The following is a 57,671-nucleotide window of genomic DNA, read 5'->3' as shown; positions in this document are numbered from 1 at the left end:
TCCCTGACAAGCTCCCATACCGCACCGTGTCGTCATTTTTGCTCTATTCCAATCCTGAAATGCTTCAAGCTCTTTTAAACGTACATCTTCACAACGGCAGATCAATGTATCGGGTGGAAGAGACTGAGTGATCTCTTCATTCAATTTAAATGTTTGTGTTATCGCTGCGGCGAAACGCCGCCATTTTATTCGTTCCTGCTGCCATTTTTCAGCCAGTGCATATTCACCACTTGCGGTAAATCCGGCCATAAATCCTTCGCAAAGGGCAAGTTCGCTACCACCAATACCTGTACATTCTCCAGCTGCATATACACCGGGTATAGTTGTCTGTTGCCACGCATCTACCTGAATATTTCCTTGTTCATCCAGCAAGCAACCAAATAGTTGCGCTAATTCCGTATTGGGTCTTAAACCAAAACCACAAGCCAGACGTGTACAGGATAATTTTTGTTTCCGTCCTTTATTGCTGATATATACGCCAGTTAACTTGCCTGCTATGGAGGTTTCCACGTCCAGCACCCTGCTGTTTTTGAAATAATTTTTAAGTGGCATGAGCGTGATGGCTTGACGCAACTTTTCTGGCCAATGGGTTAAGCGTAAGCCAAATAACAATAAGCGGTGCAAAGGCACTTGTTCAATGATACCGACTATGTTCCCTCCTGCTTTGTTAACCGTCTCTGCAACTGCAAGCAAAAGCGGGCCGCTACCGGCAATAACAACACGTTCATTAGTCATAGGTAGACCATTTTTTATCAGTGCTTGCAATCCTCCGGCGCTTGTGACACCCGGTAATGTCCATCCAGGAAAAGGAAGTAATTTTTCTTTGGCTCCGGTGCAAAGAATAATGCGTTGGTAGTGAATAATTCGGTACTGATTTGCTGTTGCAGCAATGACACATTGGTTGTCTACCGCAATCACTTTACAGCTTGGCAAGTAGGTCAATGTGTCTTCTGATAGCACTGATAGGTAGTGTTTCGCTATGGGGGGCAATGTATGAAATGGCCCCTGACGCCAAATTTGTCCACCTGCTCTGGGATTGTCGTCAAGCAGGATAACGGTTTGCTGCCCTTGTACCGCGGCTTGTGCGCTGGCTAATCCAGCAGGCCCGGCGCCAACAACCAGTACATCACAGTGCAATATTGTAGAAGAAGATGTTGCCATGTTCAGATCCTCTCAACTTTCATACCCATTTCACACATTGTTTGGCACGCTAAATGGCGGCGACCGTTAATCATCAGACGACATTCCTGACAGATCCCCATGCCACAAAAAGGCACTCTCAATTGATGTGATACAGACATACGGCAATGTTCATCGCCGGTATAAGCTAGCGCTGCCGCAACAGTAATCTCCGCGGGAACTGTGATCGGTTCGCCATCAATAAACAAGGTAATAAGAGGTGATTTCTTGAGTATCATGGCAATCTCTTTAAACAACCCGTGCTACTGTTTGACGGGTTATAGAAGTAAAACGTGCAGGTTGGTAAGGCGATGGATCAATCTCTGTTTTTCTGTTCAGCATCAATGCAGAGATGATTTTGGCACTGCCCGGGGCTGTCGTCACACCTAATCCTTCATGGCCTACAGCCAGCCATAGCCATTCATGATCAGGATGTGGTCCCAATAGCGGCAATCCGTCTGGAGTCGCAGCACGAACACCAGACCAGCAACGTAAGATATTCATCTGACCAAGCTGGGGTAGAAAATAAAGTGCACGCTGGAGCATAGAACGGAGTAGGGCGAGATCAATCGTGGGTTTCTCGTTATGTAACTGGCGTGAAGATCCAATTAAGAGCTGACCAGTTGGGCGAGCTTGAACGTTAAAAGCCGTTGAGGTGCCATCAGCATGTGCACTGGCGCTATACCCTAATTCCACCAATTGGTGGGTGATGCAGGTAGGGTAACGGTCTGTAATTGCCAGTTGTCCTTTTTTAGGGAAAATAGGTAATTCAGGTAGCAAATGTGTACTCCACAACCCATTTGCCAACAATATTCTTGGAGCACAATATTTTTTTCCATTACTCAGTACAACAGCCTGTGATTCTAAGGTATGTACTTGCCCCTTAATGAATTGAATCTTTTCATTACAGGCAGCAAGAAACCAGTGTACGACATTCGGTGCATAGACAATTCCATCCCCAGGAACACATAAACCACCCACTATTCCAGCTTTCACCATAGGTTCTATTTGATGAATCTGTGTTGCTGTCATCGGAATACTTTCAATGCCATAGCGGGCAAGGCGTGCGCTTTTCTCCTCAGCAAGGGCCATTTCGTCCTCTTCATCGGCCAGCCAAAGCGTACCGCATCCACGCCATGCACAATTTTCTGGCATATGAGGGGTGAATGTTCGCCATATATCTAATGAATAACAACTTAATGCCAATTCAGCAGGGCTATCGTCCATACACACGAGATGCCCCATTCCTGCCTGTGTTGCCGCTCCCTTACCACCATCATCAATTACAGCAACGCTCAAACCCTCTTGTACTAACTGATAAGCACATGCGGTTCCAACGATACCCGCGCCAACGATAATGACATCCGATATTTGAGGTGAGGTCATAGGCTAATCCCCCAAACATAGGGATCGTTCTTAGCGATGATTAATCTATTATCACCGTAAACATGTGCTGTTCCCCGGATCACGGGGGCAATTTTCTGACCAATCCATTGATATTGGGCTTCAAAAACACTACCAATAATGCTGGATTGTCGCCAAATCTCACCAGGCTGCAATTTTCCGTCCGCAGCCAGGCACGCTAATTTAGCGCTGGTTCCAGTACCACAGGGTGAACGGTCATAGGTTTTTCCCGGACATAACACAAAATTGCGGCTATTCGCATTGTTATCAGGAGCAAACAATTCAATATGGTCGATACACCCACCGTTTTCCCCCGTGATCCCGGTTTGCTCCAATGCTTGCCGGACTGCCCAACTGTATTGCGTGAGTTCGTCAATATGGTGGGGCGTTAGCGATTGACCATGTTGGTTAATCAGAAAAAACCAATTTCCTCCCCAGGCAATATCCCCATTAACATCACCCACATCAGGCACATTTACGGTGACATTCTGTCGATAACGATAAGAGGGGACATTATGAACAGACACCTCCCCATTTTCATGGAGCACGGCTTCCACAAAACCAACTGGTGTCTCAATTTTGTACTTGCCAGGTTTCAATCTGCCTAGATGATGGAGCGAAGCAATAAGGCCCATGGTACCATGACCACACATGCCCAAATATCCTGCGTTATTAAAGAAGATAGCACCTATATCGGCTTCTGGTGCAGCCGGTGGACATAAGAGTGCGCCTACCAATACATCATTCCCTTTTGGTTCAAGAATGAGAGCTTTGCGCCAGTGATCAAATTCCGCTTCAAAGCGTTGCCGTTGTTTGGCAACGGTTCCTTTGCCAAGGGATGGAAATCCCTCTATTACCGTGCGTGTGGGTTCTCCACCTGTGTGTGAATCAATGACGTGAACAATTTGATATTCATTTTTCTCTGCCATGAGGCCACCCAATTAGTGCATTTTTACCAGATGGTGGCGTAATATTGAGTTTGTCGCTTGATGAATTTCATACCAAAACGTGCTGAAATCAGCATAATGAGAAAACTATTGAATTATCATAGAGGCATTCTGATAAAATGAAAAATTATAAATAAGCCTTTGAGTTTTATTTGTATTTTTACCAAAAAACAATTTATAAATTACATCTATAATATTATTATCTAAACATAAATAAAATAATTGTTAAAAATCAATTAGATAAGTGATAATGATGTCAGTGACTTTCTGTGATAATTATCACATGAATACAATATATTTATTTTGAACATTGCACATATATTAAATCTGATATTTTATTTAGCCAAGATAAATAACCAAATACAAGGTCAAGGTTAATAATCTTATTTTAGTGATAATAGACTGGAGATATTAATGATGAATATAGTCTATAACAACCTATACCAGAATAATGAAAAAAGTGGTCATGATGTTTGTAATGTTGAGTTTTTATCAACACTGTGCAGTGGGCTTGTTAATCACAAACCTAATAACCTGCAAGATATTCTCAATGCGGTTGCGTTAATTACCCCCTTGCTGAATGCGATTCCCAGTGTGGTTTTCTTTATTAAAGATATTAAAGCACGTTACCTCATTGCCAACCTGACACTGGCTACACGCTGTGGATTTAAATCGATCTCTTCGCTACTCGGTAAAACCTCCTCGGAAGTCTTTCCTGCCCAAATGGGTAACTGTTACACCGAACAAGATTTACGTGTATTACATCAAGGGGTGATTATCCAAAACCAGCTGGAACTCCATTTTTACCATGGGCGTAAAACAGGTTGGTGCATGACATATAAATTGCCATTGTATAATCAGCATAATCAAATTATTGGTATGGCAGGAATTTCTCATGATCTGATGGAAGTTAAGGAAAATCATCCTGTGTACCAAAAACTGGCGATTGTTGATGATTATATTCGTGAACATTTTGATCAAACGATTCGTCTCAAAGAGCTAACTCATTTAACACATCTTTCGATAGCTCAATTGGAACGTTACTGTAAACGTGTCTTTCACCTGACTCCCCGACAAATGATCCACAAAATCAGAATTGAAAAAGCCTCTGAGTTGCTGGCTACAAGATTACCTATCACGGATGTTGCCTTGCAATGTGGTTATACGGATCACAGTGCATTTACCCGGCAATTTAAAGCGTTAACTGGGCTGACTCCCAGTGATTTTCGTCAGTCAATAAGGCTGGAGTAATCGTCACCCGAGAAACTGGCCTTTTTACTTGTTTTGCCTGTCATCAGGAATTATCTGGCCCAATCAAAATTCCTCAGCTTTAAATTTCTCATTCCTATTATGCCAATTTCGTCATCGTTTACTGCGAAAAGTAACAAGCTTCTCTGTGGCATAGGATATAAAACTAATAAGTCACATTTTGTTTACAAAATAAAAACAACGCATATTTTGAATATCAATCAAATAAATCAATGGCAATCAAAGGATAGGGTTATGAGCAAAAAGAAAGTTAACTGGCAGGGGGTTTTTCCGGCAGTAACGACACAATTTAACCCCGATTTTTCCATTAATTTAGACGCGACTCATAAGGTAATGATGAACCTGATTAAAGACGGGGTTTCTGGTTTAGTCGTCAATGGCTCCGTAGGGGAAAATACCTCTTTGTCCATGGAGGAAAAGCGTGCTGTCATTGAGCTTGCGGTGGATGTTGCTGGTGGGAAAGTTCCCGTCCTTTCGGGTATTGCGGAACTGACAACCGATAACGCGTGCAAAATGGTTTCTGAATGCCGCCAGGCAGGTGCAAGTGGGGTGATGATCATGCCACCCCTGATTTATACGCCAACACCAAAAGAAAATAGGGCGTATTTCCGTACAATTGCTGCCTCTACCGATTTGCCCATCATGCTATATAACAATCCACTGCTGTATAAAAATGACATTACGCCGAAAATGCTGATGTCTCTGGCCGATTGTGAAAATATCGTTGCGTTTAAAGATTCATCAGGTAATACACGTCCTTTTAGTGATATTCCCAATGAAACCGGTGATCGCTTTATTCTGTTTGCGGGATTGGATGACGTAGTTTTAGAGTCGGTAGCTGTGGGCGCAGAAGGTTGGATTTCAGGCATGTCGAATGCCTTTCCGCGGGAAGGAGAGACTTTATTCCGCCTGGCTAAACAGCAGCGTTATGAAGAAGCTCGGGAGTTATATCGCTGGTTTATGCCTTTGCTGCATCTGGATTTTCGTCCTGATTTGGTGCAATGCATCAAGCTGTGTGAAGAAATGGTTGGTCGTGGTAGTGCCATTACCCGTCCGCCACGTTTACCACTAGAAGGGGAAATATTGGCTGAAGTCCGCGCTATTGTAGAAAAAGCCCTGGCGAATCGTCCTTTGTTACCTGATGTGGGCCTCTGAATGCCATTTTGGTCTGTCGTGCCTACATTTCCTATACCTTTGGAGAAATCGCTATGTTAGTAACACATTCAGGTATGCAATTTATTGGTGGTCGAAGGCAAGCAGAAGGAGATCGTTGTTTACACAGCCAGCGGGCGGTGGATAACTTACCAATGGGTTATGCGTTTTATCAGGCTACAGTACATGAGGTTAATCTCGCCGCTCAAGCGGCAGCCAATGCCTTTACATGTTATAGCCAAACATCGTTAGAAGAACGTGCCGCTTTTTTAGATAAAATTGCGGATGAAATTGATGCTCTCGGCGATGACTTCATTGCCCTTGTATCAGGAGAAACAGCCCTGCCACCCGCTCGACTTCAGGGCGAACAGTCGAGAACAAGCGGGCAAATGAGGCTATTTGCTACGCTGTTACGCCGTGGTGATGTTCATGCTGCCCGCATTGATACGGCGCAACCTGAGAGAAAGCCACTCGCCAGAGTGGATATTCGCCAATGTCATATTCCCCTTGGTCCTGTTGCGGTTTTCGGCGCTAGTAATTTCCCTTTGGCTTTTTCAACCGCGGGGGGTGATACGGCGTCAGCATTAGCAGCGGGTTGCTCTGTTGTTTTTAAAGCACATAGTGGCCATATGGCTACTGCCGAAGTCATCGCAGAAGCCATTGAACGCGCTATTATTGCCACGCAAATGCCTTCAGGTGTGTTCAATATGATTTATGGCAATAACGTGGGAGCCTCTCTTGTCAAACACCCGATTATTCAGGCCGTTGGTTTTACTGGTTCACTGGCTGGTGGACGGGCGTTATTTGATATGGCCATGCAGCGACCACAACCTATTCCATTTTTTGCTGAAATGTCGAGTATCAATCCGGTCATTGTGCTGCCAAATGCTTTAACACAGCGGGGAAAACAGATCGCTCAAGAACTGGCAAATTCATTCACGCTCGGTTGCGGCCAGTTTTGTACTAAACCGGGAATGATCCTGGGGATTCGTTCACCAGAATTTACTCAGTTTATAGCCCAATTAGCGCTGGAAATCACTCTTCGTCCGGCACAGTCAATGTTAAACCGAGGCACATTACTGAGTTACCAAAGAGGGATTCTTCAACTGGATAATGAACCCTTAATGACACAGTTAGCTGTTGGTGAACATCATGAAAATCAGGCAAGTGCGATGCTGTATCATGCAGATATTGCTTTGTTGTTGAATAAAAATGCCTTGTTGCAAGCAGAGGTTTTTGGTCCAGTTGCTATTGTAATTGAGGCCGTAAACCAACATCAGCTCTTACACGCAATTGACTGTTTGCCGGGGCAGCTTACCGCGACCTTGATTGGTGAACACGATGAATTAGCTAATGCGCACGAGCTTAGTCGAAGATTACAGGACATCGCAGGCAGGGTAATTGTCAACGGTTACCCAACAGGGGTTGAAGTCGGTGATGCTATGGTTCATGGCGGGCCTTACCCGGCGACTTCAGATGCGAGAGGGTCTTCAGTTGGTACACTGGCTATATGGCGTTTTCTGCGTCCGATATGTTTCCAAAACTATCCTGAATTCTTACTTCCCCCCGCTTTGCAAAACTGCAATCCGTTAAATATTCTTCGATTAATTAATGGGGAGATGAGTAGGAAAGCATTATAAATCGGCATTACTTAATTACCATATTACTTAATTACTATCTTGAAGCTCATTATTGCGCCATTGCGAAGTTACCTTAACTTTGGTGTATATCAAATAAAAAACAGAAAAGGGCGAATAATTATGGTCTCATTCGAAGCCGCTTCACTGCCAAAATCTAATTCAGGGCAGGGAAAGTTTAAAAAACAGTTAACACTCACAGATTTAACCTTTATTGGATTAGGGGCTATTTTTGGTTCTGGCTGGTTATTTGCAGTCAGTCATGTGTCTGTTATTGCAGGGCCAGCCGGTATTTTTTCCTGGGTAATTGGCGGTGTTGCTGTATTCTTACTTGGCCTTGTTTATTGCGAACTGGGGGCGGCATTACCGAAATCCGGGGGTATTATCCGTTACCCGGTGTTTTCTCATGGTGAGCTCATGGGGTATTTAATGGGGTCTATCACCTTAATTGCGTTTTCCAGTCTTATCGCTATCGAAGTTGTCGCTGCTCGACAATATGCGGCTGCGTGGTTCCCATTTCTTAGTCAGTCTGGTTCCGGTGATCCGACTCTGGCAGGTTGGCTGGTTCAATTTATTTTATTGGCATTTTTCTTTTACCTTAATTACAACAGCGTGAAAACCTTTGCGAAAGCCAACAATATTATTAGTGTCTTCAAATTCGCTGTTCCGCTGCTGGTTATTATTATCCTTTTTAATTATTTCAATCCAGGTAATCTGCAAGTTCACGGATTTTCTCCTTATGGGGTATCTGGTATTCAAGCTGCGGTTTCAGCTGGTGGCATTATCTTTGCCTATCTTGGCCTTACGCCAATTATTTCTGTCGCCGGTGAAGTGGAAAAACCCCAAAAGACAATCCCGGTTGCCCTTATTTTGTCTATTTTACTGTCGACGGTTATTTATGTTTTATTGCAATTCGCTTTTCTTGGCGGGATACCTCCAGAGTTACTCTTTGGTGGCTGGAAAGAAATTGGACAATATTTCTCACTGCCGTTTCGGGATATAGCGTTAATACTTGGTGCCGGATGGCTTGCTTTTTTGGTGGTATGTGATGCGGTTATCTCACCAAGCGGCACTGGGAATATTTATATGAATGCGACTCCTCGTGTTATTTATGGTTGGGCAAAAAGTGGGACGTTGTTTAATGTGTTTACCCGTATTGATGAAAAATCGGGAATACCTCGTCCTGCACTTTGGTTGACATTTATTCTTGCTATTTTTTGGACATTACCTTTTCCGTCATGGGAAAAACTCATCAGTGTTGTTTCCGCGGCATTAATTCTGAGTTATGCGTTGGCGCCAGTCACTGTTTCTGCTTTACGCCGAAATGCCAAAGATATAAAACGTCCCTTTTATGTTAAATGGTTTGCAATCGTTGGCCCGCTCTCTTTTATTATTTCCGCTTTCATTGTTTATTGGTCTGGTTGGGAAACGGTTTCTTGGTTACTTGGGTTACAGATTGTTTTATTCTTTATCTATTTGTTATGCAAAAATAAAGTTCCCGTAGACAAAGTGAGTTTGCGCCAACAGATAACTTCTTCCTTGTGGTTGATCGGTTTTTACAGTGAGATGGTCATTTTGTCCTATTTAGGCACATTTGGCGGTAAAGGCATTATTCCTGCGCCTTGGGATATCGTTGCAGTAGCAGTGATATCTTTAATTGCTTTCTATTGGGGAACTTTTAGTGCTTTACCCAAAGCGGTTTTACCAATGGAAGATGAGGATTAACTTCCCAATAAATATATCCTTCATCCTTCAAGTTGCTGCTTTGTTGGCTGCGTTCACTTGCCGCCGCACTGCAACTTGAAATCTATTGGGTATAATCATAATCAGGAATGGGAAACCCATTCCTGACTGCTATCTGAATTTAACGGTTTGCTACTTTCTCCCGTAATGCTTGTTTTTCTGCATCACCGATAAAAGCGGTTTCCAGCCCATTTATTTGCGCCTGACGGATTTGGGCGGCGGATAAACCCGCAGCAGGGGCGGCAACTTCATATTCATAGCGAATTTCGATACCTTCAACTGCTGGATCGTCTGTGTTAATGGAAGCAAGAACGCCTTTTTCCAAGAATCTTTTTAGTGGATGGTCCAATAAAGAATTAACGGTGCTGGTTTGAAGGTTTGAGGTTAAACAGGTTTCAATACCGATACGATTTTCAACTAAATAATCGATGAGGGCGGGATCAGTAATCGCTTTTACACCGTGACCAATACGAGTCGCGCCTAATTCACGAATAGCTTGCCAAATACTTTCAGCGCCAGCCGCTTCACCGGCATGGACAGTGATTTGCCAGCCGGTATCACGAGCTTTAATAAAATGAGATTGGAAAAGATGACCTGGGAAACTTAATTCATCACCCGCCAGATCCAGTGCAGTAATATGCTGGTGGTGAGCTAGCAAGCCCGCCAATTCCTGAGAGCAGGCTTTTTCACCAAAAGTTCTGCTTAGAATACCAATCAGGCGAATATCGATGTCGTTATTTTGGCGGGCAGAATGGATACCATCAATAACGGCTTCAACAACCCCTTCAATGGGTAATTGATGTTTCATTGCCATGTAATAAGGGGAAAAACGCAATTCTGCATAATCCAGGCCAGCATTTACAGCATCTTCAACATTCTCAATAGCAACACGACGGCAGGCATCTAAATCAGCCAGTACTGCTACACCCCAATCCAGTTTTTGCAAAAAACTAACGAGATCGGGTTCATTCTCAATAACCTGCACATGAGGAAGGAGTAATTCCAGGTTATTAGCTGGAAGTTGAATATTATGCTGGCGGGCAAGATCTAAAATGGTTGTTGGCCGGATATTGCCGTCAAGATGGCGGTGTAAATCTGTTAATGGAAGCTGTATATCAATCATATTCCGGGTCCTTTTTTATATAAAAAAGCCAGTCAAATTCGTGACTGGCATTTTAGCATAAGAGTTTATGGTTGTTTATTGTTTAGGCTGCGCCGTGCCTTCTGCCGGTATATTTCCACTGTTGTGGGTGTCATCCTCTGGCATTGTTTGCTCTGGTGCTTCGTCATTATCAGAAGGTTCGGATAAACCATACTCAGACATGAATTTAGGTAAGGACATTTTCTCACCGTTCATTTCTACATTACCGTCTGCATAATTAAACTTAATGCTAATCGCGTTATTATCAACAGTGGTGATTCTAAACAATTTCCCTAACTGCTCGAATTGTTTTACCTGTTGCTCTGCGTTTTCTTCAGCTCTGTCTTTATCCATACCATTAACCAACGATGCTTGAGTGGCGAATTCAAGCAACATGGGTTTTGGCAATGTCACATTCAGAGACATATCCTGAATCAAAGTGCGGATAGCTTCCTCTGTTGTCATTGAAGATAAGCTACTTTTATCTTTCGGTAAGTTCTTCAGATTCACTTTGTAATTAATGGTGCTTTCGCCTTTGGTATTTTTCCAGGTTAATGGCTCGATACCAAATTGTGGATTATTTTTCAACAGGATAGGCAGATTAGAAAAAACAGCGTCAATAATCTCTGCGTTTACAGCATCGGGAGAGCGATAGTCAGAAGTGAGAGATTTGACTGAGGCATCATTATATGCTTGGGTAAATTTACGCACGGATTCACCATCCAGACGATCCGCTGTAATAGCAAATGTCCCTGAACCGAAATCAATATTTTTTAGTTTGAAGCCATCTAAACTATACGTAATTTTCCCTTTCAGATTCGTTTCGTCTTCACTGATATTTGAACCCATTTTCAGGCCAGAGAGAACGATATCTTGGTTACCGATATCTTTCAGACTGATTTCCTGAATGTTGATGTTTTGATCACCCACATAGATATCAAATTTGCCCTTTTTATTGGACAGGTTTAAATCAACACCTTTAACAACGAAGTTTTCATCATTTTTGTTGATAGTCAGTTGATCACTCTTTATTGTCAGTGAGATATCTTTCAGCTCGCGGCTGAGATCTGAAGTCAGTTTGGCGCCAGAAAAATTGAATTTAACGCCATCTTTTGCAAAATCGACGGGGATGATATCAACATCAGAAATAACAGAGCCACTATAGCTGACACGAGAATCAACCGTGAACAGGGGTTTTCCTTTCGTGACTTCAAATAATGGTTTTAGAGCTTCATTATTTTCCAATTTGGAATGAACGGAAGCTATGCTAGGAATAAGGACAAATTTCTTTATTTGTGCCAGCGGGAAAGGGCCATGATCAATCACAGATTTAATTTCAATCCCATCACCTGGCTTGATTTCTGCGTTTTTAATACCTGCTTTAACCGTCAGGACAAGACGTACATCAGAACTAAATACGCCACGATGGAAATCTTTACTCTGTAATACCAGACCGGTTTCAGGAAATGCTTTTTCCAGTTCCGCATTTGCGTGGGCAACGGCTTGGCCAATATGTTGCTCGATTTGTTTACCGGTATACCATGAAGCTCCGGTCCAGATTGCACCCAAGGCAACAATAACGCCTACTGCCACTAACGATTTTTTCATAATGGAAATCCATCCTTTTAGTACATAATTTGCAAATAAATATGTACTCTTCTAGTATAAAAATGGCTGTTAACATAGCTTGAAATTTAAGTCGCAGTTAACAGCCTGTGAATAAGTTTTAAACCCGGATTAGCGATTATTGATTAAAAATCCGGGCAGTCAAACCATAACCGTGAATAATCACAATCTTCTCGGCAGCAGATATAAATGCTGATTCACCCGGGGAAATCCTTAATTGGTGTTCGCCAGATTGTATAACTGTTTGACCTTCAATACAAAAAACAATCGATGCTGAATTGTTCTCAAGAGTAATTGGCTGCTGTGATAGAGGATAAATGGAAAATGCAAAATCATTGATGGGAACAGGGTAGTTTTGCGCTGTTTTTTGCTGTTTTGGCAGGGTTAATAATGTGTTTACTGGTTTTGATACAAAATCAAGATTTGCCATTAACTCAGGAATATCCATATGTTTATTGGTTAAACCAGCCCGCAGAACATTATCTGAGTTTGCCATGACTTCAAGCGCAACGCCTTCCAGATAAGCGTGAGGCGTACGGGCACATAAAAACATTGCCTGGCCTGGTTCAAGTTCAATAACGTTTAATAAAAGCGGGGTAAACAGACCATTGTCGTCAGGATAAAACTCTGCCATTTTTTTAATGGTATCCCAGGGTTCTCCGATGCGGCTGTTTAATGCTGATTTTAATACACCAAGAGCCAGTTGTTTTTGTTTGCCGCTCATATTGAGTAATTGGCAAAATAAAAAAGCAAGATTCTGTTCATCCGGTTTTTGGATAAAAAATCGAATCCTGGGATGTGCCGCAGTCACAAACTCCAGTAATTGTACGATTTCGTTTAATGGCCGAAATCCATTGATTGCCCGGAAAGAGGTCAGGGCATAAACCAACTCGGGCTTATGGTTATCATCTTTGTAATTTCTTTCCGCTGAATCCAGTGGAATACCCGCGGCATTCTCTTTAATAAAACCCTCTTCTGCGGATTTTTTATCGGGATGAACCTGAATAGAGAGCGGTTGAGCCGCACACAAAATTTTAAATAAGAAAGGTAAACGGTGAAATTTACCTGCAACCTCTTTCCCCAGATATTTTTCCGGATCACAGGCTATTAATTCATTTAGGGCAACCGGTTTCCCCGTTTCAGGATTGACGACAATTGAACTGCTTTTAGGATGAGCGCCCATCCACAATTCAGCCATTGGCAGATTATCTGGATTTTCAACACCATAAATATCAGTCAGGGCAGTTTGGCTTCCCCATGAATAGTGCTGGATCTGATTTATCATCTTAAACATGGCTGTTACTCTCTTTTTAAAAAAATCAATCTATTTCCTTGCGACTACAATACGATAAACACGACTTGGTCGGCATAATCAGGAACTAATATATGGCATGATAACAGAATGTTATACCCAATAGATTTCAATTTGCAACGCGGCGGCAAGGGAGCGAATCCCCGGGAGCATAGATAACTATGTGACCGGGGTGAGTGAGTGCAGCCAACAAAGAAGCAACTTGAAAGATGACGGGTATAGGCATATTCGATTATTCTGTGTGTTAAGGAGAGATAGTAATGGCAGCCACTCGCATTGAAAAAGACTCAATGGGGCCTATCGAAGTACCTGCTGACCAATTATGGGGAGCGCAAACTCAACGCTCGCTGGAGCATTTTCGCATTTCGCAGGAGAAAATGCCGGTTGCATTGATCCACGCTCTGGCATTAACCAAACAGGCTGCGGCCAGTGTAAATATGGATTTGGGTCTTCTGCCGAAAGAGCGGGGTGAAGCAATTATTGCTGCCGCAAAAGAAGTGCTGGAAGGTAAACATCCAACAGAATTTCCGCTTGCTATCTGGCAGACCGGTTCCGGAACACAAAGTAACATGAATATGAACGAAGTGTTGGCGAACCGTGGTAGCGAGATTCTTGGCGGGGTAAGGGGTAGCGAACGTCTGATCCATCCTAACGATGATGTCAATAAGAGCCAGAGTTCTAACGACGTTTTCCCAACCGCGATGCATGTTGCTGCCGTTATCGCGCTGCGTGAACACCTTATTCCTGAGCTGAAAGTATTACAAAAAACACTGACTGATAAAGCTGAAGCTTACAAGGATATCGTCAAAATTGGGCGTACTCACTTGCAAGATGCGACGCCACTAACACTTGGTCAGGAAATTTCCGGCTGGGCAGCTATGCTGACTCATAACCTGAAACACATTGAAGACAGCATTCCTCATGTTTGTGAATTGGCACTAGGTGGTACAGCGGTAGGTACAGGTTTGAATACGCATCCTGAGTATGCCGTTCGCGTTGCTAAGAAGCTGGCTGAATTAACCAGCCATCCGTTTGTCACTGCACCAAATAAGTTTGAAGCTCTGGCTACCTGTGATGCCCTGGTTCATTCACACGGTGCACTGAAAGGTCTGGCGGCTTCAATGATGAAGATTGCCAACGACGTTCGCTGGCTGGCTTCTGGTCCACGCTGTGGTATTGGTGAAATTTCAATTCCTGAAAACGAACCAGGCAGCTCAATCATGCCAGGTAAAGTTAACCCGACTCAATGCGAAGCGGTCACGATGCTTTGTGCTCAAGTGATGGGTAATGATGTTGCTATCAATATTGGTGGAGCATCTGGCAACTTTGAACTGAACGTGTTCCGCCCAATGGTTATTGATAATTTCCTGCAATCTATTCGCTTACTGGCTGATGGTATGCGTAGCTTCAATGAGCATTGCGCTGTCGGTATCGAGCCTAACCGTGATCGTATCACCCAATTGTTGAACGAATCTTTGATGCTGGTAACAGCGCTGAATACGCATATTGGTTATGACAAAGCCGCCGAAATTGCCAAGAAAGCGCATAAAGAAGGGCTGACACTGAAACAATCAGCAATGAAACTGGGTTATCTGACAGAAGTTGAGTTTGACGAGTGGGTTCGTCCTGAAGATATGGTTGGCAGCTTGAAATAATTGCTGCTTTAACCGTGAAAAACTAACCGGAGACGAGTGCTCCGGTTTTTTGTTTTACTGCGATAACTGCCAACTTTTCTCCGCTTTAGCCATTGTAAAAATCTATTGCCAACGTTTACAGGCTATTGATACGGCAAATGAAATAGGTGAGTTAAACCGTCAAATCTATAAACTTCACCCGTTGAAAGGCGATCGCGAAGGTTACTGGTCTATTACTGTCCGGGCTAACTGGCGCATTACTTTTCAGTTCATTAACGGTGATGCTTACATTTTGAATTATGAGGATTATCACTAATGAGACAGTTTAAAATTTCCCATCCCGGAGAGATTATAGCTAGAGATTTAGAGGACATGGGTGTTAGTGGTCGTCGCTTTGCACTCAATATTGGAGTAACACCCGCTACGGTATCGCGTTTTCTTGCCGGTAAAACCGCGTTAACTCCATCACTGGCAATTCGTATTGCCGCCGCGCTGGGAAGTACACCTGAGTTTTGGCTGCGTCTCCAGAGCGCTTATGACCTGCGTCAGTTGGAAAATCAAATCGACACGTCCGGGATCGTTTTATATGGCGAGCAGGACGAAATGTCGCAGGTCACCTCAAAGCATTAAGCAATATAACCGGAGACAGGTGCTCCGGTTTTTTGTTTTACAATCTCATCTCAGATTATTTTTTTGTCTTTACTAATCGGGAATCAATGCCGAAATCAAGGTTTTTAACTGTATTGATATACTTATGAAAATCTTTCGCCATAGGATTCAACATAACGTTATTTTCGTAGGGGACAATGGCAGAGGGAACCATCAGACCAATGGATTGACTAACTTCGAACCATTCACTGCCTATTTCCATTGTGCAGGCGGGAGGTATGGGATCATTCCAGTCAGGCGGTAACGTATCGATGTTTAAAATATCAATTTGACTTTCAGGGATATCGATACTTAGCAGCGAAAAATCAGCGAGAAGCTCATCGTCTCCTGCATGGACAAGTACTTCCAGCACAGCAAGAGAAATAGAAGTGGCGACATAGACCGCTGGTCTTCCTATATTGTGCCAGCGGCCACCATACAGTTTTCCTCCAGTACCGCTCCATGCTGATTCGACATATTTTGAACGGGTAAGTCGGTATAGGATCACGATACAATCCCGTGCTCAATTCTACCGATGAGATTCATGACATCTAGTGCGCCACTTTCTGTATCGAGCATTGACTCAGGCGTGACGTATCCCAGACCTCGAATCGGGCGCTTCATCCATTGAGTTGCTTTATCTTTGTCACCGTTAAACAGATCTACAACGTGATCCATTACACGAACGAATCGGGCAATTCGCTGACTTTCATCAGCCGTGAATTTACCTTTACCTGAACAGCGTCTTGAATAACTGCGGACTTGAATACCAGCAATCCGCAGGATATCTCCTTTACCGAATGTGGACCAATTTTGTATTTTCTCAACTATCGTTACTGGTAACCCTTCGTTTAATACTGCATTCAAATGTGGTCCGCTGCTTGAAGGGAAGCCCAGGGTTCGCCAAAGTGGGGGAGGATTTTGGACTTTATGGCTTGGTGTAAAAACTTGCATAAGCACCTCGTTAGTCATTTGTCTATTTTATAATAGACAAATGACTTGATTTGGTCAAATAACAAGTGATTTTAGGATAAATCACAATAACTGTATATATATACAGTTATTCCTTGAAATGAAGGAGCTGATGTAGTAGTTTAGTATTCCCGGCATAGGGAGGGCTTTGGACTCAATACGTTATTTTGAAAAACTCATACGCCTTTTTAGCAAATCCACCGTAAACTCTCTTTACGGCGGGCGGCATTCACTATACTGAATTTAGATTGTGAATTATAATCCACCGATTATTTTTTGAATCCAAAAAGGACAAACTACATGTTAGGGCCAGTATCGAATCATCAATATATCTCAGCCAAAATCAGTAGCAGTGAAGATTCACTTCCCCGGAGAGTAGACGTTCATTCCCTCTATGGAAGCGATAATGAAACAGGAGGTATGCTGAACAATAAAGTAGAGGCTCGATTAAATGATATCATCATAAAAAACAATGAAATGTTCGGGTTTGATTATTACCAGCAAAACCCATATGAGCGGAAAATACTCCTCGAAAGTAGAAAGGGGTATTGTGGAGAATGCTCCGACGAAGTATTGAAATATGTTGATGATAAATATTATGAAAAAGTCAACCCATCTAAAGAGCACTATTTTGTTTTGAGCAAGGATCAAATTAATATTATTGAGCCATCTTATAAGCAAATGTTTTTTAAAGCAGAAGCAACAGAAATGGAGTTTGATAAAACAAATAAAATCCTAAAAGAGTTCCCTGATGTCTTTGTTGGTAGCAAAAATGATTTTGATTATATGATAATAAAAATTTGCGATATCTTTGGCATTAGCGCACCCCATACACTCGAATACTGGAATATTAATCGAAGCTTACGTTAATAAGAGTCGATTTAAACCCTCGCTTAATTGAACTGTACCCCAATAGTTGGATGCTTATAGTCAAACTTACATGAGAATTACATAATGATAATATCCTCTAAACCTAACCTTCAACTTGTCTACGTATCTGATATTGAACGTTCGACAGCCTTTTACCAGACACTTTTCAATTCTGAACCGGTGTTTTCAAGTCCCCGCTATGTGGCATTTTCTGCTGGCGGTGAAGCATTGTTTGCTATTTGGTCGGGGGGAACCAAGCCAGATGTTGCTGTTCCACGGTTCTCTGAGATCGGTATTATGTTGCCATCCGGCGAAGATGTAGATCGCCTCTTTGCGGAATGGAAGAAGAACCCCGACATCAAGATTGTACAGGAACCTTACACTGAAGTTTTTGGTCGTACTTTCCTTGCAGAAGATCCTGATGGTCATATTATTCGGGTATGTCCTTTGGATTAAAATGAAGGGTATATTTGTGAGTTAACTTCCAGGGCAATTTATTTGCCCTGCAATTATCGTTGGCTTAAATTTCACGATATAAATGCAATCTGGGAATAATCAGTTCCAGTGGTTTGGCTTTGGGTTTATGGCGATGCACTATTGTATTAGCATTGTAATCACTAAGTTCACCTATCTTTGGTTTGTTATCACCATAGTTAATATAAAACGCAATTATTGGCAGAGGACAGGCATATTGCACTTGCTTTTGTTGATCGGTATACCAGACTCGTGCAATAGGTTGCACTTTTACTGGACGTTTTATTTTTAAGGCCACATTGTCGGGCAATTTTTTTATGTCGGCGATTTCTCTGGCAACTAATTCTGCCCATTGTTCTCGAGAATAAGGGGAAACTGCGCGCCCAGAGTGATAGCTTTTCTCTAAGCGTTGCAGAATTTGATCTTTTGTGACTTTATTAATGATGTTTTTATTCGCCCAACCAAAACGAACGGAATCAGGATTAAGCAGGGGAGTGATGGTTCTGTAAGCGTTTAGTGTAATCAACCCATGTAACTGATTATGAACAAACTCAAACCTCTGCTCTTTATTCACACCTGATTGAATGGTTACGATATGCTCAAGTTCGGCTTTTAGCTTATTAATTTCTTCAATCAACGATAAAGCAGAGTGATATTGCAATTGATTTACAGAAAAACACATCACACCGGGAAGGCGAACAGCTGCTTTACTGCTGATATTTCGATTATTGTGATGGATAAATAGCTTCAAATAATGGCTTAAACCTAAATCTAATGCGTCATTACCTGTCATTTTATTGACCATTATTTCTGTGATTGGATCATGTTCACTGCCTTTTTCCACGTCAGGCAGAACAAACACATGGGCAGCCAGTAAAGAATAATGGTGAAGGAGTTCATTCAATTGTTTCAATTTGCTTTCTTGTTTTTGAAAGCAACTATTCAAATCATCAATTGATGAGTATTTATTCATATAAGTAACCTTTTTAGTTACAACATACTTTTTATTATAAAACAAAAAACATAAACATCAAACTCGTCTGTTCATTAAAACCGCTAAACAGAATTAATTAATGCCCATATCACATAAATGGGTTTTCTAATAGTGTAACGACATTGATTATCCTATGATTAGAAAGAATTGTGGCGAGACCCCGCGGGGTAGGCCACTGTGTCGGTCGATGTTTCTTCGGAGGTCAATATTATGAATAATTTGGTAATCGAAAAAAACTTTGGACGTTCACGAATAAGCCCAGTTAATGAACAACCTGCTTCCACGTGTGTATCTCATTGCCAATATTGCTTTCGCCAAGATGTTCTTTCCGAACAACACGAAATTGGAAAAACAGCTATTGGTAAGTCGATATTGGAATTGGATTCCTACCTCAGTACGCATCCCGATCTAGACATACCGGGTGATATCAAAATAATGCTTTGGAAAGATTATGTTAGCGTTAATTAATGGTTTTATTTTGTGCTTAGGACTGGTCATTTCAATTGGCCCCCAAAATATAGAAATTCTTCGGGTTGGTCTGTTAAACGATCGTGTTGTCCTGCTTGCTTCAATGTTTGTCGCTTGCGATGCAATCTTGATTACCATCGGTGCCTTAGGTGTTGGAAGTATTATTGCGTTAAATCGAGAAATAACGGTGGCTTTGATGTCATTCACCGTTGTATTCCTTCTATTCCTGGCGTTTCAGGCAGGGCGTCGGTCTATGAGAAAGAGTGGGGGCGTGATTTCCTTTGGTGGGCAACAAAATACCAATGTCTCTGGCATGGTGAAACGTGGACTCGTTCTCTCGTTCCTAAATCCTTTAGCTCTGCTGGAAACTATCGTCATCCTGGGATCAACAGCAGCGCCTTATGCCGTTAGTCATCGAATTTTATTCGTAGCTGGCGCACTAGCAGCCTCGTCTATGTGGTTCTATGGTCTGGCTTATAGCTCGCATAGGTTATCGAACCTGATATCGCAACCGTGGCAGCACCGCATGATTGAGGGTATTGTTGCCGTCACTCTGTTTATTACGGCCTGCTGGCTGGCACAGCGTACTTTCATTATTTGAAGCTAATGTAAGGAACAGCATCCCGCTGTTCCCGTATACCTGTTATCTTTCAAGTTGCCTCTTTGTTGGCTGCACTCACTCCAGTTACATAGTTTGCTATGCTCCCGGGGATTCGCTCCCTTGCCGTCGCGATGCATCTTGAAATCCATAGGGTATAATCATTAATTCATAACATGTACTGGATATCAGGCAGGGTTAATTGTCGTATCAATCACTTGGTAAAATGCATTAAGCGTATCTGCAACTGTCCAGACACCTAATATAACGTGGTAGCCCTGATAACCTTCTGGCAAAGTACATTTATTAATAACTGTATTCCCCGGCATTTTTTCCTGGTAATCCTCAAAGCAGAAAGGTGTACTATTAAATTGCTCTCTGGTTAAAGGCTTATTGGGGTCCCAGTCTAATTTGGTAATAAAATATTCCCAACTTGAAGTCTTGTGTTGAATTATAATTTCCCATTTCAATTCAATATCACCGGTAGTAATGGGAATTTTCTTCCATCGCTCAGCTGTTTGAACATCCAATGCACCAAAGTGACCAATACCCGCACTGGCAATATGGCCATCTTCTGGACCAGCTTGCGGGAAGCCTTTTTTAGCTTCAAGAGATTGTGGTTCATATTCCACTAACCCACAATCCGTATTTTGTTTGTTTCCCTGTGCAGAACAAAGGAATGCTCGACTTCCTGGATTATCAATATAACCATGAGCCCATGCAGCATTAAATAAAGCTGCGGTTACCGTAGTGGCTAAAGTCATTATTCTCACTTTATGTTTGTACATAATAGTGCCCTCCATTAGACAGGATAATTACTCTATGACAAACAAAGCCCCGGGACTTAATTATTAAGTTTAGAAGAATATATATGATTATCCATTTCATAAATTGATTAGTAGTCTAATTACATTAAGGTATTGAAATTTTGCTCTAAAAGTGCCTGTTATTATTTTTTGTAATATAAAAAGATATGATTTCTATAATTTATTCTACCTTGCTGATAAAAGAGGCAATTTTTGCGTTTTGAATGGTGTGTCCACTCACTTAAAAGCACATATTTATAATATGGTTATTGTGACTGTAAGTCTATTTTACTGAGGATATTCAAGGTCATGTGCAAAGGTATGAACTAAATCATCCAATAAGTTCCTAATAGGGTATTTGGCTGGCAAATTAACCTGTTTGTGAGGATGGCAGCAATATGATGCTGCTCTATTGAACTAATAAAACAAGTCCCTGTCTAACTAACTCAGTTAAATGGATAAGCCTTTTAAGCTTTCGATGTCATAGAGAATAAACCAATTAATCTCGTTGTTGATAGAAGAGTGGGAGGCATAAAACGTTTTGGTGAATTACGGGGTATAGATGCTATGATAGGCATAATTCAATCCAGTTAGCGCTATGGTATTATTTAACGGTAGTTCTGATAGCTCAAAACTGAATTGAACTACTTAAGTGTTCTACTATTTATCTGGATGCGATATTTGTTAAAATTAGTGCCGTAAAATACGGGTTGTGGCTGGAAAACGGCACAAACTATTGGAGTAAGTAACTTGGAATTAAATCAAGTAATAACTGCGCTTGAAAAGTCTGATAACAATTGGGCTGTAGAGCAAACAGGTGAATGTCTCGTAATCACTAACGAAGATGGTGTTAAAGCGCATTTAGCCATTTGTGGAAAACAAATTACAGTAGAAGCCTTGCTGTTCTCGGAAGAATATGTTTCGGATATAGCGGCCTTAAATAAGTTCATTTTAGAAACGCATAAGATGATCCCTCTGACTTCTGTTGGAATTACTGCTGTAGATGGTCAATCTTACTATACCGCTTTTGGCGCGTTATCTTCAGAATCAAAAGTGGATAGTGTTGTCATTGAAGTTTCTATGTTGTTCACTAACATTGCTGAGCTTCTTGATGCGTATTCTGAGTTTCTAAAATAACAACATAGGGTAAAAATATCATGAGTAGTGTATGGAAAAAGCTTTTTAAAGCAATTAAAGGGACTGTAAACAATGCGGCAGAAGCTGTAGCTGATAGTAATGCGTTGACCATTCTTGATCAGGAAATTCGTGAAGCGAAAACAGAAATTCGCCGTGCTGATGAAAGCCTGATTAGTATTATCGCCAAGCGAAAAATGGCAGAGCGAAAAGTTTCATCTATCGGAACCAGTATCACTGAATATGAAAATCATGCTCGTTCTGCTGCTAATAAAGGTGACAGCGGGCTTGCTTTAGAATGCGCTCAGAAAGTTGCTAACTTGCGTGGTGAATTGGAAACAGAACAATCACAGCTTGAATCTTTCAAAAAATCTGAAGCGACTCTCCGCCGCACTGTACAAGAAGCTAAAGAAAAAGTGTCTCAGCTTGAGAACCAAGTGGACCTTGTTAAAGCAACTGAACAAGTACAAAAAGCACAAGCTGCTACCCACAATTCTGTTATTGGAGCGTCTTCTAAAACATCTACGGCTCTTGATTCTCTTGAACGTATCAAAGCACGCCAGGCTGAAAAAGCTGTCCAGTTCGAGGCTCAGCAAGAGCTTCACGATAGCGAAACTTCAAGTAATCTGGACAAAAAGCTTAAAGAGGCGGGTATTACCTCAGGCTCTGCGTCTGCAGAAGACGAACTTGCTCGTATTCTTGGCAAGTAATTCTCTGGTTGTTAGATAAAGACCCTTCTCCTTAGGGTCTTCCTCTTCAAAGGATGTTTCCATGTTTTCCAAAATCGCTGATGCATTTAATAAGGCACTTAGCCGCAAGGAAGTTGTCCCTGTTGGTTCGAAAGTGCCAGAAATATTGGGGTTGCGTATTGGTGGTGCACTTGAGATAGACCCGCTCATACTAAGGCTGATCGAGTCTGACCTGACCATTGAAAATGCGGCTTCAACTCAACTTATATGCGCCGTTGGTGTTGTTGACCTTGGTGATAATGTACGTTTGGTTCGCTACTATACCGATGACGAAGGCTACCTCCAGGTGCTTCAAGAAGGTGAGAGCGATGATGGCGTAAAAGAAGTGAGCCTGTGGTACTTCTACGAAACCAAGTCAGTCGATTCCCAAAATCAGTGGGATGCGCTGATTAAAAATGGCATCGTCACACCGAACGGGCAATATGATCTCGACGGCACTCGGTTCTCTCAGTTGTGGAGTAATACAAAACCGGTAGCTATGACTGAGAAAACCTACCATAAGAACGGTAACGTAACTGAAACTGACCAGTTCATCATGGTTTATACACGTCAGATTTCAAATAACAGAACAGAAGAACTTCTCATTGCTGGTGAAGAAAAGATCGTAGGCAGCAACTTAGACAGATTGTTAGTACAAAGCACCGGTATTCAACTTAATCAGACAGATTTTAAAGTGGTGGCATAAATGATTACACTCGCAAATGAAGAACAAGCATTAACTCAATTTATTGACGGTGTGGCCAACTTTGGATTGTGTTTTGGCTTGGCACTCGTTTTCTTTATTGTATTCAAATTCGTCTACGTTATGGTGACTCCACAAGATGAGTGGAAACTGATCAAGGAAGAAAAAAACACCGCGGCTGCAATATCGCTGGGGGGAGCCTTGGTTGGTTATTCCATCGCAATTGCAAGTGCAGCCAGTAACTCTTTAGGTGTAACGGATTTCGTTATGTGGGGCATTGTTGCATTGTTAGCTCAGATCGCGGGCTTCTTCATGGTTCGCTTATTCATGATGCCGAAAATCGTATCTCGCATTGAAAACAATGAAATCCCAGCGGCTGTAGTTTTGGCAGCCGTTTCAATTTCTATTGGTCTTCTAAATGCAGCTTGTATGACTTACTAATTCAGAGGTTGTATGACGAGCAAGAATAAAAAGCGCAGAATGCGCAGTAAAGGGATCAACATTGAGAATAAACGTAAATACTGGCGTACTTTCTCATTCACTTCGTTAGCAGCCCTCAGTGTTGGTTGGATAGTAAGTTGTAGCCAGTCGACGGACGAACTATCAATCCGGATCTATAAGGATTTGGTCGCTTGCCAAAACGATCCTCAGAATACTATCGCGGCTGAATGTGAAACTACGTACAAGGCAGCATTGCGTGAAGCAGATCGTACATCGCAGAAATTCAGGCGAGAAGCAATGTGTAAACTTGAGTACGGCGAGTGTGAAGAGATGCCGGGCAAGCTTGGTTATCGACCAAAGATGGCTGCTTTCATGATGGCTGATGTAACGCCTGAGAATTTCAACAAGTATGATCTTTCTGAGCAATATCGTAACGTGTTCTACCAACCAATATTCACTTCAACATCAAGCTACAGTGATCTGTACGGTAAGCTGTTTTTTGCTGATGGCAAAATCATTGGTTCCTACTCAAATATGGACAATATCCAGTTCGAGATGAGCAAGCGTTATTTACATCCTCTGGAAACTGTTCGCTTGCCAGAAGCTTTCCAAAGCTCAACCCAGAGAACAGAAAATGTACCTGGGACAAGCTCAGTATTAAACTCGCTGGGGACTGCTTATATCGCTTCTGAGATAGGTAATTATTCAGAACGCAAGCACAGAGAGAGGATGTATAGAGAACGTCTAAATCGTGAGAGAGAGCAAAAATCTGAAACAGGCTATTACAATGGTACAAGTACCGGCTATTCAACGAGATCTACAGACTTCATTAAAATCCCAGGCGACAATCCTGTCGTAACCACCAAATCTAAGGGGGGTTTTGGTTCAACGTCCTCAGCTAAATCAAGCTGGGGGGGAGGATGGGGTGGTTAGATATTTGGGTGATAATTTTCTCCAATATGCAGATAAGGAAATATTGAAAGGTTAAAGAATGCTACAAATTTCAACTACACCACGTCATGATTGGAAAAAGCGTGCAAAAGAATTTGGTTTTGGTTTCCATACGATTGATGATGAACCGTACTGGATCGAAGATCGTTACTATCAGTTCACTCTTGAGCAAATTGAAGAACACATTGAAGCTCCGACAGAGGAAATCCACCAGCTTAGCCTTCAAGCGATAGAACGCGTGATTAACAGCGACAAGCTGATGGATAAATTCCAAATACCAGAAACAATGTGGCGGTTGGTTCGTGAATCCTGGCAGCGCAAAGACCCTAGCCTCTATAGCCGGCTTGATTTTGCTTATGACGGTAAAAATACAGCCAAGTTATTGGAAATCAACTCAGATACGCCGACCTCGATCTATGAGCTTGGCTTCTTTGGCTGGTTGTGGTTAGAAGACAAAGTTAATCGCGGCGAAGTACCACGTTCGGCAGATCAATTTAATCTCCTGCAAGAGTTGCTTGTGAATCGCTTCCGCGAGCTTAAACCGTTCCTGCAATTCAATACACTTCACTTTGCATGTTGCAAGGGCACAGAAGAAGACAAGGGGACGGTCGATTATATGGCTGATTGTGCTAAGGATGCTGGCATCTACACAGAATTTGTCTACGTTGAAGACATTGGCCTAAGCGAATGCGGCAAATTTACGGATAATAATAGTAAGGTCATCGACTCCATATTCAAGTTATATCCGTGGGAGTTCATGTTTCGCGAAGAATATGCTCAGCATCTGGCAACAGCGGGTGTTAACTGGTTTGAGCCAATGTGGAAGTGTATTACGTCAAATAAAGCCATCTTGCCGTTGCTTTGGGAAATGTGCCCGGGACACCCAAACTTACTCGAGGCTTACTTTGCCGATGACCCGAAAGCCAAACGTCTAACTCATTATGTCAAGAAGCCAATATTTAGTCGTGAGGGCGCGAATATCAGTATTTACAAAGACGGCAAAGTGATTGAGAAAATCGATGGGCCTTATGGGGAAGAGGGTTACATTGTGCAACAGTACACTCCGTTACCAAAGTTCGGTGATAATCACGTGCTTATTGGTAGCTGGCTCATCAATGACAGGCCCGCTGGTCTATCGGTGAGGGAAGATATTGGCCGAATCACAAAAGACACATCGTTATTTGTGCCTCACATTATTCTAGGTTAGCTGAACCTTATATGATGGATTTTTGTGTGTCATTGTGGCATACAGATTTTTCGTGTGCCATAATGATACCTGATGGAATTTATTAATACTGATGACAATAGGTAAAATTATGACCACTAACACAGAACGTAAAGAAACTCGCTTGGTTGCACGAACATCCGCAGAGATACAAGAAATTATTCAAAGGGCAGCCGATTACTCCGGTGCGACTCTTTCACAATTCCTTATTGAGTCGGCAATGGATAAGGCCCGTAACGTGATTGAACGAACTGAAACATTACATTTGTCGATGGCCGGTGCGGATGCATTGTTTGCTGTGCTGGAAAATCCTCCGAAAGCAAGCAAGAAGCTACTTAAAGCGGCGCTGGGCTACAAGGATGCAGTGAATGATAACCATTGAAGAAATAACCCATCAACATAATCGCAAAGTGTTTGATTGCGGCGTTAATGAATTAAATAAGTTCTTACAGCAACAAGCCCGGCAGAAAACCGTAAAGCACATATCAAAAACTTACGTGGCCTGCTGGGATTCGACACCCAAAACTATCATCGGTTATCACACGTTGACCGGGTATTCAGTAATAACGCCGCCTGCCCATAAAGACTATAAAAAGTATCCTCATCCACTTAATGCAGTAAAATTAGCCCGTCTTGCTGTGGATCATTCGTGCCAAGGGAAACGATTAGGCGAAAAGTTATTGGTTGATGCCATCTATCGCACCGTGTTGGTCGCACAACAAATATCGGCTATCGGACTATTTGTTGATCCTATGACCCCAGAGGTCATTTCGTTTTATCGGCAGTATGATTTTTTACCCACCGAGCCAAACGACCCTTCATGTCTTGAAATGTGGCTGCCCATTAAAACCTGTATAGAGGTTGCCAGTACCTTGCTGTGAGTAATTTTACTGAGCATCTTTCGTGACTGCTCCCGCCGCAAAGAGGGCATCACACTTTGCCTGTAGCACAGGTGGCACAACGAGAAAAGCATTAAAAGTGTACGTTGCCAGTCAGAAGACGCCGGAGTAGCCAGCCCTAAAGCCCTTTGGGCTCTCGCCTGATATCCCTGCTCGGGCACTGGTTTAGGGCGGTTTTTACTAAGATGCTATTTTGGCATCAGGTAACTTAATGAGTTTAGACCCTAAAAATAAAGCTAAAAGGGTAAGAATGGTAATAAATAGAACAATGCCATTCCAACCTAATTGAAGCCAGAATATACCACCAAGGGTACCAGCCACACTTGAGCCGGCATAGTAGCAAAAGAGATAAAGAGAAGATGCCTGGGCTTTAGCCCGGCGAGCACGACGTCCAACCCAACTGCTAGCGACAGCATGTGCTGCAAAGAAACCAGAGGTTAATACTGTTATACCAATCACAATCATCACCGCAGACGATAGCATAGTAATAAGAATACCAACCAGCATCATACTAATCGTAGCTATCAAAACTTTCCCAAGTCCGTATTTACTTGTTAATGCGCCAGCCTTAGATGCACTGAATGTACCTGCAAGATAGACAAAGGATAATATTCCTACAGTTGACTGACTAAAATGATAAGGTGAATCGAGTAAACGATAACCTATATAATTAAATACGGTAATAAAGCTGCCCATCAGCAAAAATGCCTCAGAAAATAGTAATGGCAATCCTTTATCACGAAAATGTAACTTCAAGTTTATCAATAAAAATTTTGGTTTCAGAGAGTTTGGACGAAAATGGCGTGATTCGGGTAGCATGCGGCAAAACATAATGGCAGCAATCAATGCAAATGAACCTAATACGATGACAGAAACACGCCATGAGGAATAATCGGTGATAATACCGGATATTAATCGGCCACTCATTCCACCAATAGAATTCCCGCTGATATAAAGTCCCATTGATAAAGCAGTAAAGTTAGGATGAATCTCTTCACTAAGATAAGTCATCGCAACAGCGGCAACGCCACTGAGGGATAAACCAACCAGAACGCGTATAACCAGAATTCCATACCAACTGGTCATCAATGCACTCAGTAAAGTGAAAAATGCAGCGGCAAACAACGCAGTTACCATGACATTTTTACGGCCAATTGCATCAGACAAGGGACCTGTTATCAATAATCCCAAGGCCAGCATTCCAGTCGAAAGTGATAAAGATAAACTGCTGGTTGCCGGAGAAACACTAAAATCTTCCGATAACATCGGTAGAATCGGTTGAATAAAATAGAGCAAGGCAAATGAGGCTAATCCTACAGTAAAGAGTGACAACGTCACTCTAATATACAAAGGGTCTTCTTTTTGAAGATAATTTTTCTCATTTTGAATATCCTGGATAAGATCATTACCATTACCAGAAACTCGGTTTTCACTGATGCTATGGATAGTGCTCACATGAATCCTTACTTAACTCATAATAAGTAACTTTTGTTTTGATTCAACCAAGCATATGAATTGCGAAATATTTTGTCTAATATATTAATCATTCATAATGATATGTATTAAATATCGAAGGTGATTATGGCTATCGAATTACGGCATTTGCGCTATTTTATTGCAGTTGCAGAAGAATTACATTTTGGTCGTGCAGCAGAACGGCTTAACATTTCACAACCGCCATTAAGCCAACAAATTCAGTCGCTTGAAAATAGTATAAACGCACAGTTATTAGAGCGTAATAACCGAAATGTGAAGCTGACTCCGGCAGGTAACATGTTTCTGGAGGAAGCTTATCAGATTCTTGCCCAGGTTGATGCTGCTACAACAAAAGCAGCGAGAATGCAAAAAGGGGAGCTTGGCGAAATATCTATTGGTTTCACCTCTACAATACCTTTTATGCCTAAGATCACGCTTAGCTTACGACAATTCCGGGAACGCTATCCGGAGGTATCTATTCATATGCATCAAATGAATACGAAACAACAGCTCTCACCATTACTTACTGGCCGAATAGATATTGGTATTATGCGTAACACTCAATTACCAGATAACCTAGAGTATCGGCTGTTATTTCGTGAATCTTTTGTACTTGCTGTTTATGATGGACATCCTTTATTGGAATATACGGAGCAAGGGATAGAACTCGAAATGCTAGCTGGTTATCCGTTGGTATTTTTTGAACGCGAAGTAGGGACGGCTTTATATGATGAAATCATGACTTTACTCGCTCAAGCTGGTGTAACGCCAATGATCTCACAAGAAGCAGGCGAGGCAATGACAATTCTTGGCCTGGTCTCCGCCGGGTTAGGGATTAGTGTTGTTACCGAGTCTTTTACCCGAATGAAAGTCGATGGTGTCCAATATATCCCACTCGCTGATGATTATTCTTTTTCTGAAGTGTGGCTGGTAAATCATAAAAATAGACCGGGATCAGCGGCAGCAAACAGGCTGACAAAACTACTCATGTCTAACATCTTAAACGAGAAAAATAAGTAGAAACTCACTTAATTTCGTGCTTAATATCACAGTTTAATTGAAAAAATGATACTTTGCGCCTAAAACATCGCCATAATCAGCCTCAATTATTTTGAGGCACGAATTAATTAGAGAGCAAAAGGGCAAGTATGGATGGACAACCAAGTCATATTGATCAAATAAAACAAAATAATATTGGTGCTGTTTACCGGTTAATTGATCAATATGGCCCAATTTCCCGTATTAAGCTCTCTAAAAAAGCGCAGTTGGCTCCAGCCAGTATTACTAAAATTGTGCGTGAATTGGTTGATGCACATTTAGTCATGGAAACAGAATTTTTAGATTTAGGATTCAGAGGACGCCCGGCAACCGGACTAAAGCTAGATTCTGAAAATTGGCATTTTTTATGTGTCAGTATTAATCTGGGAAAATTGATGTTGGGCCTTCGTGATCTCAGTGGCAAATTAGTTGTTGAAGATGTATTACTATTACCCGCCAACAACCATAAGTCTTTTTCAGACAGTATTATTGATGAAATTGATTCATTTTTTGGTCGCCATCAATCTTCTCTTGAACGTCTGACGGCAATTAGCATTACTATCAATGCTATTGTTGATTCAACTAAAGGATTTATTCATAGTTCTCCTTATTATCAGGTGCAAGACTTGCCAATAAGTGAATATTTGCATCACCGCACGGGATTACCCGTATTCCTCCAACATGAAATAACTGCCTGGATGGTGGCAGAATCATTATATGGTGCGGCAAAAAATTGTCAGAATATTATCCAAATTGTGATTGATGAAAATATCGGCGCTGGCGTTATCATTGCAGGGAAAACATTACATTCAGGTAACCGTAGTGTAATGGAAATAGGGCATATTCAAGTCGAACCTAATGGTGAGCTCTGCCATTGCGGAAACTTAGGCTGTCTGGAAACTGTTGCGAGTACCAATTATATTTTGTCCAGAACAAAACAGCGGCTAACCATGTCCCCGGATTCTTTACTTAATTGTGAACCACTAACTATTGAGTCACTCTGTCAGGCGGCTAATAAAGGCGATATTTTAGCAACAGATATTATTCGCAATATAGGGATAAAAATTGGCCATATTATCGCAATTATGGTGAATTTGTTTAATCCAGAGAAAATTTTGATCGGTTCTCCTCTTAACGCTTGCCAACAGGTTTTATACCCAATCATTGATGAATGTATTAAGCAGCAATCTTTGCCTGCTTATAGTCAACAAGTTATGTTGGTTGCAACGAAATTCAATAACTCTGGAACATTATCCGCGGTGGCATCAGTTAAAAAAGCTTTATATGATGGATCATTATTAATCAATCTAATGAGAGGGTAATAGACCTGGAATAAAGATTTTCTAGTGATAACATTGATTATATATAAATCTTTTACCTATTCATTTTACTCGGTAATTAGACAAAACATTGAGCTAACGCAATCTCCCTGATAGTCATATCCTCTAAACTTAGCCTCCCATTAATTGGATTTTATCTGTCATTATGGAAAACAAAATTTATGTTAACTCGCTTATTTGTCACGGGGACCGATACTGACATCGGTAAAACCGTTGTTACCCGTGCATTATTACAAGTTTTTAATCGTGACGGAGCAACAGCAGTAGGTTATAAACCTATAGCTACTGAAGGCTATGAAACAGAAGAGGGTATGCGTAATCGAGATGCTGTAATTATGCAAAAATCCTCTCCCGTCCAGCTTAGATATGAAGAAATAAACCCAATTATCTGGAAAAGCAGCTACTGTGAAGGAGATCAGATTGATTTTGAATTGATGAAAAAGGGATTAAATAATCTTAGTAATAAAGCAGATCGCGTTATTATTGAAGGTAATGGCGGATGGCGTGTACTGCTAAATGATGAAACTTTTTATTTTGATTGGGTTATTCGGGAAAAAATTCCAGTAATTTTAGTTGTTGGAATTCAGCCTGGTTGTGTAAATCATGCAATTTTGACCGCACAAGCAATAATAAGTGATGGTTTACAGTTAGTTGGGTGGATAGCAAACAGAATTAATCCTGGTTTATCTCACTATATAAAAATCTTGGAAAGGTTACGCCGTCATATTAATGCACCACAATTGGGCGAAATTCCTTATGTTCTACGTCCAGAAGAGAAAGATCTATCCTGCTACTTGGATATTTCTACCATATTAAAACAAACTGGAAAATAATTATCAGTTATTGAGGCTACGAAAGAAGAGGGCAGTAAATAAATGCCCTCTATGAAGAGTTTATTCTGTCACTTTTGGGGATTGGCTTACTTGTCGAGTATATACAATCTTTTTGGTATTATTTTCACAATGTCCAACGATCTTACCGCTGCTTTGTTCAACTTGGTCATTAGGAACAATTTCCAACTTAAAACCAGATTCCGGCACGCCATTATTGATAATTTTTTGTGTAATTTGCTCTTTCACGCTTTCACATGAGGCTTGTACAGCAGCAGAAAATGCAAATGGAGATACAGCAAAAATCAATGCACTAGATAAAAACGCTTTCGTCATCTTCTTCATTATCATCACCTTTATTAACATTACGGTCTGATAGGCATACCTGTATTGCTATCCAGGCAACGTTCGGTATTGGGTTCCCAATAAGCATTTATATTGGTACTTTTCATACATGCATCACGGTTATCAATCGCTTTATCTAACTTATCAAATTCCTTTTCAGCACGCTTATTAACCTTATTACGAAGATTTTTGGTTTCATCCCATTGCTCTTTACTTTGACGGGCTGCTTCTTTATCCAGAACTGAATCACCGCTACCATGTACTGTGACACAGGTGCTGCCGGAGGTGCAGGTTGCCGCCAATGCTGGCGCTTGCCACAGCAAAGGAATTGCCAAAGCAATAGCAGATATTATTTTTAATATCAAACACTTATGAATATTCATCTTTTATCCTCTTGGAAGAAAGTGGGATCTATTAATAGCATAATAGGGAATTATCAGGTAGATAAATTATAAGATAGCATTAAGATATTCAACAAAATATCAAGAAGAATGTGATTATATATTTCTATGTATACTAAGCCCTGCAAATGATTGGCAAACTGGCATCATTTCTAATGTATTAATGTTGACATGATCGGGTAAATTGGCAACCCAAAAAACAGCTTCTGCTACATCTTCGGCTGTTAATGCCTGAGCTCCATCATAGGTCTTATTCACTTTATCGTTATCACCTTTAAAGCGTACTAAAGAAAACTCAGTACCGCCAACTAAACCTGGTGCTATATCAGTAACACGAATTTTTTTTCCCTGTAAATCTGCCCGTAAACCTAAACTAAATTGTTTTACAAATGCTTTAGTTGCTCCATAAACATTCCCACCTGAATATGGCCAATTTGCAGCAGTAGAACCGATATTAATAATATGTCCCCGATCTCTTTTTACCATTTCGGGCAACAGAGCACGAGTCATATTCACCAGTCCTTTGGTATTGGTGTCAATCATCATGTCCCAATCATCCGGGTTTGCCAAATACGCGGGTTCCAATCCCAGTGCTAAACCAGCATTATTAACTAAAACATCAATATTACGGAGCGATTCTGGTAATTGTTGTACAACCTGATTAATCGCCACCCGATCAGTAACATCAAGTTGAACAAAGTGAAATTTATCCCCCAGTTCCGTTTTTAATTTTTCTAATCGCTCTTTACGGCGCCCAGTGGCAATAATTTGAGAGCCATGCTGAATAAATTTTCTAGCAATTGATTCGCCAAAACCTGAAGTTGCTCCTGTCACAAAAACAATCATGCAAAACCCCTTATGTACCGGTACTGTCTTTATTCCAATACAGTAAATGGGGTTCTGCATTTTTAGTCAAGAAATTATTGAAGAATTTCAGTCACTTTATTCTTCAAGAATGACTTCCGGTAAAGGAAGCTGATCATTAATAATTGCATCTGCAATCCGAGTTATATCTTGATCCAATGCGCGATCGGCTTCCAAAGGAGGACTAATTTCACGCACTGCATGGTAAAATTTGGCGGTTTCAGGAGCAAGCTTACTAATATTGCCGCGGAGATAAATTGCCTGACAAACTACCAGAATTGTCATTGCAACAACGTTACGTAATTTTTGTTCCATCTCCAGAACGTCTTGTGCAGCATGCAAACCCAAGCTGACAATATCTTGATTATATTGCTCTGTAGCTAAAGTATGTATACCAGAGGCAGAACAGTCATGGCGAATTGCAGCAACTAAAGCTGTTTGTGAAAGTTGGACACCTTTCAGACCTTGATACATACCAGGAGTTGGACTTAGTGAATTTGGCAATCCACGAGAAAAACGGCTATCCATCATCAGTGCTACAATTGCATGAAGATGATTGGCAATTAAAGCAATATCCAATTTCAATGCATCCATAGTCCGGGCAACATATTGTCCCATAAAATTCCCACCGTGTAGAACATCACCATTTTCTGGATCAATTAATGGGTTATCATTAGCGGAAATCACTTCACGTTCTAATATTTTTCGAGCGGTAGCTAAAGATTCTGGAACTATACCTAATATTTGCGGCGCACAACGAATTGAGTAAACCTCTTGCAAGGTATCATTTAATCGGGTTACTTCCTGATGGCGACAAGCTTTATTCGCTTGTTCTTTAATACCTTCTAATAAACTGGTCTGTGTCGAACCTTCCAATAAATTACGTAATGTACTTGCTACTGCTTTCTGGCCAGGGTGATTTTTTACTTGCTGAATTCGGGCATCATAATGTTCATGAGATGCGAGTAATGCTTCAACAGCAAGCGCAATAGAAGAGATTGCCGCTTTTAATAGTTTTTCCAGTTTAATCACGGTAACTGAACTGATACCTGACATTACCCGCGTACCATTAATGAGAGCGAGCCCTTCTTTTGCTTGTAATGATAACGGGGTTAATCCTGCACGTTTAATTGCTTCAGCAGCGCTAATTTCCTCTTCCATATAATTAACTTTGCCAATACCACATAATGCACGTGCAATATAAGATAAAGGAATTAAATCACCGCTTGCACCCACTGAGCCATATCGGGGAACCAGAGGCACAATATCATGATTAAGATGATCGACTATTGTTTGAGCGACAATTGATCTCGTTGCGGACCAACCTTTGCAAATAGAAAGTAACACAGTAAATTGTGAAGCTCTAATACAAGTTTTGGACATATAGTCCCCAGTGCCAGCAGAAAGAAAAGTTAACAGATTTTTCTGGTGTTCTGAGATCTTCTCAAACGGCACGACTAAATTGGCATTCCCGCCAAATCCGGTATTAATTCCATATATTACTTCTCCTGAATTTAGTTTTTCTTCTAATTTTTCACGGCCACGATTCAAAACATCCATGACACCCTTTGATATTTCTACTTTTTTTTGTTTTGTTGCAATCTGATAGATCTCTTCCAGAGAGATAAAACCATTTTCATTAATAATAATAGTTGGCGGAACATCTTTAGTGTTCATTTTCATCTCCATATAAAATAAGAATGATAATAATATATTAAAGAAACAAATCCCCTTAATGATACAAATCAGTATAGGTATAAAACATAAAAAAATAGTCACCTGAAAATAAAATTAAAATCAATGAGCCGTAAAAATTAATTTACGGAATTTCATCTAAATTATTTAAATTGGCAACTATGACAATGACAAATTAATACATTTCAAATTGAAATTATTGCTTTTAAATTTTCCATATTATAATAAATAAGTGATAATATCATTCGGATTGACATAAAATTAAGTCAACCATTAACAATCAAACAAATAGCAATTAGTTGTTTTCCTAACAAACCAAGCTAGAATGAAATTTGCGTCACTGTAAGAAATAAAGTTGTCGGAATGTTCATCAACATAAATAAATTGATATTTAGTCGAGGTAATTTATGTCAAAAATAATCCAGACAGACTTTCTTAGTGAACAGTCTTATCAAATAGATAATTTCAATCCATCAACAGAGACAATAAATTTCAGTTACACATCGGGGAGAGTCTTATTACCTGTTTATAATAAGTATGATACACGAAATAAGCCTAAAGTTTTCGGCTATTATACAGATTGGTCACAATATGATGGTAGATTACAAGGAAACCAAGATCCAGCCAGTCGTGGTAGAGGAATAGATTTACAACACCTTTTAGATAATCCTTTCGCTTATGATAAATTAATTATTGGGTTCTGTGGAATATTAGGTGATGAAGGTGAAAAAAAACAGCAAATTAAAGAGCAAGCACCATTATTTAACCGTACCAATAATGGAGAAGTGACATTTACAGATGCGTGGGGTGATTGCCAGTCTTATCAGAATTGCACTTATTCTGGTTGGCAGGATATCCAAATGCCAAGGGATTTTGATCAATCTAAAAGTATGGGCGTATTAGGGGGATTGGCTAAAGTTCAACAAGCTGCAAAAGATCATGGCCATAACCTTATTATGTCATTCAGTGTTGGTGGTTGGACCATGAGCAATGGCTTTTATAATATGGTCAGAGATAAAACACTGAAATCTTATTTCTGTTCGAGTCTGGTTGATATTTTCCAACGTTTCCCTATGTTTACAGAAATTGATATTGACTGGGAATACCCAGGTGTTGCTGGGAACGATGGTAATATTTATGCGCCAGATGATGGCGATTATTATATTAGTTTAATTCAGGATTTAATTGCTGTTTTCAAAGAAGCAGGGCGTTCAGATATAAAAATAAGTATAGCCTGTTCCGCAGTACCAGAAAAAATGGAGAAATCTAAAATACCAGAGTTATTAGAAGCTGGACTATATGGTATTAACGTGATGACCTATGATTTCTTTGGTACGCCATGGGCTGAGAAATTGTTGCATCACACGAATCTCCGTAATTATACAGGTGGTGAGAATAGTGTAGAAAAAGCAGTTGAATATTTACTCAGTATTGGTGTTCCAGCATCTGCAATCAATATTGGCTATACTGGATATTCACGTAATGCTAGAAATACTATTATTGATAGCTATTCTCCATTATCTGGTAGTTATGATCCTGGCTATGTTCCGAAGAAAGATCCCAAAATTACGACAACGGGCTCATTTGAATCAGGAACAATAGAATGGTACGACACAATATATAATTATTTGGATTTGGAAGGAAAAGAAGGGAGGAATAATTTTAAACTGTATACGGATGAAATAGCAGATGCAGATTATCTCTACAATGAGGAAAGTAAGTTATTTATTTCGACTGATACTCCTCGTTCCGTTAAATCCAAGGCTCAATATGCATTGGAAAAGAACTTGGGTGGAATATTTACATGGACCGCTGACCAAGACCGAGGTTTGTTAGTCAATGCAGCAAGAGAAGGTCTTGGCTGTGAGTTAATTACCCAGAAAATAGATATGACGCCATTCTACTTCAAAGGTATCAATATTGATCCAGGTGATCAGGACAAAGGTGGAGATTACCCAACATGGGATGTAAATAAGGCGTATAAAGCTGGCGATAAAGTCAGCTGGAAAGGGCAAAACTGGGAAGCTAAATGGTGGAATAGGGGAACCGAACCTGACGGCGCTGGAACATCTGATGCTTATCCCTGGGTGAAAATTTAATAATTAATTAAACTAGCCACCAGTACAATATAGTACTGGTGGTATTATTTATTTTCCCTGCAGTAAATCACGAAACGCTGTCCTGCGTTTGTGATCTCTCATAAGATGTTTAACGAGCGTCAGGTCAAATTTATTGAGAAAGCGCCCCAAGACATCATCGACAAAGTCACCGAACTAACTAAAATCATTATTTCATAAATAGAGAAACAATAAGGATCCCGCATGCGCCTGTCTATTCAAACCTTACCAATCCTTACATCTTTTGCTTTCCTCATTGCTCCGTTTTTCACCCAAGCACATGACAACAATACTGCTGGTATTAACATTGAAAAATTGCTTGAGACTGAAAAGTCTTGGGATGGCGTGCCTTACCAAGGATATCCTAAAGGTACACCTCAGCTTTCAGTTCTTAAAATTACTATTGCTCCAAATACCAGCCTTGACTGGCATCAGCACCCGATACCTAATGCTGCTTACGTGCTGCACGGAGTGTTAACGGCAGAGAAAAAGTCCAGTGGTGAAAAACGTCTTATAAAGGCGGGAGAAGTGATATCCGAGATGGTTGACAGTACCCATCGCGGTTACACAGGCAAAGAGGGTGTTACTCTCTTGGTTTTCTACGCGGGACAAAAAGATATCCCTCTTTCTAAACCCGCTGAGTAAAAATCACTCAGGTACGGATGGCGTTTTTTAAGCGGTTGAAAGGCCGCTCTTTAATCAAAGAGAAGGTGTAAGCATGAGATATCCTATTTATTTACATCAGGCTGACGACGGATCGTTTTCCGGTTTTGTGCCAGACGTGATCGGATGTTACTTTGCTGGCGATACCATTGACGACGCTATTCAGAACTGTTGCTGACCATCTAAGCAATGAAGATTGCACCGGCGGCAGTTGGGCTTAGGCCTTATGCCGGTAACCTTGTCAGATTTCATCAGGACTCATCATAGTGCGCCTAATGTATATTATGTTAAATTGAATGCGGAATTAGATCCCCTGCGTCAGGAACGAAACGGGAAACCATTTAGAGTAATTCCTTGCCTACAGGAGAGCCAAAATCAACTTTATTATGGACGTTCTCAGGTGTAATCCCGGCTAAAAGTGTATACAGAGAGTATTCTTTGGTTTTTACTGGCACTAGAACTAAACGCCCTTCTTCAACACTCAATTCAAGCTTATCTTCAACGTTCAGTGATGCAGCCTGCATTACACTTACAGGGATTCGTATCGACGGGCTGTTACCCCATTTTTTTAAAGTTACAGTAACCATTTTATTTTCCTTGACTCAAATAATGTATCTACAATGTAGATCATCTATTTTGACATATCAGCAAAAGACTTCTGCATTTATTGCCCTTTTTTATTGCAATTTATCTCATGATAATAAAACCATTCTTAATCAAATGTGAGGGATATTATGCTTTTTGAACGCTATTCTCTGAATGGTTTGTCATTATCTAATCGTATTGTTATGCCGCCGATGACACGTTCGCGGGCTGGAACAGACGGTGTGGCTACTGATTTAATGGCTAAATATTATGCACAACGTGCCAGTGCAGGACTTATTATCGGTGAAGGTACACAAATTAGCCAACAAGGACAAGGATATGCATGGACGCCGGGTATTTATAAGTCTGAGCATGTAATAGGATGGAAAAAAGTAACAGATGCGGTACATATGGCAGGAGGCAAAATTTTTGCTCAATTGTGGCATGTAGGACGTGTTTCACACACGACTCTACAACCTAATAATTCTGCGCCGGTTTCCCCCTCTGCCCTTCAAGCAAAAGGTGTAAAAGTTTTTCTGGATGTGGAAGGCCGTGGACCTGAACATAGTATCGGTGAAATGGTACAACACTCGCAGCCAAGAGCACTGACACTTGATGAAATTCCAGGTATCGTAAATGATTATGTTCAAGCGGCAAAGAATGCTATTGCAGCAGGTTTTGATGGCGTGGAGCTTCATGCAGCGAATGGTTATCTTATTAATCAGTTTATTGATTCTCAGACTAACCTACGAGATGACGAATATGGTGGAACTTTACAAAATCGTTTACGTTTCTTGAGAGAAGTGGCGATGTCAGTGGCTACCGCGATAGGGAAAGATAAGTTGGGTGTTCGCCTGGCGCCACTCACAACTCTGATGGGTTCAGAAGATGATACGCCTGAAGCGACTTATCTGGCTGCCGCCAGTGTGCTGAATGATATCGGGGTATCCTATATTCATATTGCTGAGGCTGATTGGGAAGATGCTCCCGTCATGCCAGTAGCCTTCAAAGAAGCTTTTCGCATGCTTTATCACGGCACGTTAATATATTCTGGAAAATACACATTGGAACGTGCTGAAGAAGCTCTAACTAAAGGCTGGGCGGATCTGATTGGATTTGGCCGCCCTTTTATTGCTAACCCAGATTTACCATATCGTCTCGCCAATAGGCTGGAACTAAACCCGCCAATAAAAGAAAAGTTCTTTGGTGGTCATGAGGAAGGTTATACCGATTATTTGACTATAAGCTAACAGAATATAGGTACCCTCCCACTCTTTTAGAGTGGGAAGATTGTGATGAAGTCAGTATTTCACTGTGATTTCAGGCACATTTGGGAGCTGTTTACATATTCATTTAGAAAATCGATAAATGCTCTGATTCGGGGGCTTACCGCCTGATCACTGTAATATACAGCATTGAAAGGCATCGCGACGGGTAAACGTTTTTCAACCAGCAGTTCAACAAGTTCACCACTGGCAATCTCCTGATCAATCATATAATCAGACAAACACGCGATACCATTACCTGTCACACATAGTTGTTTAAGGGTTTCACCATTATTCGAAGAAAGTCCTACCGTTATTTCATGTAGTTGTCCGTCCTGACAAGCTATCGGCCATGTATTAAGGGATATCGGTTCAGTAAAACCAAGACAAATATGGTTTTTCAACTCCCCAATGCATCGCGGTATGCCATATTTTTTCAGATATTCAGGAGAGGCAACGATTTTTCGGTAGCTGGAAAAAAGTGGTCTGGCCCGTAGACTGGAGTCGGTTAAATTGCCAGCACGAATGGCAATATCCACTTTGCGCTCAATCAGATTGATATAAGTTTCCGAAGAAACCAATGATAACGTTATTTCTGGGTAGCGTTCGCTAAAAGGTTTAATCAGTGGTATCAGTAAATGTAATACGACGGGTGTTGTAGCATCAATACGCAATAAGCCACTGGGTATGTGTTTAGATTCCAGAAGTTCAGTTTCAGCGGCAGCCATTTCTTGTAGTACACGCTGAACTCTGTGGAAATAGCGCTGACCTTCTTCGGTTAGGCTAAGCTGGCGTGTTGTGCGATTGAGCAGACTTACGCCTAATTTCTTTTCAAGTTTTTTTATCGAACGACTCACGGCGGAATTTGCTAATTGCAGATGTTCCGCCGCACGACTAAAACTCCCGCTTTCTACTACTGACACGAAAATTGTCAACTCTTCTGAATTTGCTTTCATTATTGCTTTTCTTGCAAAAGATTATTGGAATTTTAAACATTTTTGTCATTAAACCATTTTTTCATACTAAATGCCATAAGTAAACGTTTGCTATGAAGATAATCAAGGATAAGGCGTTTTATCGTTTTCAATGAGGCAGTGCGATAAACCCCTCTTCCAGCCCATGAACCTCCATACCTTCCGGCATTGCCTCCCCAACCGTGACCTGGCGAGATACAGACTGACGCTTTAAATCCGGTCGCCAATTTACGGTTAATTGTCCATCGCTATCGTGAATTAATGCAGCTTTGGGTACAACAATTCCCTGTTCATTGCGATAAACAACAATATTAACTTTAGCGCTCATTCCGGGCCTGATGGGATAACCCTGATTCATGGATGAAGTCACTTTAATCACAACATCATAATAAATCGCCGATCCTGGTTTATCCGTATTCACGCTTTGCATTGCAATAGTTTCAATTTCTCCATCCAGAGAATGATCAGAAAATCCCTCCCCACTAATTTTTACTGCCTGCCCTTCTTTGAGTTTGGCGAGATCGGTTTCTTCAACCTGTGCCAGTACCTGATATTGTGTTGTGTCCATAATTTCCAGTAAGGGCATTCCTTCGGTCACCCTAACCCCTGTCTGAATCGTTAAGAGTTTCTTACTTTCTCCCTGGGCGGCCCTAAGCACGACCCCCGAAAATGGCGCTTTGATTTCTTTATGTAAGTATTGTTCTTGTCGCGCCTGATAGCGGCTTGTTGCATTTTGCAGCTCTATTTCTGCAACATGTACGTTACTCGCGCTTCCTTTTTGTCGAATGGATGTAAGATCGTCCTGTACTGAAGCAAGTTCCGTTAATTGTCGGCGAAGTTGTTGTTCAAGCGTTTCCACTTCCATTTTTGGAACGATACCCCGTGAAAAGAGAGCCTGTGTTTTTGCGAGATTATTTTTCAATTCCATAACCATATGGTTTGCATTTTCGACGCTTCTTCTGGCCCGGATGACTTCCTGGCTGTTTTCCCAGTCATGTAATTGGTCAACGACAGATGAGGCTTTGATCATCTCAACTTGCGCTTGCCGAAGCTCAATATCAAGCTTTCGAGTATCAAGCGTAACTAATGTCTGACCCGCTTTCACCCACTGTCCTTCTTTAACCAAAACTTGTTTGATAATTGCCTCAAATGGAGCGGGTATGGTTTCAAGACGTCCAGATTGCAGCTTGCCTACCAGACCAAGTCGTTTTTCTATAAGACCGTGTTTTACTTCAACCCACTGCACTGATTCCTGAGCTGGTGATTGTTTTGAAGACAAAAAGGCAAAAAAACAGGTTACCACCATAAGTATGCCAGCTATGGCCCATCGATAACGTTTAATCATTGAGTGTTATCTCCCAGCTTTCCAGTGTCGTGCCAAGAATTTGATCCAATTCAGCCTGAGAATTGAGGTACTGGATCAGTGTATTCAGGAGTGCATTTTCGGCATTTCTTAAGTCGGTTTCAAAACTCAGGACCTGAAAGTTGCTGGAGCGCCCTGCCTGTAATTTTTCCTGTTCAATTTCGAGTTTCTTTTGAGAAAGTGAACTGGCTTTTATTGCTAATTGATATTCCTGCCAGCGTGATTCGGTATCACGGACTGCATTGATTACTGTTTGTTCCAGATTTATTTTTGCCTCCTCCAGGTGTAACGCCTGTTTCTGGACATTGACTCTGGCCTGAACTTCTGCTTGTTTCTGTGTCATATCACCTATTGGAATATCCAGTTGTATACCCACATAGTTTTCCCAATTTCGGGTTTCAGAAGATGATGAACGATACTGGGACGCCCCGCCAACCAGTGACAAATCCCAGAGCCGGTTATTTCGGGCTTGCAACAATTGAATATCTGCGACTCTTGCAGAAAGTAACTGGATAAGATAACCCGGTTGTTGAGCCTGCGCCTTGGTAAATGATTGTTCGATATTCAGACTTACGTGAGTGCCTTTTAGCGTATCTGTAGCATAAATGGGGGTTTTGAGGTTTAAAGCGAGTAATTTAAGCAATGCCAGCTTTGTGGTATGCACATTGTTTTCTGCCTCTTTTGCCGAAAGCGCCTGCATGGCGAGATCAGCCTGCGTTTGTACGATATCTGTCTGGGCCATTCTGCCCGCATCAATCAACTCTTTGTTAATCGCCACTAATTTCTGCATACGCTTAAGGGAAGCGATAGATAATGATTGCTGTTTTTGAGCACGGAGTAACGCATGGTATGCCAGAATAATTTGCGTGATTGAACCGGAAATCGTCGCTTTTAAATTCAGCCGATGGGTTTGTTCCTGGAGTTTAGCCAGTAAGATCGGCGCGTTATTAACATCAGTTCCGGCACCTCGTAAAAGTGGCTGTATCACAGTAATGCTTGCGCCATCATTGTGAATGTTATTTATCCCCAATTTATTGTTCTCACGCGTCCAGGAAAGAGTGAAACGCGTTCCCAGAGGAGTCAGTAGTGTGGCATTAGGAGAAAGGTTAGTTTTACTAAAATTTGAGTCCTGATTTTTACCAACAACGTAACGCCCGCTGAGCTGGAGTTTTGGTGTGAATCGATCTTCTGCCACCCGTAAATCAAATTTCTGAGCGATACGATCCAGATAAACACTGCGTATCGCGTAGTTATTCCTCAAACCAAGCCATATCGCGTCACTCAACGACAAGCCTATAACCTCTCTTAAGGTTTCCTCTCGTAAACGGTAATCAGATTCCGATAAAGTTAATCGTTCCTGTTCAGATACAGGAAACCCTGTTCGAGGAAAAAGGAAAAACAAGGTCAAAGAGCCATAAAGAAAATATTTTTTAATCATCACGTAATGCCTGTACGGGTTCCATCTGTGAGGCTTTATGTGCGGGATGAAAGCCGGAGATAAGTCCCGCCACAATTGAACTACCTATTCCTAAAGGAATAGATAAAGGAGCTAGAGAAAATGACCAGCCAGAATAGAGAACAAAAAGAAAAGACACGATAACACCTGATAGCGTACCCAGGATTGCGCCAGCTAAAGTCAATGCTATCGCTTCATACAAAAAAAGGCGCCGGATATCATGGGGCCTTGCACCTAAAGCCATACGTAACCCGATCTCTTTTCGCCGGGCTGAAACGTTCATAAGCATCACATTTGAAATCGCGATGCCGCCAGTGAGTAGCGAAATACCCGCTAACCCGATCAACATAAAAGAAAAAGTTTTGCTTTGTTCCGCCTGCCCTTTCAGCAGTTGCTGAGCTACCCGAACATCAATTTCAACCGCTGGAAACTTGCGCTTAAAAAATGCCAATAAATCCTTTGCATTGGTTTCTGTGGTTGCGGTCGTTATGGAGCGAGCAATGATGCCATTCAGATCAGTATTGGGCGATATTTTACGCATGGCATTGAGAGGGGCAATCACCACCGAATCCAGAGAAAAAGGAAAGATGGGGTTCTGCCCTTTTATATCGAAAATGCCAATCACTGTGTATAAATAATTGCCAATCTGAATCTGCTTGCCAAATATACGGGATGGGTCCCCTTCACCAAGGGTAACGGCCACTTCATTACCAACGACCAGATAAGGAGAATACTGATCGTAATCAGAGATAAATCGGCCATAACGAAGTTGCAATTGCATGACTTGCTCAAGTTCTGCAGAGGCCCCTATTACGGTAAATGTTTCTGTTTTCCCGTTATAGCGCCCGGGAGAAGGATAATAGATCCAAGGCGCTGCGGAAGATAAATCAGGAATAGCGGTTGTCAAGTCAGCCATTTTAATTGACGCATTATCAATTCCATGATTGTAGGTGTTCAGATTGACTGTAATGACGTTGATATCAAGCCCGCTGAACATCTTTAATGCAGCAAGTGTGGCGTTATGCCCGGTATTAACAAATGCCACAATAGACGCGCAACCGATAGCAATACCTGATAAAGCAAGCAGAGTACTTCTCACCGTTGCCATTAAGTTGCGACAGGCTTCTCTCCATATCATTAAGGCCGACATGCCATAGTGACTGGACTGACGATTATCATGCATGAATTGTCATACCTCTGATTTCATGCAACTGACCATCAACCATACGTAATTCACGCTGCATATGGTTCGCAACCACAGGGTCATGGGTTATTACGACCAGAGTCATCGCTTGATCTGTGTGAAGAGAAGAAAGTAGCATTAAAATTTCTTCTGCGGTTTGTTGATCCAGGTTACCGGTAGGTTCATCCGCCAATAGTAACGAAGGTTCTCCTACCAATGCTCTGGCGAGAGCTACTCTCTGTCGTTGCCCACCGGATAAGTCTGCCGGGTAATGAACAGCACGATGTGAAAGACCTACCAAATGCAGTTTTTCTTTGGCAATTTTATAGGCCAACGAAGCAGAAATACCGCGGTAAAGAAGTGGCAGAGCGACATTCTCTGTGGCAGTCATTCCAGCTAATAAATGGAAACTTTGAAAAACAAAGCCAATTTCTTTATTGCGCATTCTGGCGCGAAGGTCAGTATTGGCTGTTGACATATCAATGCCGCAAAGAAAATATTCCCCAGAAGTTGGTTTATCCAGCAGGCCGAGAATATTCAGTAATGTGCTTTTACCAGACCCTGATGTTCCGACAATAGCACAACTTTGTCCGGCAAAAATTTGGGCGGTGATATTTTTCAGAACCGATATTTGGCCCTCGCCACCATGTTGATAAATGCGAGTTAACCGTTGCATGCTGATAACAGGAGTCATTGTTTTTTATAATTCCCCTGCTTTAATATTTATATTTATCAGAAATAAATAGCCTTTTATTGAAATAATCAACTTATGCTAACCCTAAAGAACCAATAATTAAATGTGAAATTTGACTTCCTCGAGTTTATATTGTTTTGGTTCGTTGTGTTGTAACTGTAAATAAATTATTTTCTTTATGCAATTAATGACGAAATCATGATTTATCACAAATCATGATAATGGAATTCAGGTTCACAACCTAAAATAAAAAAATATAATCAGTTTATAAAATTTAAAATTGTAACATCGTCTGGTGGTAATTTAGATTTATCCGGCGTTATTCATTATCACATATAATTTTATAAGTGATATCTTTAATATGCAAATTCTAAACTATTAACGGAGAATTTTTATGTTCAAGAAATTATTAACAGTTGGTGCATTAGTAGCAGGTATAGCATTAACTGGAGGAAAATGGTGGAAAGGAGTCTTTTTCTAATGTGGAAAAAGATGGGAATATTACATGGTATTTTAAAGGTATAAAAAAATTAGATCATTGTGGAAGCAATGTTCACGTTGGTAAATATGAAGGTAGAGCAAGATAAAATTCTACCGAAAAGCCTCGTTAGATAGAGGCTTTTTTGAACACTATACCCAATAGATTTCAAGATGCATCGCGACGGCACAAGGGAGCGAATCCCCGGGAGCATAGATAACTCTGTGACCGGGGTGAGTGAGTTCAGCCAACAAAGAGGCAACTTGAAAGATAACAGGTATATTTACTAAATTCATATAACACAGGTCAGAACTAATACATCTCAGGTGATATTAAGTACATTATGTTTTTTTAATATCTCTTTAACCCTATCTTTAGGAATAGGATAGGAAGTATTACCATTTCTCCCAACCATTTTTTTAGCGGCAATCATGGCATTAATTATTGCTTCTTCTGTTGCATTTATTGTTGCCTCATATAAAGGATCTAGTTTGTCATTTGGCAGTATTTTTATTGTTTTTGCATTCTCTCTGGAGAATGCGTCATTATTTGCGGTTGAAAATGCAATAAATATCTCACCGCTAGTATTTCTGGCTACACCACCTACCTTTGCAAGCCCAAGAGATACCCTTTTGGCTATTTTTTCCAATTGGTGAGGAGCTAATGGTGCATCTGTGGCCACGACGGCTATTATAGAACCCGCATCTTTTATTTCTTTCTTGCTCCCATGATATATTGGTTTGAGATCCTGTATTTCTTTACCAACAGGAATCCCCGCAATAATTAAATCATCCCGATTACCAAAGTTGCCTTGAACAAAAACTCCAACAGTATATCCTCCATCCTCTTTATCCAGAACTCTTGATGAAGTACCGGTGCCCCCTTTAAATTTAAAAAGGTTCATTCCCGTTCCCCCGCCAACATTACCCTCTTCTATCGCTCCTGATTTAGCACTATTCAATGCATTATATACATGTTCTTTTTTTACATGCATACCGTTTATATCATTCAATATTCCATCCCACGTTTCTGCAACCACAGGTAATAACCAAAATAAATCATCTTTTAGTGGCGATGTTAGATTATTATCAATCATCCAGCTAATTGTTGAGTCTCTGACAACACCAACGCTATGAGTGTTAGTGATTAATATTGGCGTTTCCAGAAAACCACTTTCTTTGACCCATTGATTGCCTGTCATATCTCCATTTCCATTTAAAGAAAAGATACCCGAAAATACCGGACTAAATTTCTTTCCTCTCGGCAATATAGCTGTCACACCGGTTCTTATTGGACCTTTTCCAACCTCTAACTTTCCATCGCCTTCTATTATGGTTGAATAACCAACGGTTACACCACCGACATCTGTGATCGCATTATATTTCCCCGTTATGCCAGGGAAAGGAATGCCTAAATCCCTTGCTCTCATCTCATTGGCTAAAGAATTGGAAGCTATTATTGTCGATATAGATAAAATTATAATATTCAATATTTTCATCATCACTCCTTGTAATTAATTTGCCGGCTCAAGATTTTCAGAACATCAAGATCCACAATATGATATGAAAGGGATTCGTTTTCGGCCAGTTGGTATACCCCTTAATGAGAGGATCTATCATGAAGGCATTAGTGTTAGAGCTTCCCCGCTGTAGTCAGCGCTGTATGGATTGTTTTGAATGGTAACAGCAAAGATAGAGGAGCATCTAATAGCGGAATAGCACCATAGCTGGTATACCACTGAGCGACACGCTCATTTTTGGCATCAATCAACAATGCCACTCCGCCGGCATGAGCAGCTACCAACAAACAACGCCGCCCAGCTGCAAGCAATAACTGCCCGCCAAGTCCTTGCCCCTGTACTGAAGAGTCTACAGCTAGGCGGCCAAGCCGAAATACCGGTACTTCATGTCGAGCCAAACCGCGTTTAATCACTTCAGGCGCTCGTTCGTAAGCAATGGAGGCCGGGCTTAAACTGTAATAGCCCAATATCTTTTTATTGTTCTCGCTAACAGCCAGGAAAGTTTTTGCTCCACCTTTCTCATGGCTCTGCCTTGCATGGCGATGTAAAAACTGATTCAGTGCCTCATCACCGCAATTAAAGGAGGTACGATCATGATATTTGCCAATAGCTTCTTCATGCCAAATCGGTAGCATCATGATTGTTTCGGCAAGGCAAATGCGGCAGCTATCAATTTGTCATTGGGTACCGGTGGGTTATCTAAAAGATCCAGAACATGCAAACTATCTCTTTCTGTCAACTCCAGACGCTCATTCTCGTCGATAATTTTTCGTGCCACTGGCATCACATTGCGGATCACGAACTCAGTCAAGTTGGTATGCTGTAAAGCGGCTGCACGTATTAACAGCGACTTTTCTTCTGAGGCGATACGTAGCGACATGCGGTCGCTAGTTTCTACTGGAATCTGAGGCATGGTTAAGCCCTCCTATTTGTACGTATTAAAATTGTACATTAAAGCGTACCGGCCAGCAAGGTATGTGCAAAGAAAGCACTATTCGAACGGATTACACAGAGTTTCTGAGTGCCAACGCTCTCCTCTCATTGAAACCAATTGTTTTTGAGAAAAAGCACTTAGCCTCAATCAAAAATCTGAAAACGAGGCTTCCATGTTCTTGAAAATAGTTCTCGAAACAATATTCTCGCTACTCTATTATTTCAATGAGTTTCGATTAAGGAAAATATCCCTATGCTACGTTCAACCATTCACTATTTTCTCACTGCACTCAGTACATTTATACTGAGTGCACTTATTCAGAGTGTACAAGCGGCTGGATTTAGCTTGATTAATGTTCCAGCGGACGAACAGGGCCCTGCGATGCACGGAGCTGTTTGGTATCCATGCCAATCACCTGCGGGTCAATTCCAACTTGGGCCATTTACCTTACCTGGGGTGCGTGATTGTGTAGCATCTGGATCAATGTGGCCATTGGTGATTATTTCACACGGAAGTGCGGGGGCATTTTTAGGGCACCACGACACGGCAGAAGCGTTGGCTGATGCTGGTTTTGTTGTTGCAGCCATCAATCATCCTGGCGACAATTTTCAGGACGTGTCTGATCAAGGGCACTTACGTGTGTTTGTAAATCGCCCAAATGATATAAAACGTCTGATTGATTTCATGACGAGAATATGGTCAGAACATGCGCGTTTAGCGCCAGGAGAAATTGGTTTTTTTGGTTTCTCTCGAGGAGGTTACACAGGTCTGGCTGCAGCAGGAGCTACACCGGATTATGGAATGGCTGCTAATTTTTGTGTGCGTGATGATTTGCCACTTTGCAAAGAAGCTCGTGAACGAGAATTTCAAGTATTACCTAAAAGTGATGCTCGTATAAGCGCTTTCGTGCTTGCCGATCCACTCAATTTGTTCTCGCAAGATGGATTCAACAATGTTTCTGCGCCAATACAACTATGGGCGTCTGAATTCGGTGGCGATGGTGTAGTACTGCAAGATATAGAATCGATAGGATATGCCCTGCGATTTACCCCAGAGTTTCATGTTGCGAAGAATGCCGGTCATTTTTCTTTTCTTGCTCCGTGCTCCATTCGACAAAAACGTGATGTACCAATAATTTGTACAGACCCGCCTGGTTTTGACCGCATAAAATTTCACAAAGAGTTTAATGATGAGGTCATTAAGTTTTTTAAAAAAACATTACAAAACCAGACGTTTTAGTCATATTTTTGCACTATTATTTTTATATTCGCGTTTGGTCGATAAACGGACCACTGTTTTCCATGCCAATGGTCCGTTTCACTACTGAGTATTTTCCAGCCCTTACATCGCCTTACTTTGGACGGATTTACCCGCCCTATTTAATGTAATGTAAGACTTCACCTACAGCGTCAAAAAGGCGATCTAAGTCGGCGCGCTCAGCAGTGAACATAGGCCCGAATTGCAGCGTATCGATGCCAAAGCGCACATAAAAACCTGCCTTCCAAAGCGCCATGCTGGCATCAAAAGGACGTATTGTCGTATCACCGTCACGGGCAGCCAACTGAATTGCTCCCACTAAGCCACAGTTGCGGACATCAGTCACATTTGGACAGTTTCCGAGAGAATGAAGAGCGGTTTCGAAATGAGGAGCAAGTTCGGCAGAACGTTGGATTAGATGGTCTTTATCCATCAGATCCAACGTTGCTAACCCAGCGGCACAGGCTACGGGGTGTGCCGAATAAGTATAACCATGACTGAACTCCACGGCGTGCTCCGGCAGTGACTGGGACATAAAGGCTTCATAAATTTCACTGCTTGCTACTACACCTCCCAGAGGAATAGCGCCATTGGTAATTTGTTTGGCAAAGCTAAGAATATCTGGCGTCACACCAAAATACTCAGCACCAGTCCAGCGTCCCATACGGCCAAAGCCGGTAATCACCTCGTCAAAAATCAACAAAATATTATGCTGATCGCAAATTTCACGCAAACGTTGTAGATACCCTTTAGGTGGAATAATCGCACCAGCGGAACCGCACACCGGCTCGATAATAACCGCCGCGATATTGGAGGCATCATGCAGTTCGATCAACTTGAGCATTTCATTGGCTAGCTCCACCCCACCAGTTGCCGCCATACCGGGTGTAAATGCCATATTACTCTGTAGCGTATGGGGTAAATGATCTACATCCATCAATTGCCCGAACATTTTGCGGTTACCCCCCATTCCCCCCAAACTGGTACCAGCAATATTGACACCATGATAGCCAAGTGCCCGGCCAATCAGTTTGGTTTTCGCGGGTTGGCCTTTCACACGCCAGTAAGCTCGCGCTATTTTAACTGCGGTGTCTATAGACTCAGAACCTGAACTGGTGAAAAAGACGTGATTAAGATCACCGGGAGTTAAATTGGCAATTTTTTCTGCCAGTTGAAACGATAAGGGATGACCGAATTGAAAGCCTGGTGAGTAATCGAGTGTACTTAATTGATCAGCAACAGCTTTCTGAATTTCTGTTCGGGTATGACCCGCTCCGCAAGTCCAAAGACCCGACAGGCTGTCATAAATCTGGCGTCCTTTATCGTCTTTTAGCCATTGTCCCTTAGCAGCAACAATAAGACGCGGATCGCGTTGGAAATTTCGGTTGCCACAGAATGGCATCCAGTGAGATTTCAGGTTTAACGATTCAGAAAAACGGATTTCAGACATAGCTAACTTCCTCTCACAAAAGTAAAATTTGAGTTTAGTTCACCACTCCTATTTTAGCCAACATATTTAAATACTTTGTATTTACTCATCTATCAACTCGGCATACCGCGAAGTTTGGCTGATGGAATGTGAGGTGTTCTGATGAGTGTGGTAGATTTTGCTGACAATTGTCCACTTACCGTCCACTTTCAAGAGATGAAGGAAATCAGTGAAACGGAAACCAGAAAGATCGTCCATATCAATACGGGCACTGGCGGCGGTTCCTACAATATCGATACTAACGATGACAATTTTCGTTTCCGGGGATGGTTGGAAAGTGTCGTCGATGATGTCAAAAAGCCCCTGAATTGGACCGCCAACCAACGTGTTATCGTCATCAACACCAAAGATGGTCGCTTGTTCATTAAAAGCAGGTTTCATCATGTCGCTGTTAGCTTTTGTACAGCCTTCTTTGTACTTGTTTATAACTTCAACGATAGCGTTGTATTCCTGAATATAGGTTGGATAGTACATGTAATCACTCCTTAATTTAAGGTAAATGTGGATTTTGAAAACTGTAAACCGGAATAGCGCATAATCTTATATCATACATAAAATAAATTTATGAATATTAACGGTTATGCTGCGAGATCAAGCATTGAAATCGATTCATCTCTCAGAACGACATAATGATCGTTTGTGAGGTATGACATTCTGACATCGTTACCGCTCACTCATTGAGTTCAGTGAATCGACTTGGGTAATGAAAATGTATATATTTTATTAGTATTAAATAACAGAGGAGAACTGACCATGTCGAAACAAGCTGTTTTCACAATGAAACTGGAGCCAGAGTTGCGTGCTGAGTTTATTGCCGAAGCCGAAGCAGCCCATCGTCCAGCATCACAGGTGTTACGTGAGCTGATGCGTGAGTATATTCAACACCAGCGTGAGGCGCGTGAATATGACGAATTTTTACGTCGCAAGGTTGAAGCTGGCCGGGCTTCGATGCACGCCGGACAGGGACGCTCTAACGACGAAGTCGAAGCCGAGTTTGCCGCCCGGCGCGCCAATGTGGCAAGTCGGACATGAGAGTTGTTTGGACACCAGAGGCGCAACAGGACCGCGCTGAAATTTGGGATTACATTGTGGCCAAGAATCCGCAAGCGGCGGTCAGAATGGATGAACTGTTCAGTAATGCAGCAGCTCGCTTGGCACAATATCCAATGTCTGGTCAAACAGGAAAGATACCCGGCACTCGCGAATTGATCCCGCATGACAACTATCGTCTGGTATATGAGCTTGATAACGAAACGGTATGGATATTGATTCATACTGCCCGTCAGTGGCCCCCATGCACAAATAAATGGTGGTAACGATCACTAAGCACGAAGAATCCATTAGCCGTAGCACCTTGAGTAAACGTCTCTTGTCTGTATTGTCACGATTTGATCTATACCTGTTATCTTTCAAGTTGCCTCTTTGTTGGCTGCACTCACTCACCCCGGTCACATCGTTATCTATGCTCCCGGGGATTCGCTCCCTTGCCGTCGCGATGCATCTTGAAATCTATTGGGTATATACCTAATTTCCGGTAAGCCTTGGCTTACCGGAAATCAAGAATGATAAAAATATCTGTTCTAAATCGAATCAAATACTGGAGTGATATTTTTCAGAACCAGGGCGCTTAGGACTTGACAGCTTAACCTGCAACAATGCTGTTACACTGACATTGTGGTAATTGGACCGAGGACCAGGGTGATTCTATCAATAGATTGAATACGTATTTCTATGATTTTTTTACCAATTTTTGGATAGGTACTTAGCATACGTGCAGTGGGCTGTACATTTGGTGTGGTCAACATTGCACAGAACGCGTCCCTCAACGGACCATCAGGGGTAAGCACTATTGTCTTCCCTTTAACTGACATCAAATTGTTAGTATTTAAAACACACTTCACCATCTTTTCTGTATCCGGGTTTGCTATACCTTCCTGGGTTATAAACTCGATGTTTTTGTACAATCCTTCTCTTTTCTTTATGAACTCTCCTTGAAGTTCATTCATTCTCAGTGGTTGTCCTATCCCCTTTCTTGTTACCCTGTTGTCTCGATTCCCATACATGTTATCTACAACAAGTACCTTCCCATCGTCAGAAACCCTGAATTTATAAAAAGCTTCTGTTTCTCCTTTGACATTTACGTTTATCACCCTGGCAGGTAGCTCAATTACATCCCCACTTTCATTTATGTAAGGTGCACTTTCTTGCTTAATTTCCTTTTCTTCGTACCTTTGCTGGTATTCAATAGGTTTGGACACTGGCGTGGTATCATTTTCATAAAATTCTCGATATTTAGCCTGCCCTTTTTCAACATGCCCATGCCATTCAGTATTTTTCTCTTTATATAAAACCAAATTGTCATAGTATCTGCTCTCTTTAAAAGGCAGGTCCGTTGGTTTTATGCCATTTTCTGATTGAGCAATTTCCTCCAATTCGAGAGCTTTTTCTGTTGGAATACCTTGAGGGCGGACTGGTGGTTTAGGCCCCACGGATTCTAGCGATAGTAACCCTCCGCCTTTTAACCCGACATCAGTATGAAATTCCCATACATTATTTTTGTTTAATCTGATTGGAGGAAAATATCCTGAACGAGCAGATGCAGTAGGATTTACCAAACGTAATGTATTATTACTTTCATCATATCTAACTTGATAGAAATTATCGTTATGTTTGATGTAGTAATTATAATCTTGCATGGATTGCCAGTTTTCAGAGCGAACTGTATATATACCAATATTGTCAGGAACCAGGCTGTCGAAATATATATTATTAACTCGCCAATCTGTAGGGAAAGATGTGTTTTTTGTCTTAATGGTTTTCTTGTCTTCTTTTTTTACTCCCCAACGACCACCAGAGTTACTGATAGGTGTTTTTCGATCGCCATTAATTAACACCCACCCTTGATTACTTTTATTTCTTTCAACCTGATAGAATTCCCCTTTCGCATCTTTAATATAACTTTCTCCCGAATCATTTTTCCATATTCCATCATTAGAAAGTTTCAAATTTGCTTTTTCATCTGCAGTCATTAATACTTTGCTTGAAATACCCTCTAATGATGTTAAATTCAAGTCATTTTTTATCCCCTTATAAAGCCCTTTAAGGCTGGATCTTATCGGCACTGGCTCAATAGCATCATAAAATGCTTTTGTGATTAATAATGAACTCTTGGAACTTGCAGATAGTAATTCTGGCGCAACTTGCTTGGAGACATATTTAAATAACTGATGTCCTCGCAATCCATTAGTAATACCCGCTTTTAATGCACTTCGACCTAAGGCAATGACTTCAGAAGCTGATTTACCGACAGTACCTGTGGTTTTAAATATTGGAATAATGCTTGCGAGATCAAGAAGAATGTCACCGCTATCAATAATATATTCAGAGTCCGTGCTTGCATTATATATTGTATTATAAAAAGGAATGAATCCTCTTATTATTTTCCAGGTTGTACTGGTTTCATCCATAGCTTGATGTAAATCTTCCACATAAGCAGCTTGTGCAACCTCCATACCTTGAGCCAGCGTACTAGCTACTGTTGATGACGCATTAATCTCAATTTTCGCCGCTTTAGAATCTTGTGCTAAAGTAAAATATTGATGTGAGATTTTACTGATTGGGTTATTACTCCAGTCAGCACCATAAAGTGGTTTAATAATTAGATGATTGACTTTGTTGAAATAATATAAATCTTTATATTGTTTATATCTTGGATCGGCTTCATCACTAAACCATCCTTTTTCAAAATCGACTAATTTTCTCCATCGTAACATTTCATTAATGTTATTACCTTCCTGTTCCGAGAGAATAATGGATTTAATCCCGCCCAACAAATTAGAGGATAAAAGATATCTACCTGATGATAATTGCATCAGAACAACTCTTCCAGGAATATATTGAGCGGGATTTTCATCATCAGGTATTGGTTCCCCTTTAGATATATATACCCCTCTTGTTTTACCAAAGACAGCAAAAGTCTGTATTGATTTTGGTGCTTGTGTGAATTCTTCAACCGTTATGTTGCTGCTTGTTATAATAGAACCAGCTAATATACTTGCATCATACTGATTATATTTATCTCGATAATCATAAAACTGCTGATTGAATTTTGAACGACTTTCTGCATCACCACTTTTCTTAAAATCAGAAATCGTAAAATAGCCTTCAGGTTTATTTTTACTGATCGCTTTAGTAAAGGGGTTTTCTCTTTCTTTAGAGAAAAGAAATTTGTTATATATTCGAGTTAAGCTAAGATTATCAAATTTTTTACCTGTAGTAAGTTGATAAATAACTGCGGTCAGTTCTTCTTCAGAAGCTGGGCCTAAAAACAGCTTACTATCCTCTGTAATTTTTTGTGCTAAATTACTGGAAAAGATAATATCTTCATAGCTATTTTTAACTATATGGTTTTTAATTTTAGTGATGACATTTTCATTGTTAATTAAATGCAAATATTTAATTAATGACTTTATCTCCAGTGAAGAGAATTTCAATAATTCGTCACCCTCCTTAACCAACAAAAGATTCTCAATATTTTTATTTGATATTTCTTTTAATTTGTTTTTTAATCTTATTATCGAGTTGTTAATACCGACAGATGAAAACTCCTCTGTAGCAATAATTTCATCAGAAGGTAATTTAATAGTACCTGGCTTATTTTCTTTTTCTTCATCATAGATTGTTTTCTTTATTTTTACATAACTCTTTCTATTAATGTGAAAATGTTTTTTAAATTTGTAATGTTTCGCTTTTATTTTACTGACATCAGCATCAAAATCGTTATTTTCATCACTAATGCTGTACAAGGAATTTAATAAAACATATATGTTATTAAAACTTAATTTATTGATATTTCTGTGAATAAATCTTTTCAAATTTAAGAATATGGCTTTCCTGGTATCGTCATCCGTAATATTTGGCTCAATTTTTTTCAGGTAATGAAATCTTTCTCTGATTATCTCAGGGAAGTTTTCAATATTCTGTTCTGTAAGAATGTTGTTACTGCTACCTGTGCCCGAATGTGGTGAACGATTTAAAGCAGCATTTAAAACAAATCTGGAAAGTTCTTTTTTATCTGTTTCGTCAAATGGTTCAATGTCGTCATTTTCATTACGATTAAAATTTTTCTTTATTGTTGAAAAATATTTTTTATTTTCTTCATCATGCTCGTCATTATCAGTGAGCATTTGAGACGATATATCCCGCTTACGTCTGATGATAGGTTCTGGTGTAGATTGTGCTGTTTCAGCTGGCGATACACTCATTTCTTGAGGAACAATCTCAACATTAATATCCGCGTTTTTACTTTCTATCTCTTTATTTATACGTAATGCCAGTTTATCGGCCTGCTCGTCCAGTGCATTTTGGATAGCCTGTTTAATCGAATGCTCCGTATACTTTTTCACAGCAAAGTTAATACTGGCATCCACCGCGACCCAGGGTAATTCTCTTGTCATATCAACCAAGACTTTTTTAGTAACCTTGTTAAGATCACCATCATATATCCGTTTGCCCGTAATAGCGGTAGCAATACCATATCCGACTAATGGTGAAATGGATAATGTAAACCGAATGGTTGCTTTAGAAACTTCTTGATTAATATATTTATTTTCGATTTTTGTTGCCTGGCTTTGCCCCAATTTTACGCCACGTCTTATCGCCTGTACTCCTCGAGTAGCCTGGTATGTGGTTCTTCCCGCTCTGACTGCCACACGAAGCGGTAGGGACGTCGTGTTTACGAGTAGTTTAAAGCCCCCTCTAAGAGCGGCAGAAATGGCACCACTGACGATTTTCTGTTCAGCCCATAACCTGATATCGTCAGGGATACTCCGTGAGCTTGCCAAAATTTCTTCTGGTGTTGGTGGATAAACAAGCGCATTTTCAGCGGCATGGTTTAATGCCAGTGTTAACCTTTTCAGGAATCTTTTTGCTTCAGGATCTGATTCTTTGGCGAAATGGGTTCTGTTTTCTTCCACAATCTCCATCAGAGTATGTTCAAATAATTCTGCTGCGACTGCTCTGTCCTCTGGCCGCTTCTCCTGCAGATAACTCTGCTTTAAATCCTCCGCCCATTCGCTCATTCCGCGCGCCAGCATACCGCCACGGGAGAAATTATCTAACGATGTTCCCGTAATCTCCACAACGCCGGCTTTGACCTTGCCCTTAAGCTCGCTTAAGTCCCGCAGCCATTTTGCCACTTTTTCTTGCAGCTCCTTGCCTCCGCTATGTCCATGCTCAGCCAGCCGCACGGTTGCGCCATCGAGTTCACGTGCAATGTTTGCAAACTGTCCGACAGCCTCTGCCATTATTTCATCAAAACGCGGTATATCCTTCCATCTATCCTGCCGATCCTTTCTTAATTCTTCACTCAGCTGGAAATATAAATCCTGCGCCCATTTCTCCTGTGCCAACCGGGTTACCGGTGCTATCAATTCCTGTAACTTGTCCCTGGATTGCTGCCCGACTGCCTGCCACCGCGCCGCTTCCTGTTCTAGCTGTTGATTAAGTAGCTCACTGAGCTCTGGCAACTCATCACGATAGGCTGTACGTTGGGTCACACGGCTGTGCTGCTCCACCGCCTCCTGTAGCATCCAGGCAGAGGACGGTAATAGTTTTATCCGCCGCTCAGCCTGCTGAATTTCATCCAGAAACAGCAGCGCCGTACCTTTGACTGCTCCGTTGACACTTTCAGTATCGGATGTCCCCTTAAGTTTGTGTCTCGCCCTTGAGGCTGTTTTACTGGCTTTGTTT

General features: G+C 41.2%; 56 protein-coding genes and 1 pseudogene (1 of these 57 running past the window's edge). 29 read left to right on the top strand and 28 right to left on the bottom strand.

The window, feature by feature from the left end; genetic code table 11:
• The 4 genes in view from BO26_RS00280 to BO26_RS00265 are tightly spaced (at most 10 nt apart) and all read right to left on the bottom strand, a layout consistent with a single transcriptional unit that may run on beyond the window.
• Window positions 1–1,161, bottom strand: partial view of an FAD-dependent oxidoreductase gene (locus BO26_RS00280; protein WP_036768032.1) — the 5' portion only. The gene continues 159 nt to the left of window position 1, outside the view; only the first 1,161 of its 1,320 coding nucleotides appear in the window; the start codon lies at window positions 1,159–1,161; the stop codon falls past the left edge of the window.
• Window positions 1,162–1,163: 2 nt separating this feature from the next.
• A complete protein-coding gene (locus BO26_RS00275) occupies window positions 1,164–1,418 on the bottom strand; it encodes a (2Fe-2S)-binding protein (RefSeq protein WP_081861809.1) in 255 nt (84 codons plus the stop codon).
• Between the two features lie 10 nt (window positions 1,419–1,428).
• A complete protein-coding gene (locus BO26_RS00270; protein WP_036768031.1) occupies window positions 1,429–2,565 on the bottom strand; it encodes an NAD(P)/FAD-dependent oxidoreductase in 1,137 nt (378 codons plus the stop codon).
• Complete coding sequence (locus BO26_RS00265) at window positions 2,562–3,512, bottom strand: 4-hydroxyproline epimerase (RefSeq protein ID WP_036768030.1); 951 nt, start codon at window positions 3,510–3,512, stop codon at window positions 2,562–2,564. Before BO26_RS00265 ends, BO26_RS00270 begins: the two co-directional genes overlap by 4 nt.
• A 432-nt stretch (window positions 3,513–3,944) precedes the next feature.
• Here BO26_RS00265 and BO26_RS00260 point away from each other — a divergent pair, with 432 nt between their 5' ends.
• The 4 genes from BO26_RS00260 (at window position 3,945) to BO26_RS00245 (ending at window position 9,313) form a co-directional block, all read left to right on the top strand.
• Window positions 3,945–4,781, top strand: a complete 837-nt coding sequence (locus BO26_RS00260) for an AraC family transcriptional regulator (protein WP_051690814.1) — start codon at window positions 3,945–3,947, stop codon at window positions 4,779–4,781.
• A gap of 252 nt (window positions 4,782–5,033) precedes the next feature.
• On the top strand, window positions 5,034–5,954 hold the full coding sequence (locus tag BO26_RS00255) for a dihydrodipicolinate synthase family protein (RefSeq protein ID WP_036768029.1): 921 nt from the start codon (window positions 5,034–5,036) through the stop codon (window positions 5,952–5,954).
• Between the two features lie 53 nt (window positions 5,955–6,007).
• Complete coding sequence (locus BO26_RS00250) at window positions 6,008–7,591, top strand: aldehyde dehydrogenase (NADP(+)) (RefSeq protein ID WP_036768027.1); 1,584 nt, start codon at window positions 6,008–6,010, stop codon at window positions 7,589–7,591.
• Window positions 7,592–7,711: 120 nt separating this feature from the next.
• The gene (locus tag BO26_RS00245) at window positions 7,712–9,313 is read left to right on the top strand and encodes an APC family permease (RefSeq protein WP_051690813.1); all 1,602 of its coding nucleotides are present in this window, start codon (window positions 7,712–7,714) and stop codon (window positions 9,311–9,313) included.
• A gap of 139 nt (window positions 9,314–9,452) precedes the next feature.
• Here BO26_RS00245 and add read toward each other — a convergent pair whose 3' ends face one another.
• The 3 genes from add to manA all read right to left on the bottom strand — a co-directional run bounded on the left by add (window position 9,453) and on the right by manA (window position 13,392).
• A complete protein-coding gene (add, locus tag BO26_RS00240; protein ID WP_036768026.1) occupies window positions 9,453–10,454 on the bottom strand; it encodes an adenosine deaminase in 1,002 nt (333 codons plus the stop codon).
• Window positions 10,455–10,529: 75 nt separating this feature from the next.
• Entirely contained in the window at window positions 10,530–12,080 is a 1,551-nt protein-coding gene (locus BO26_RS00235; protein ID WP_036768025.1) for a YdgA family protein, read from the bottom strand.
• Between the two features lie 136 nt (window positions 12,081–12,216).
• Entirely contained in the window at window positions 12,217–13,392 is a 1,176-nt protein-coding gene (gene manA / locus BO26_RS00230; RefSeq protein ID WP_036768024.1) for a mannose-6-phosphate isomerase, read from the bottom strand.
• Between the two features lie 278 nt (window positions 13,393–13,670).
• Between manA and fumC the strand changes: the two genes are divergently transcribed.
• The 3 genes and pseudogenes from fumC to BO26_RS00215 all read left to right on the top strand — a co-directional run bounded on the left by fumC (window position 13,671) and on the right by BO26_RS00215 (window position 15,674).
• Window positions 13,671–15,065 (top strand): class II fumarate hydratase, encoded by a 1,395-nt coding sequence (fumC, locus tag BO26_RS00225; RefSeq protein ID WP_036768023.1) that lies wholly within the window; start codon window positions 13,671–13,673, stop codon window positions 15,063–15,065.
• A 94-nt stretch (window positions 15,066–15,159) separates the two neighbouring features.
• Window positions 15,160–15,360 (top strand): annotated as a pseudogene (gene higB, locus BO26_RS00220) (type II toxin-antitoxin system toxin endoribonuclease HigB); the annotation flags it as partial.
• Window positions 15,360–15,674 (top strand): HigA family addiction module antitoxin, encoded by a 315-nt coding sequence (locus BO26_RS00215; protein ID WP_036768021.1) that lies wholly within the window; start codon window positions 15,360–15,362, stop codon window positions 15,672–15,674. The pseudogene higB and the gene BO26_RS00215, both read left to right, overlap by 1 nt.
• 55 nt (window positions 15,675–15,729) lie before the next feature.
• Here the strand turns inward: BO26_RS00215 and BO26_RS00210 are convergent, their stop codons facing one another.
• Complete coding sequence (locus tag BO26_RS00210; RefSeq protein ID WP_036768020.1) at window positions 15,730–16,200, bottom strand: RES family NAD+ phosphorylase; 471 nt, start codon at window positions 16,198–16,200, stop codon at window positions 15,730–15,732.
• The gene (gene parS / locus BO26_RS00205) at window positions 16,197–16,646 is read right to left on the bottom strand and encodes a type II RES/Xre toxin-antitoxin system antitoxin (RefSeq protein WP_036768019.1); all 450 of its coding nucleotides are present in this window, start codon (window positions 16,644–16,646) and stop codon (window positions 16,197–16,199) included. The genes BO26_RS00210 and parS overlap by 4 nt, the downstream gene beginning before the upstream one ends.
• Window positions 16,647–16,964: 318 nt before the next feature.
• Between parS and BO26_RS00200 the strand changes: the two genes are divergently transcribed.
• Both BO26_RS00200 and BO26_RS00195 read left to right on the top strand, forming a co-directional pair.
• Window positions 16,965–17,534: a hypothetical protein gene (locus BO26_RS00200; protein ID WP_036768018.1), complete on the top strand. Its 570-nt coding sequence runs from the start codon at window positions 16,965–16,967 to the stop codon at window positions 17,532–17,534.
• 84 nt (window positions 17,535–17,618) lie between these two features.
• Window positions 17,619–17,990 (top strand): VOC family protein, encoded by a 372-nt coding sequence (locus BO26_RS00195; protein ID WP_036768017.1) that lies wholly within the window; start codon window positions 17,619–17,621, stop codon window positions 17,988–17,990.
• Between the two features lie 64 nt (window positions 17,991–18,054).
• On the opposite strand, the gene tus is transcribed toward BO26_RS00195, so the two are convergent.
• Complete coding sequence (tus, locus tag BO26_RS00190; protein ID WP_036768016.1) at window positions 18,055–18,981, bottom strand: DNA replication terminus site-binding protein; 927 nt, start codon at window positions 18,979–18,981, stop codon at window positions 18,055–18,057.
• Between the two features lie 499 nt (window positions 18,982–19,480).
• On the opposite strand from tus, the gene BO26_RS00180 reads away from it, so the two are divergent.
• On the top strand, window positions 19,481–20,071 hold the full coding sequence (locus BO26_RS00180; protein WP_236637220.1) for a LysE/ArgO family amino acid transporter: 591 nt from the start codon (window positions 19,481–19,483) through the stop codon (window positions 20,069–20,071).
• Window positions 20,072–20,256: 185 nt separating this feature from the next.
• Here BO26_RS00180 and BO26_RS00175 read toward each other — a convergent pair whose 3' ends face one another.
• Window positions 20,257–20,856, bottom strand: a complete 600-nt coding sequence (locus BO26_RS00175; RefSeq protein ID WP_036768013.1) for a lytic polysaccharide monooxygenase — start codon at window positions 20,854–20,856, stop codon at window positions 20,257–20,259.
• Between the two features lie 768 nt (window positions 20,857–21,624).
• Between BO26_RS00175 and BO26_RS00170 the strand changes: the two genes are divergently transcribed.
• From BO26_RS00170 to BO26_RS00135, 8 genes are all read left to right on the top strand, one after another.
• Window positions 21,625–22,011, top strand: coding sequence for a DUF2170 family protein (locus BO26_RS00170; protein ID WP_036768012.1), 387 nt, complete (start codon window positions 21,625–21,627; stop codon window positions 22,009–22,011).
• A gap of 20 nt (window positions 22,012–22,031) precedes the next feature.
• Entirely contained in the window at window positions 22,032–22,718 is a 687-nt protein-coding gene (locus BO26_RS00165) for a PspA/IM30 family protein (RefSeq protein WP_036768011.1), read from the top strand.
• Window positions 22,719–22,779: 61 nt separating this feature from the next.
• On the top strand, window positions 22,780–23,442 hold the full coding sequence (locus BO26_RS00160) for a YjfK family protein (protein WP_081861808.1): 663 nt from the start codon (window positions 22,780–22,782) through the stop codon (window positions 23,440–23,442).
• Entirely contained in the window at window positions 23,443–23,880 is a 438-nt protein-coding gene (locus BO26_RS00155) for a DUF350 domain-containing protein (RefSeq protein ID WP_036768010.1), read from the top strand.
• 12 nt (window positions 23,881–23,892) lie between these two features.
• Complete coding sequence (locus BO26_RS00150) at window positions 23,893–24,813, top strand: DUF1190 domain-containing protein (RefSeq protein WP_036768009.1); 921 nt, start codon at window positions 23,893–23,895, stop codon at window positions 24,811–24,813.
• A 58-nt stretch (window positions 24,814–24,871) separates the two neighbouring features.
• On the top strand, window positions 24,872–26,038 hold the full coding sequence (locus tag BO26_RS00145; protein ID WP_036768008.1) for a glutathionylspermidine synthase family protein: 1,167 nt from the start codon (window positions 24,872–24,874) through the stop codon (window positions 26,036–26,038).
• Between the two features lie 109 nt (window positions 26,039–26,147).
• Window positions 26,148–26,438 (top strand): type II toxin-antitoxin system TacA family antitoxin, encoded by a 291-nt coding sequence (locus BO26_RS00140; protein ID WP_036768160.1) that lies wholly within the window; start codon window positions 26,148–26,150, stop codon window positions 26,436–26,438.
• Window positions 26,425–26,937, top strand: coding sequence for a GNAT family N-acetyltransferase (locus tag BO26_RS00135; RefSeq protein ID WP_036768007.1), 513 nt, complete (start codon window positions 26,425–26,427; stop codon window positions 26,935–26,937). The genes BO26_RS00140 and BO26_RS00135 overlap by 14 nt, the downstream gene beginning before the upstream one ends.
• Before the next feature lie 198 nt (window positions 26,938–27,135).
• On the opposite strand, the gene BO26_RS00130 is transcribed toward BO26_RS00135, so the two are convergent.
• Window positions 27,136–28,392, bottom strand: a complete 1,257-nt coding sequence (locus tag BO26_RS00130) for an MFS transporter (RefSeq protein WP_051690820.1) — start codon at window positions 28,390–28,392, stop codon at window positions 27,136–27,138.
• 144 nt (window positions 28,393–28,536) lie between these two features.
• On the opposite strand from BO26_RS00130, the gene BO26_RS00125 reads away from it, so the two are divergent.
• The 3 genes from BO26_RS00125 to bioD all read left to right on the top strand — a co-directional run bounded on the left by BO26_RS00125 (window position 28,537) and on the right by bioD (window position 31,642).
• Window positions 28,537–29,451, top strand: a complete 915-nt coding sequence (locus BO26_RS00125) for a LysR family transcriptional regulator (protein WP_036768005.1) — start codon at window positions 28,537–28,539, stop codon at window positions 29,449–29,451.
• 128 nt (window positions 29,452–29,579) lie between these two features.
• The gene (gene mlc, locus BO26_RS00120) at window positions 29,580–30,791 is read left to right on the top strand and encodes a sugar metabolism global transcriptional regulator Mlc (protein ID WP_036768004.1); all 1,212 of its coding nucleotides are present in this window, start codon (window positions 29,580–29,582) and stop codon (window positions 30,789–30,791) included.
• A gap of 179 nt (window positions 30,792–30,970) precedes the next feature.
• On the top strand, window positions 30,971–31,642 hold the full coding sequence (bioD, locus tag BO26_RS00115) for a dethiobiotin synthase (RefSeq protein ID WP_036768003.1): 672 nt from the start codon (window positions 30,971–30,973) through the stop codon (window positions 31,640–31,642).
• Between the two features lie 60 nt (window positions 31,643–31,702).
• Here bioD and BO26_RS00110 read toward each other — a convergent pair whose 3' ends face one another.
• From BO26_RS00110 to stlA, 4 genes are all read right to left on the bottom strand, one after another.
• The gene (locus tag BO26_RS00110; protein WP_036768159.1) at window positions 31,703–31,975 is read right to left on the bottom strand and encodes a DUF1161 domain-containing protein; all 273 of its coding nucleotides are present in this window, start codon (window positions 31,973–31,975) and stop codon (window positions 31,703–31,705) included.
• 29 nt (window positions 31,976–32,004) lie between these two features.
• Complete coding sequence (locus BO26_RS00105; RefSeq protein WP_036768002.1) at window positions 32,005–32,367, bottom strand: DUF1283 family protein; 363 nt, start codon at window positions 32,365–32,367, stop codon at window positions 32,005–32,007.
• Between the two features lie 114 nt (window positions 32,368–32,481).
• Window positions 32,482–33,231 carry a bifunctional NADP-dependent 3-hydroxy acid dehydrogenase/3-hydroxypropionate dehydrogenase YdfG gene (gene ydfG, locus BO26_RS00100; RefSeq protein ID WP_036768001.1) on the bottom strand — a complete coding sequence of 250 codons (750 nt, stop codon included), beginning with the start codon at window positions 33,229–33,231 and terminating at the stop codon, window positions 32,482–32,484.
• A 96-nt stretch (window positions 33,232–33,327) separates the two neighbouring features.
• Window positions 33,328–34,926: a phenylalanine ammonia-lyase StlA gene (gene stlA, locus BO26_RS00095; protein ID WP_051690812.1), complete on the bottom strand. Its 1,599-nt coding sequence runs from the start codon at window positions 34,924–34,926 to the stop codon at window positions 33,328–33,330.
• 425 nt (window positions 34,927–35,351) lie between these two features.
• Between stlA and BO26_RS00090 the strand changes: the two genes are divergently transcribed.
• The 3 genes from BO26_RS00090 to BO26_RS21770 all read left to right on the top strand — a co-directional run bounded on the left by BO26_RS00090 (window position 35,352) and on the right by BO26_RS21770 (window position 37,902).
• Complete coding sequence (locus BO26_RS00090; protein ID WP_036768000.1) at window positions 35,352–37,043, top strand: glycoside hydrolase family 18 protein; 1,692 nt, start codon at window positions 35,352–35,354, stop codon at window positions 37,041–37,043.
• Between the two features lie 222 nt (window positions 37,044–37,265).
• A complete protein-coding gene (locus BO26_RS00085) occupies window positions 37,266–37,706 on the top strand; it encodes a cupin domain-containing protein (RefSeq protein WP_201771233.1) in 441 nt (146 codons plus the stop codon).
• 73 nt (window positions 37,707–37,779) lie between these two features.
• Window positions 37,780–37,902: a type II toxin-antitoxin system HicB family antitoxin gene (locus BO26_RS21770; RefSeq protein ID WP_072023193.1), complete on the top strand. Its 123-nt coding sequence runs from the start codon at window positions 37,780–37,782 to the stop codon at window positions 37,900–37,902.
• Window positions 37,903–38,065: 163 nt separating this feature from the next.
• Here the strand turns inward: BO26_RS21770 and BO26_RS00080 are convergent, their stop codons facing one another.
• The gene (locus BO26_RS00080) at window positions 38,066–38,311 is read right to left on the bottom strand and encodes an AbrB/MazE/SpoVT family DNA-binding domain-containing protein (protein WP_036767999.1); all 246 of its coding nucleotides are present in this window, start codon (window positions 38,309–38,311) and stop codon (window positions 38,066–38,068) included.
• A 147-nt stretch (window positions 38,312–38,458) separates the two neighbouring features.
• Between BO26_RS00080 and BO26_RS00075 the strand changes: the two genes are divergently transcribed.
• Complete coding sequence (locus tag BO26_RS00075) at window positions 38,459–39,559, top strand: alkene reductase (RefSeq protein ID WP_036767998.1); 1,101 nt, start codon at window positions 38,459–38,461, stop codon at window positions 39,557–39,559.
• Window positions 39,560–39,618: 59 nt separating this feature from the next.
• On the opposite strand, the gene yafC is transcribed toward BO26_RS00075, so the two are convergent.
• From yafC to BO26_RS00050, 5 genes are all read right to left on the bottom strand, one after another.
• Entirely contained in the window at window positions 39,619–40,530 is a 912-nt protein-coding gene (gene yafC / locus BO26_RS00070; RefSeq protein WP_036767997.1) for a DNA-binding transcriptional regulator YafC, read from the bottom strand.
• A gap of 127 nt (window positions 40,531–40,657) precedes the next feature.
• The gene (locus BO26_RS00065; RefSeq protein ID WP_036767996.1) at window positions 40,658–41,893 is read right to left on the bottom strand and encodes an HlyD family secretion protein; all 1,236 of its coding nucleotides are present in this window, start codon (window positions 41,891–41,893) and stop codon (window positions 40,658–40,660) included.
• Window positions 41,886–43,349, bottom strand: a complete 1,464-nt coding sequence (locus tag BO26_RS00060; protein WP_036767995.1) for a TolC family protein — start codon at window positions 43,347–43,349, stop codon at window positions 41,886–41,888. Before BO26_RS00060 ends, BO26_RS00065 begins: the two co-directional genes overlap by 8 nt.
• On the bottom strand, window positions 43,342–44,550 hold the full coding sequence (locus BO26_RS00055; protein ID WP_036767994.1) for an ABC transporter permease: 1,209 nt from the start codon (window positions 44,548–44,550) through the stop codon (window positions 43,342–43,344). The genes BO26_RS00060 and BO26_RS00055 overlap by 8 nt, the downstream gene beginning before the upstream one ends.
• Window positions 44,543–45,244 carry an ABC transporter ATP-binding protein gene (locus tag BO26_RS00050; protein ID WP_036767993.1) on the bottom strand — a complete coding sequence of 234 codons (702 nt, stop codon included), beginning with the start codon at window positions 45,242–45,244 and terminating at the stop codon, window positions 44,543–44,545. The genes BO26_RS00055 and BO26_RS00050 overlap by 8 nt, the downstream gene beginning before the upstream one ends.
• Before the next feature lie 482 nt (window positions 45,245–45,726).
• Between BO26_RS00050 and BO26_RS24495 the strand changes: the two genes are divergently transcribed.
• On the top strand, window positions 45,727–45,831 hold the full coding sequence (locus BO26_RS24495) for a hypothetical protein (protein WP_338049072.1): 105 nt from the start codon (window positions 45,727–45,729) through the stop codon (window positions 45,829–45,831).
• Window positions 45,832–46,044: 213 nt separating this feature from the next.
• On the opposite strand, the gene BO26_RS00045 is transcribed toward BO26_RS24495, so the two are convergent.
• The 3 genes from BO26_RS00045 to BO26_RS00035 all read right to left on the bottom strand — a co-directional run bounded on the left by BO26_RS00045 (window position 46,045) and on the right by BO26_RS00035 (window position 48,154).
• Window positions 46,045–47,223: a DmpA family aminopeptidase gene (locus tag BO26_RS00045; protein WP_036767992.1), complete on the bottom strand. Its 1,179-nt coding sequence runs from the start codon at window positions 47,221–47,223 to the stop codon at window positions 46,045–46,047.
• Window positions 47,224–47,354: 131 nt separating this feature from the next.
• The gene (locus BO26_RS00040; RefSeq protein WP_036767991.1) at window positions 47,355–47,879 is read right to left on the bottom strand and encodes a GNAT family N-acetyltransferase; all 525 of its coding nucleotides are present in this window, start codon (window positions 47,877–47,879) and stop codon (window positions 47,355–47,357) included.
• Window positions 47,876–48,154, bottom strand: coding sequence for a type II toxin-antitoxin system TacA family antitoxin (locus BO26_RS00035; RefSeq protein ID WP_036767990.1), 279 nt, complete (start codon window positions 48,152–48,154; stop codon window positions 47,876–47,878). The genes BO26_RS00040 and BO26_RS00035 overlap by 4 nt, the downstream gene beginning before the upstream one ends.
• Before the next feature lie 273 nt (window positions 48,155–48,427).
• Here BO26_RS00035 and BO26_RS00030 point away from each other — a divergent pair, with 273 nt between their 5' ends.
• Window positions 48,428–49,414 (top strand): alpha/beta hydrolase family protein, encoded by a 987-nt coding sequence (locus BO26_RS00030; protein WP_051690811.1) that lies wholly within the window; start codon window positions 48,428–48,430, stop codon window positions 49,412–49,414.
• A gap of 136 nt (window positions 49,415–49,550) precedes the next feature.
• Here the strand turns inward: BO26_RS00030 and aptA are convergent, their stop codons facing one another.
• Both aptA and BO26_RS00020 read right to left on the bottom strand, forming a co-directional pair.
• On the bottom strand, window positions 49,551–50,882 hold the full coding sequence (gene aptA, locus BO26_RS00025; protein ID WP_036767989.1) for an omega-aminotransferase AptA: 1,332 nt from the start codon (window positions 50,880–50,882) through the stop codon (window positions 49,551–49,553).
• 81 nt (window positions 50,883–50,963) lie between these two features.
• Window positions 50,964–51,395, bottom strand: a complete 432-nt coding sequence (locus BO26_RS00020; RefSeq protein WP_051690810.1) for a nuclear transport factor 2 family protein — start codon at window positions 51,393–51,395, stop codon at window positions 50,964–50,966.
• Between the two features lie 279 nt (window positions 51,396–51,674).
• Here BO26_RS00020 and BO26_RS00015 point away from each other — a divergent pair, with 279 nt between their 5' ends.
• Both BO26_RS00015 and BO26_RS00010 read left to right on the top strand, forming a co-directional pair.
• Entirely contained in the window at window positions 51,675–51,953 is a 279-nt protein-coding gene (locus BO26_RS00015) for a hypothetical protein (RefSeq protein WP_036767988.1), read from the top strand.
• Window positions 51,950–52,237, top strand: a complete 288-nt coding sequence (locus tag BO26_RS00010; protein ID WP_036767987.1) for a type II toxin-antitoxin system RelE/ParE family toxin — start codon at window positions 51,950–51,952, stop codon at window positions 52,235–52,237. Before BO26_RS00015 ends, BO26_RS00010 begins: the two co-directional genes overlap by 4 nt.
• A 345-nt stretch (window positions 52,238–52,582) precedes the next feature.
• Here BO26_RS00010 and BO26_RS00005 read toward each other — a convergent pair whose 3' ends face one another.
• The gene (locus BO26_RS00005; protein WP_236637219.1) at window positions 52,583–57,496 is read right to left on the bottom strand and encodes a coiled-coil domain-containing protein; all 4,914 of its coding nucleotides are present in this window, start codon (window positions 57,494–57,496) and stop codon (window positions 52,583–52,585) included.
• Between the last annotated feature and the right edge of the window lie 175 nt (window positions 57,497–57,671).

Origin of the sequence: Photorhabdus australis DSM 17609, from assembly GCF_000711895.1 — a bacterium.
GTDB lineage: Bacteria > Pseudomonadota > Gammaproteobacteria > Enterobacterales > Enterobacteriaceae > Photorhabdus > Photorhabdus australis.
The sequence above is the reverse complement of the archived record's forward strand: the minus strand, read 5'-3'. Positions and strand labels throughout refer to the sequence as shown.

Bases quoted from the DNA above. Each gene is read 5' to 3' on its own strand.
- BO26_RS00075 (WP_036767998.1), top strand. From the start codon at position 38,459: ATGCTTTTTGAACGCTATTCTCTGAATGGTTTGTCATTATCTAATCGT.
- parS (WP_036768019.1), bottom strand. From the start codon at position 16,646: ATGCAAGTTTTTACACCAAGCCATAAAGTCCAAAATCCTCCCCCACTT.
- BO26_RS00195 (WP_036768017.1), top strand. From the start codon at position 17,619: ATGATAATATCCTCTAAACCTAACCTTCAACTTGTCTACGTATCTGAT.
- add (WP_036768026.1), bottom strand. From the start codon at position 10,454: ATGATTGATATACAGCTTCCATTAACAGATTTACACCGCCATCTTGAC.
- BO26_RS00065 (WP_036767996.1), bottom strand. From the start codon at position 41,893: ATGATTAAACGTTATCGATGGGCCATAGCTGGCATACTTATGGTGGTA.
- yafC (WP_036767997.1), bottom strand. From the start codon at position 40,530: ATGAAAGCAAATTCAGAAGAGTTGACAATTTTCGTGTCAGTAGTAGAA.
- BO26_RS00260 (WP_051690814.1), top strand. From the start codon at position 3,945: ATGATGAATATAGTCTATAACAACCTATACCAGAATAATGAAAAAAGT.
- BO26_RS00265 (WP_036768030.1), bottom strand. From the start codon at position 3,512: ATGGCAGAGAAAAATGAATATCAAATTGTTCACGTCATTGATTCACAC.
- BO26_RS00270 (WP_036768031.1), bottom strand. From the start codon at position 2,565: ATGACCTCACCTCAAATATCGGATGTCATTATCGTTGGCGCGGGTATC.
- BO26_RS00200 (WP_036768018.1), top strand. From the start codon at position 16,965: ATGTTAGGGCCAGTATCGAATCATCAATATATCTCAGCCAAAATCAGT.
- BO26_RS00245 (WP_051690813.1), top strand. From the start codon at position 7,712: ATGGTCTCATTCGAAGCCGCTTCACTGCCAAAATCTAATTCAGGGCAG.
- BO26_RS00160 (WP_081861808.1), top strand. From the start codon at position 22,780: ATGTTTTCCAAAATCGCTGATGCATTTAATAAGGCACTTAGCCGCAAG.
- BO26_RS00105 (WP_036768002.1), bottom strand. From the start codon at position 32,367: ATGAATATTCATAAGTGTTTGATATTAAAAATAATATCTGCTATTGCT.
- BO26_RS00215 (WP_036768021.1), top strand. From the start codon at position 15,360: ATGAGACAGTTTAAAATTTCCCATCCCGGAGAGATTATAGCTAGAGAT.
- BO26_RS00145 (WP_036768008.1), top strand. From the start codon at position 24,872: ATGCTACAAATTTCAACTACACCACGTCATGATTGGAAAAAGCGTGCA.
- BO26_RS00235 (WP_036768025.1), bottom strand. From the start codon at position 12,080: ATGAAAAAATCGTTAGTGGCAGTAGGCGTTATTGTTGCCTTGGGTGCA.
- BO26_RS00010 (WP_036767987.1), top strand. From the start codon at position 51,950: ATGAGAGTTGTTTGGACACCAGAGGCGCAACAGGACCGCGCTGAAATT.
- BO26_RS21770 (WP_072023193.1), top strand. From the start codon at position 37,780: ATGAGATATCCTATTTATTTACATCAGGCTGACGACGGATCGTTTTCC.
- BO26_RS00250 (WP_036768027.1), top strand. From the start codon at position 6,008: ATGTTAGTAACACATTCAGGTATGCAATTTATTGGTGGTCGAAGGCAA.
- BO26_RS00060 (WP_036767995.1), bottom strand. From the start codon at position 43,349: ATGATTAAAAAATATTTTCTTTATGGCTCTTTGACCTTGTTTTTCCTT.
- BO26_RS00090 (WP_036768000.1), top strand. From the start codon at position 35,352: ATGTCAAAAATAATCCAGACAGACTTTCTTAGTGAACAGTCTTATCAA.
- tus (WP_036768016.1), bottom strand. From the start codon at position 18,981: ATGAATAAATACTCATCAATTGATGATTTGAATAGTTGCTTTCAAAAA.
- BO26_RS00055 (WP_036767994.1), bottom strand. From the start codon at position 44,550: ATGCATGATAATCGTCAGTCCAGTCACTATGGCATGTCGGCCTTAATG.
- manA (WP_036768024.1), bottom strand. From the start codon at position 13,392: ATGTTTAAGATGATAAATCAGATCCAGCACTATTCATGGGGAAGCCAA.
- BO26_RS00150 (WP_036768009.1), top strand. From the start codon at position 23,893: ATGACGAGCAAGAATAAAAAGCGCAGAATGCGCAGTAAAGGGATCAAC.
- BO26_RS00175 (WP_036768013.1), bottom strand. From the start codon at position 20,856: ATGTACAAACATAAAGTGAGAATAATGACTTTAGCCACTACGGTAACC.
- BO26_RS00045 (WP_036767992.1), bottom strand. From the start codon at position 47,223: ATGATGAAAATATTGAATATTATAATTTTATCTATATCGACAATAATA.
- BO26_RS00155 (WP_036768010.1), top strand. From the start codon at position 23,443: ATGATTACACTCGCAAATGAAGAACAAGCATTAACTCAATTTATTGAC.
- fumC (WP_036768023.1), top strand. From the start codon at position 13,671: ATGGCAGCCACTCGCATTGAAAAAGACTCAATGGGGCCTATCGAAGTA.
- BO26_RS00035 (WP_036767990.1), bottom strand. From the start codon at position 48,154: ATGCCTCAGATTCCAGTAGAAACTAGCGACCGCATGTCGCTACGTATC.
- BO26_RS00040 (WP_036767991.1), bottom strand. From the start codon at position 47,879: ATGATGCTACCGATTTGGCATGAAGAAGCTATTGGCAAATATCATGAT.
- bioD (WP_036768003.1), top strand. From the start codon at position 30,971: ATGTTAACTCGCTTATTTGTCACGGGGACCGATACTGACATCGGTAAA.
- aptA (WP_036767989.1), bottom strand. From the start codon at position 50,882: ATGTCTGAAATCCGTTTTTCTGAATCGTTAAACCTGAAATCTCACTGG.
- BO26_RS00015 (WP_036767988.1), top strand. From the start codon at position 51,675: ATGTCGAAACAAGCTGTTTTCACAATGAAACTGGAGCCAGAGTTGCGT.
- ydfG (WP_036768001.1), bottom strand. From the start codon at position 33,231: ATGATTGTTTTTGTGACAGGAGCAACTTCAGGTTTTGGCGAATCAATT.
- BO26_RS00110 (WP_036768159.1), bottom strand. From the start codon at position 31,975: ATGACGAAAGCGTTTTTATCTAGTGCATTGATTTTTGCTGTATCTCCA.
- BO26_RS00030 (WP_051690811.1), top strand. From the start codon at position 48,428: ATGCTACGTTCAACCATTCACTATTTTCTCACTGCACTCAGTACATTT.
- BO26_RS00275 (WP_081861809.1), bottom strand. From the start codon at position 1,418: ATGATACTCAAGAAATCACCTCTTATTACCTTGTTTATTGATGGCGAA.
- mlc (WP_036768004.1), top strand. From the start codon at position 29,580: ATGGATGGACAACCAAGTCATATTGATCAAATAAAACAAAATAATATT.
- BO26_RS00050 (WP_036767993.1), bottom strand. From the start codon at position 45,244: ATGACTCCTGTTATCAGCATGCAACGGTTAACTCGCATTTATCAACAT.
- BO26_RS00255 (WP_036768029.1), top strand. From the start codon at position 5,034: ATGAGCAAAAAGAAAGTTAACTGGCAGGGGGTTTTTCCGGCAGTAACG.
- BO26_RS00140 (WP_036768160.1), top strand. From the start codon at position 26,148: ATGACCACTAACACAGAACGTAAAGAAACTCGCTTGGTTGCACGAACA.
- BO26_RS00020 (WP_051690810.1), bottom strand. From the start codon at position 51,395: ATGTACTATCCAACCTATATTCAGGAATACAACGCTATCGTTGAAGTT.
- BO26_RS00135 (WP_036768007.1), top strand. From the start codon at position 26,425: ATGATAACCATTGAAGAAATAACCCATCAACATAATCGCAAAGTGTTT.
- BO26_RS00125 (WP_036768005.1), top strand. From the start codon at position 28,537: ATGGCTATCGAATTACGGCATTTGCGCTATTTTATTGCAGTTGCAGAA.
- BO26_RS00085 (WP_201771233.1), top strand. From the start codon at position 37,266: ATGCGCCTGTCTATTCAAACCTTACCAATCCTTACATCTTTTGCTTTC.
- BO26_RS00080 (WP_036767999.1), bottom strand. From the start codon at position 38,311: ATGGTTACTGTAACTTTAAAAAAATGGGGTAACAGCCCGTCGATACGA.
- stlA (WP_051690812.1), bottom strand. From the start codon at position 34,926: ATGAACACTAAAGATGTTCCGCCAACTATTATTATTAATGAAAATGGT.
- BO26_RS00165 (WP_036768011.1), top strand. From the start codon at position 22,032: ATGAGTAGTGTATGGAAAAAGCTTTTTAAAGCAATTAAAGGGACTGTA.